Source organism: Janthinobacterium sp. HH104 (assembly GCF_001758715.1).
Classification (GTDB): domain Bacteria; phylum Pseudomonadota; class Gammaproteobacteria; order Burkholderiales; family Burkholderiaceae_D; genus Janthinobacterium; species Janthinobacterium aestuarii.
On sequence record NZ_LRIB01000013.1, the window covers coordinates 629,735 to 686,339 of the forward strand.

At 62.8% G+C, this 56,605-nt stretch carries 47 protein-coding genes, 1 other RNA gene and 1 pseudogene (2 of these 49 cut by a window edge); 25 read left to right on the forward strand and 24 right to left on the reverse strand.

The genetic code is table 11. The features are described from left to right. The 7 genes in view from JAB6_RS03620 to JAB6_RS03650 are tightly spaced (at most 51 nt apart) and all read right to left on the reverse strand, a layout consistent with a single transcriptional unit that may run on beyond the window. Window positions 1–533: the 5' portion of a FecR domain-containing protein gene (locus tag JAB6_RS03620; RefSeq protein WP_070301396.1), read on the reverse strand. 421 nt of this gene lie to the left of the window's left edge; only the first 533 of its 954 coding nucleotides appear in the window; it begins with the start codon at window positions 531–533; its stop codon lies beyond the left edge, outside the window. Continuing rightward, window positions 530–1,057, reverse strand: a complete 528-nt coding sequence (locus tag JAB6_RS03625) for a sigma-70 family RNA polymerase sigma factor (RefSeq protein WP_139143265.1) — start codon at window positions 1,055–1,057, stop codon at window positions 530–532. Before JAB6_RS03625 ends, JAB6_RS03620 begins: the two co-directional genes overlap by 4 nt. A 5-nt stretch (window positions 1,058–1,062) precedes the next feature. Continuing rightward, the gene (locus tag JAB6_RS03630; protein ID WP_070301397.1) at window positions 1,063–1,416 is read right to left on the reverse strand and encodes a DUF3325 domain-containing protein; all 354 of its coding nucleotides are present in this window, start codon (window positions 1,414–1,416) and stop codon (window positions 1,063–1,065) included. Then, window positions 1,416–3,038: a PepSY domain-containing protein gene (locus JAB6_RS03635; RefSeq protein ID WP_070301398.1), complete on the reverse strand. Its 1,623-nt coding sequence runs from the start codon at window positions 3,036–3,038 to the stop codon at window positions 1,416–1,418. Before JAB6_RS03635 ends, JAB6_RS03630 begins: the two co-directional genes overlap by 1 nt. Then, window positions 3,035–3,370 (reverse strand): DUF3649 domain-containing protein, encoded by a 336-nt coding sequence (locus JAB6_RS03640; protein WP_070301399.1) that lies wholly within the window; start codon window positions 3,368–3,370, stop codon window positions 3,035–3,037. The genes JAB6_RS03635 and JAB6_RS03640 overlap by 4 nt, the downstream gene beginning before the upstream one ends. A gap of 2 nt (window positions 3,371–3,372) precedes the next feature. Continuing rightward, complete coding sequence (locus JAB6_RS03645; RefSeq protein ID WP_070301400.1) at window positions 3,373–4,119, reverse strand: DUF4198 domain-containing protein; 747 nt, start codon at window positions 4,117–4,119, stop codon at window positions 3,373–3,375. A gap of 51 nt (window positions 4,120–4,170) precedes the next feature. Further along, complete coding sequence (locus tag JAB6_RS03650; protein WP_175444480.1) at window positions 4,171–6,432, reverse strand: TonB-dependent siderophore receptor; 2,262 nt, start codon at window positions 6,430–6,432, stop codon at window positions 4,171–4,173. Window positions 6,433–6,748: 316 nt separating this feature from the next. On the opposite strand from JAB6_RS03650, the gene JAB6_RS03655 reads away from it, so the two are divergent. From JAB6_RS03655 to JAB6_RS03665, 3 genes and pseudogenes are all read left to right on the forward strand, one after another. Next, on the forward strand, window positions 6,749–8,380 hold the full coding sequence (locus JAB6_RS03655) for an alpha-D-glucose phosphate-specific phosphoglucomutase (RefSeq protein ID WP_070301401.1): 1,632 nt from the start codon (window positions 6,749–6,751) through the stop codon (window positions 8,378–8,380). A 152-nt stretch (window positions 8,381–8,532) separates the two neighbouring features. After that, a pseudogene (locus JAB6_RS03660) lies at window positions 8,533–8,736 on the forward strand (helix-turn-helix transcriptional regulator); the annotation flags it as partial. A gap of 99 nt (window positions 8,737–8,835) precedes the next feature. Then, the gene (locus tag JAB6_RS03665; RefSeq protein ID WP_070301403.1) at window positions 8,836–10,173 is read left to right on the forward strand and encodes a type II toxin-antitoxin system HipA family toxin; all 1,338 of its coding nucleotides are present in this window, start codon (window positions 8,836–8,838) and stop codon (window positions 10,171–10,173) included. Window positions 10,174–10,244: 71 nt separating this feature from the next. On the opposite strand, the gene JAB6_RS03670 is transcribed toward JAB6_RS03665, so the two are convergent. The 5 genes from JAB6_RS03670 to groES form a co-directional block, all read right to left on the reverse strand. After that, window positions 10,245–11,819 (reverse strand): oligopeptide:H+ symporter, encoded by a 1,575-nt coding sequence (locus JAB6_RS03670; RefSeq protein ID WP_051990839.1) that lies wholly within the window; start codon window positions 11,817–11,819, stop codon window positions 10,245–10,247. An 81-nt stretch (window positions 11,820–11,900) separates the two neighbouring features. Then, a complete protein-coding gene (locus JAB6_RS03675; protein ID WP_070301404.1) occupies window positions 11,901–12,458 on the reverse strand; it encodes a GNAT family N-acetyltransferase in 558 nt (185 codons plus the stop codon). Between the two features lie 87 nt (window positions 12,459–12,545). Continuing rightward, window positions 12,546–13,058, reverse strand: a complete 513-nt coding sequence (locus JAB6_RS03680; RefSeq protein WP_083292510.1) for a hypothetical protein — start codon at window positions 13,056–13,058, stop codon at window positions 12,546–12,548. Between the two features lie 210 nt (window positions 13,059–13,268). After that, a complete protein-coding gene (gene groL, locus JAB6_RS03685) occupies window positions 13,269–14,918 on the reverse strand; it encodes a chaperonin GroEL (protein ID WP_010400981.1) in 1,650 nt (549 codons plus the stop codon). A 50-nt stretch (window positions 14,919–14,968) separates the two neighbouring features. Further along, window positions 14,969–15,259, reverse strand: a complete 291-nt coding sequence (gene groES / locus JAB6_RS03690) for a co-chaperone GroES (protein WP_010400979.1) — start codon at window positions 15,257–15,259, stop codon at window positions 14,969–14,971. A 534-nt stretch (window positions 15,260–15,793) separates the two neighbouring features. On the opposite strand from groES, the gene JAB6_RS03695 reads away from it, so the two are divergent. The 5 genes from JAB6_RS03695 (at window position 15,794) to JAB6_RS03715 (ending at window position 18,058) form a co-directional block, all read left to right on the forward strand. Then, the gene (locus JAB6_RS03695) at window positions 15,794–16,540 is read left to right on the forward strand and encodes a hypothetical protein (protein ID WP_070301405.1); all 747 of its coding nucleotides are present in this window, start codon (window positions 15,794–15,796) and stop codon (window positions 16,538–16,540) included. Between the two features lie 156 nt (window positions 16,541–16,696). Beyond that, window positions 16,697–16,960 (forward strand): hypothetical protein, encoded by a 264-nt coding sequence (locus tag JAB6_RS03700; RefSeq protein ID WP_034747342.1) that lies wholly within the window; start codon window positions 16,697–16,699, stop codon window positions 16,958–16,960. Beyond that, window positions 16,960–17,271, forward strand: a complete 312-nt coding sequence (locus tag JAB6_RS03705; RefSeq protein WP_034747344.1) for a cell division protein ZapA — start codon at window positions 16,960–16,962, stop codon at window positions 17,269–17,271. Before JAB6_RS03700 ends, JAB6_RS03705 begins: the two co-directional genes overlap by 1 nt. A gap of 54 nt (window positions 17,272–17,325) precedes the next feature. Then, a non-coding RNA gene (ssrS, locus tag JAB6_RS03710) (6S RNA) lies at window positions 17,326–17,503 on the forward strand. A 90-nt stretch (window positions 17,504–17,593) separates the two neighbouring features. Then, the gene (locus JAB6_RS03715) at window positions 17,594–18,058 is read left to right on the forward strand and encodes an EVE domain-containing protein (protein ID WP_070301406.1); all 465 of its coding nucleotides are present in this window, start codon (window positions 17,594–17,596) and stop codon (window positions 18,056–18,058) included. Here JAB6_RS03715 and JAB6_RS03720 read toward each other — a convergent pair. The 3 genes from JAB6_RS03720 to JAB6_RS03730 all read right to left on the reverse strand — a co-directional run bounded on the left by JAB6_RS03720 (window position 18,055) and on the right by JAB6_RS03730 (window position 21,537). Further along, the gene (locus JAB6_RS03720) at window positions 18,055–19,551 is read right to left on the reverse strand and encodes a GGDEF domain-containing protein (protein WP_070301407.1); all 1,497 of its coding nucleotides are present in this window, start codon (window positions 19,549–19,551) and stop codon (window positions 18,055–18,057) included. The genes JAB6_RS03715 and JAB6_RS03720 overlap by 4 nt on opposite strands. 163 nt (window positions 19,552–19,714) lie before the next feature. Beyond that, window positions 19,715–20,545: a prolipoprotein diacylglyceryl transferase gene (gene lgt / locus JAB6_RS03725; protein WP_034747373.1), complete on the reverse strand. Its 831-nt coding sequence runs from the start codon at window positions 20,543–20,545 to the stop codon at window positions 19,715–19,717. 80 nt (window positions 20,546–20,625) lie between these two features. Further along, a complete protein-coding gene (locus JAB6_RS03730) occupies window positions 20,626–21,537 on the reverse strand; it encodes a LysR family transcriptional regulator (RefSeq protein WP_070301408.1) in 912 nt (303 codons plus the stop codon). Window positions 21,538–21,711: 174 nt separating this feature from the next. Between JAB6_RS03730 and ilvD the strand changes: the two genes are divergently transcribed. Both ilvD and JAB6_RS03740 read left to right on the forward strand, forming a co-directional pair. Continuing rightward, window positions 21,712–23,577 (forward strand): dihydroxy-acid dehydratase, encoded by a 1,866-nt coding sequence (gene ilvD, locus JAB6_RS03735; protein WP_070301409.1) that lies wholly within the window; start codon window positions 21,712–21,714, stop codon window positions 23,575–23,577. A gap of 223 nt (window positions 23,578–23,800) precedes the next feature. Continuing rightward, window positions 23,801–24,112: a c-type cytochrome gene (locus JAB6_RS03740; RefSeq protein ID WP_034747381.1), complete on the forward strand. Its 312-nt coding sequence runs from the start codon at window positions 23,801–23,803 to the stop codon at window positions 24,110–24,112. A gap of 21 nt (window positions 24,113–24,133) precedes the next feature. Here JAB6_RS03740 and JAB6_RS03745 read toward each other — a convergent pair whose 3' ends face one another. Further along, window positions 24,134–25,135, reverse strand: coding sequence for an NAD(P)H-binding protein (locus JAB6_RS03745; protein ID WP_070301410.1), 1,002 nt, complete (start codon window positions 25,133–25,135; stop codon window positions 24,134–24,136). Between the two features lie 91 nt (window positions 25,136–25,226). On the opposite strand from JAB6_RS03745, the gene JAB6_RS03750 reads away from it, so the two are divergent. Continuing rightward, on the forward strand, window positions 25,227–26,129 hold the full coding sequence (locus JAB6_RS03750; RefSeq protein ID WP_070301411.1) for a LysR family transcriptional regulator: 903 nt from the start codon (window positions 25,227–25,229) through the stop codon (window positions 26,127–26,129). Here the strand turns inward: JAB6_RS03750 and JAB6_RS03755 are convergent. The 5 genes from JAB6_RS03755 to folD form a co-directional block, all read right to left on the reverse strand. Next, entirely contained in the window at window positions 26,122–27,264 is a 1,143-nt protein-coding gene (locus tag JAB6_RS03755) for a branched-chain amino acid ABC transporter substrate-binding protein (protein ID WP_070301412.1), read from the reverse strand. The genes JAB6_RS03750 and JAB6_RS03755 overlap by 8 nt on opposite strands. Before the next feature lie 270 nt (window positions 27,265–27,534). Next, on the reverse strand, window positions 27,535–27,912 hold the full coding sequence (locus tag JAB6_RS03760) for a hypothetical protein (RefSeq protein ID WP_070301413.1): 378 nt from the start codon (window positions 27,910–27,912) through the stop codon (window positions 27,535–27,537). Continuing rightward, window positions 27,909–28,334 carry a DNA polymerase III subunit chi gene (locus JAB6_RS03765; RefSeq protein ID WP_034747952.1) on the reverse strand — a complete coding sequence of 142 codons (426 nt, stop codon included), beginning with the start codon at window positions 28,332–28,334 and terminating at the stop codon, window positions 27,909–27,911. Before JAB6_RS03765 ends, JAB6_RS03760 begins: the two co-directional genes overlap by 4 nt. Before the next feature lie 5 nt (window positions 28,335–28,339). Beyond that, window positions 28,340–30,418, reverse strand: coding sequence for a M3 family metallopeptidase (locus JAB6_RS03770; protein ID WP_175444481.1), 2,079 nt, complete (start codon window positions 30,416–30,418; stop codon window positions 28,340–28,342). A 38-nt stretch (window positions 30,419–30,456) separates the two neighbouring features. Continuing rightward, entirely contained in the window at window positions 30,457–31,302 is an 846-nt protein-coding gene (gene folD, locus JAB6_RS03775) for a bifunctional methylenetetrahydrofolate dehydrogenase/methenyltetrahydrofolate cyclohydrolase FolD (protein ID WP_070301415.1), read from the reverse strand. 530 nt (window positions 31,303–31,832) lie between these two features. Here folD and aceE point away from each other — a divergent pair. The 4 genes from aceE (at window position 31,833) to JAB6_RS03795 (ending at window position 39,779) form a co-directional block, all read left to right on the forward strand. Then, entirely contained in the window at window positions 31,833–34,529 is a 2,697-nt protein-coding gene (aceE, locus tag JAB6_RS03780; protein WP_034747396.1) for a pyruvate dehydrogenase (acetyl-transferring), homodimeric type, read from the forward strand. Between the two features lie 94 nt (window positions 34,530–34,623). Then, window positions 34,624–36,285 (forward strand): dihydrolipoyllysine-residue acetyltransferase, encoded by a 1,662-nt coding sequence (aceF, locus tag JAB6_RS03785; protein WP_070301416.1) that lies wholly within the window; start codon window positions 34,624–34,626, stop codon window positions 36,283–36,285. Between the two features lie 10 nt (window positions 36,286–36,295). Continuing rightward, window positions 36,296–38,083: a dihydrolipoyl dehydrogenase gene (gene lpdA / locus JAB6_RS03790; protein WP_070301417.1), complete on the forward strand. Its 1,788-nt coding sequence runs from the start codon at window positions 36,296–36,298 to the stop codon at window positions 38,081–38,083. A gap of 520 nt (window positions 38,084–38,603) precedes the next feature. Next, window positions 38,604–39,779, forward strand: a complete 1,176-nt coding sequence (locus JAB6_RS03795; protein ID WP_070301418.1) for a hypothetical protein — start codon at window positions 38,604–38,606, stop codon at window positions 39,777–39,779. A gap of 23 nt (window positions 39,780–39,802) precedes the next feature. Here JAB6_RS03795 and JAB6_RS03800 read toward each other — a convergent pair whose 3' ends face one another. Beyond that, the gene (locus JAB6_RS03800; protein WP_070301419.1) at window positions 39,803–40,522 is read right to left on the reverse strand and encodes a TetR/AcrR family transcriptional regulator; all 720 of its coding nucleotides are present in this window, start codon (window positions 40,520–40,522) and stop codon (window positions 39,803–39,805) included. Window positions 40,523–40,666: 144 nt separating this feature from the next. On the opposite strand from JAB6_RS03800, the gene JAB6_RS03805 reads away from it, so the two are divergent. From JAB6_RS03805 to JAB6_RS03815, 3 genes are read left to right on the forward strand one after another with little or no spacing between them, the layout of a single operon-like run. Then, complete coding sequence (locus tag JAB6_RS03805) at window positions 40,667–41,860, forward strand: HlyD family secretion protein (protein ID WP_034747407.1); 1,194 nt, start codon at window positions 40,667–40,669, stop codon at window positions 41,858–41,860. Between the two features lie 6 nt (window positions 41,861–41,866). Further along, complete coding sequence (locus tag JAB6_RS03810) at window positions 41,867–43,465, forward strand: DHA2 family efflux MFS transporter permease subunit (protein WP_070301420.1); 1,599 nt, start codon at window positions 41,867–41,869, stop codon at window positions 43,463–43,465. 50 nt (window positions 43,466–43,515) lie between these two features. Beyond that, window positions 43,516–44,988, forward strand: a complete 1,473-nt coding sequence (locus JAB6_RS03815; protein WP_070301498.1) for an efflux transporter outer membrane subunit — start codon at window positions 43,516–43,518, stop codon at window positions 44,986–44,988. 9 nt (window positions 44,989–44,997) lie between these two features. Here the strand turns inward: JAB6_RS03815 and JAB6_RS03820 are convergent, their stop codons facing one another. Next, the gene (locus JAB6_RS03820; RefSeq protein ID WP_034747414.1) at window positions 44,998–45,915 is read right to left on the reverse strand and encodes a LysR family transcriptional regulator; all 918 of its coding nucleotides are present in this window, start codon (window positions 45,913–45,915) and stop codon (window positions 44,998–45,000) included. A gap of 112 nt (window positions 45,916–46,027) precedes the next feature. On the opposite strand from JAB6_RS03820, the gene JAB6_RS03825 reads away from it, so the two are divergent. From JAB6_RS03825 to JAB6_RS03850, 6 genes are all read left to right on the forward strand, one after another. After that, window positions 46,028–46,627, forward strand: a complete 600-nt coding sequence (locus tag JAB6_RS03825; protein WP_070301421.1) for a short chain dehydrogenase — start codon at window positions 46,028–46,030, stop codon at window positions 46,625–46,627. Window positions 46,628–46,771: 144 nt separating this feature from the next. Further along, window positions 46,772–48,484: a methyl-accepting chemotaxis protein gene (locus JAB6_RS03830; RefSeq protein ID WP_070301499.1), complete on the forward strand. Its 1,713-nt coding sequence runs from the start codon at window positions 46,772–46,774 to the stop codon at window positions 48,482–48,484. A 48-nt stretch (window positions 48,485–48,532) separates the two neighbouring features. Then, window positions 48,533–50,254, forward strand: coding sequence for a hypothetical protein (locus JAB6_RS03835; protein ID WP_070301422.1), 1,722 nt, complete (start codon window positions 48,533–48,535; stop codon window positions 50,252–50,254). 149 nt (window positions 50,255–50,403) lie between these two features. After that, window positions 50,404–51,099 (forward strand): hypothetical protein, encoded by a 696-nt coding sequence (locus tag JAB6_RS03840; RefSeq protein WP_070301423.1) that lies wholly within the window; start codon window positions 50,404–50,406, stop codon window positions 51,097–51,099. Window positions 51,100–51,203: 104 nt separating this feature from the next. Continuing rightward, entirely contained in the window at window positions 51,204–51,935 is a 732-nt protein-coding gene (locus JAB6_RS03845) for a BON domain-containing protein (protein ID WP_070301424.1), read from the forward strand. Window positions 51,936–52,104: 169 nt separating this feature from the next. After that, a complete protein-coding gene (locus JAB6_RS03850; protein WP_070301425.1) occupies window positions 52,105–53,397 on the forward strand; it encodes an MFS transporter in 1,293 nt (430 codons plus the stop codon). A 59-nt stretch (window positions 53,398–53,456) separates the two neighbouring features. Here JAB6_RS03850 and JAB6_RS03855 read toward each other — a convergent pair whose 3' ends face one another. Further along, window positions 53,457–55,604: a S9 family peptidase gene (locus JAB6_RS03855; protein WP_070301426.1), complete on the reverse strand. Its 2,148-nt coding sequence runs from the start codon at window positions 55,602–55,604 to the stop codon at window positions 53,457–53,459. Window positions 55,605–55,779: 175 nt separating this feature from the next. Here JAB6_RS03855 and JAB6_RS29540 point away from each other — a divergent pair, with 175 nt between their 5' ends. Beyond that, window positions 55,780–56,605: the 5' portion of a lysozyme inhibitor LprI family protein gene (locus JAB6_RS29540; RefSeq protein ID WP_083292512.1), read on the forward strand. Its footprint extends 221 nt past the window's final position; 826 of the gene's 1,047 nt are visible here — the first part of the coding sequence; its start codon is at window positions 55,780–55,782; its stop codon lies off the right edge, out of view.

Here is a 56,605-nt window from a genome sequence, read left to right on the forward strand (position 1 = left end):
AGCGCGCGGATGCGGCCATGGCAGGTGGCGACGATGAAAGGGCGGCTGCCCGCATGGTCGGGGCGCGTCTGCACCAGCACTTCGCCGCGGCGCAGCGTCAGCCGTCGTTCGCCGGCGCCATACGCCACGTCGACGGCGCTGTCCGTGTTGAGCACCACGGTGCCGCCATCGGGCAGCGAGACTTCGCGCCGTTCGCCCACGCCGCTGCGGTAATCGGCCAGCATGTCGTGGCGCACCAGCAGCCAGGCGGCGGGCGCCGCCATCAGCGCCAGCAGCACTTGCACTGCCACGCGGCGCTGCGGCCGGCGCAGCACGGACACGGCCAGGTCCGGCGGCAGCATGCCTGCCGTCTGGCTTACCTGCCGCACCCGGTTCCAGGCGCGCGCGTGTTCCGGGTCGCGTGCACGCCACTGGGCGCTGGCTGCCAGGTCGTCCGGCGTGGCCTGGCCCGACTGCTCCAGCAAATACCATTCGACGGCCTGGCGCGCCACCTTGCGCGACAACGGTGGATATGGCGAAGTGGCCGCGCTCATGCCGGCAAGTCCTGCGCCAGCAGCACGCATTCGGTCAGCGCCTCGGCCATGTAGCGTTTCACGGAGCGCTCGCCGATGCCCAGCTGCGCGGCGATGTCCGCATAGGCATGGCCTTCGATCTGCGCCATGATGAAGACGGCGCGCACCTTCGGTTTCAGGCCGTCGAGCATGGCGTCGACCGCTTGCAGCGCCTGCAGGATTTCCGCGCGCTGCTCGGTCGATGGCACGTGCTGTTCGGGCAGGGCGGCCAGCGCGACCAGCCACGCGCGTTCCAGCGACTGGCGGCGCAAGTGGTTGATCAGCAGATGTTTGGCGACGGTCGCCAGATAAGCCTTGGGCGCGCGCAGGGCCGGCGTTTGCGGCTGCATGGGCGCGCCGGCCAGCAGGCGCGCGAAGGTATCGTGCATCAGGTCGGCCGCTTCGGCAGCATTGCCCAGGCGCCGCTGCAGCCAGTGCGCCAGCCAGCCGTGGTGCGCGCGGTAATGGCTTTCCAGCTGCGTGGACAGCAGGGGTGGCATGGCCATGATAATTACAGCACTGCCAGCGTGACAGCGGCCAGCAAGGCCGCCACGCCGATGATGCGCGCCAGGCGCATGGCCTGGTGGGGTGCATACGGCAGCAGCCAGATCAGCAGCAAGCCGCAGCCCGTCAGGCTGCCGACCCAGTAGACGAGGCCATAGCCGCCGCCGGCGATGTGCATGGCCCAGGCCAGGGCCGCCGCCAGCGCCAGCCAGCCTGCCCACTGCAGGCGGCGGCGCAGCGGCGCGGGCGGTTCGGCGCCGCGTCCGTGCAGGTCGGCGTAGTGGCGGTCCATGGCCAGGCACAGCGAGGACAGGCCCGCATAGCACAAGGCAAAGACGAGGAAGTTCGACAGCAGCTCCATCACGCGGCCTCCATCGTCTGCGCCGGTTGTACTGGCGCCGCCTTGGCCGCTTTCACGGGCAGCGGTTTCAACTTGAACGCCGCATACGCGAGGCCCAGGCCCAGCACCAGCACCACCAGGTCGAAGGCGGCCACCGCCACGGGGCCACGGCCCAGGAACAGCGTGACGCCCAGGTGCGAATCGGTGGTAAAGACGTTCAGCACGGGCAGCGACGCCAGCAGGAAGGCGCCGGCGGCCAGCTGCATTCGCCACATGGCGCGCGACGGGCGCAGCTGGGCGATGATGGCAGCCAGGGCCCAGGCGCCGAAGAAGCAGGCGATTTCCTCTTGCGGCCGGTCTTCCATCGCCACCGGCAGCAGGCGGTTGGCCCAGAAGTAGGCGCCGAAGGCGATCGGGATGCCGGCGATGGTGCCGATGTTGAGCGCCTCGACCAGGCGCAGGCCGAAGCTGGCGCGCTTGCCGGCGGCCAGCGCCTTGGCCTGCTTCTGGCGCGTCTTGACGGCCCACAGCAGGGCGCCCGTGGCGACCATGGCGCAGCCGGCCAGGCCGGACAGGAAGAACAGGGCGCGCAGCAGCGGGCCGCCGAAATGCGCGACGTGCAGTCCCACCATCACGCCTTGCGTGGCGGCGGCGCCTGGCTGTGCGTCGCCATCGGTCGACAGCAGCTTGCCGGAAACGCCATCGAATTCCATCGATGGCTGTTTCGATGACATGTCGCGCCCGCCCGCGCGCGTCAGTGAAATGGTGGCGTTGGCGTCGCCCGGGTGGCTGACGGAGATACGCTCGACCTTGCCGCCGCCCCAGTGCTGTTCCGCCTGGCGCACGAGGGGCGCGAGCGCCGTCAGCGGGGCGGCCACGCCGGCCGGCTTGCTGTCGCCCGAGCGGCCGGGAAACGCCTCGGCGAAGAACGCGTCCTTGTCGCCCTTGTAGGCGGCCGTGGCGCCCGATGGCATGTACAGGAACATCAGGGTGACCAGGCCCGTGTAGGTGATCATGATGTGGTAGGGCAGGGCCAGCACGGCCGTCACGTTGTGCGCATCGAGCCATGAGCGCTGGCCTTTTTTCGGCCGGAAGGTAAACAGGTCCTTGAAGATGCGCTTGTGCGTGACGATGCCGCTGATGATGGAAACGAACATGAACATGGCGCAGAAACCCACGATCCAGCGGGCCCAGATAGCCGGCATGTAGTGCAGGTCGAAGTGCAGGCGGTAGAGGAATTCGCCGCCCCGCGTCTCGCGCGGCTTGGACAGCACCTCGCCCGTGGCCGGATCGGCTTTTTCGCTATGAAAATTGCCGCGCCGTCCGCGTTTCTTTTCGCCCGGTTGCGATGGCTTGCTCCAGCCCAGTTGCGTGGCGGGGCTGCGCTCGCCGGGCAGGCTGATGAACCAGCGCGTGGCGCCCGTGGCCCGCTCTTCCATCGCTTTTTGCGCGACCTTGGCCGCTTCCTCGGTGCTCACCTGGCTGGCGGCGGCGCCATGCAGTTCGGGCTGCATCCACAAGGTGATTTCATTGCGGTAGTAGCTGGCCGTGCCGGCGCAAAACACCAGCAGCAGGATCCAGCAGACGAGCAGGCCGGACCAGGTGTGCAGCCATGCCATCGACTGGCGGAAACCTTCTTTCATGCGAGACTCCAGGATAGTGCGTCCATCCATTGCAGGATGGCGGCGATGACGGCGGCCGGCATCAGAAGGCCCAGCCAGGCGCGCAGGGCGCTGCGCGTGGCGAATACCCACATCACGGCGCAGGTGTAGATGGCAAACGACAGCAGGGTGGCTGTCATGACGGCTTCGGAACGGGCCATGGGCAGGCTTACCGACAGCAGCATGGTGACCAGCGCGGCCAGCACATAGCCGCCGACGATGGCCGCCACGCTGCGCGAGGCCACGCCGAGACGGTAGACCACGCCGGCGGACAGCCGCAGGCGCGGCATCTTAATGATGGCTGGCGCTTGCATGGTCAGTCGTGATCCTTGCTGGGGGGGACGGCCGTGCCGGCCGGCAGCGGCGTCACGCCTTGCGGCTGCACCAGGCTCAGGGTGGTCACAAACATCACCTTGTCATACACTTGCGCGCCGCGCTGGCCGGCCGTCTTGTCCGTGTGCTGCACTTCCAGCACATAGGTGCCTTTCCAGGGCAGCGGGAAGCTGACCAGGCCTTGCGCATCGCTCCACGCTTCCTTGCCCCAGCCCGACTGCACCACGGCGTTGACCTTGGCTTGCGCCAGCGGCTTGCCCTGGTAGCTGACCTGGAACTGGCCTGGTTTGCCGGTCGGCACGAGGTCCAGGGTCAACGCTGGCGTCTGCGCCTTGCCGTCGGCGATCAGGCGCGCGGCCGGGACCCACACGGTGCGCGTGGCCTTGCCATCTTTTTTCTCTTCCCACGACGGGTAGTTGTCTTCTTCGACGATGATGCTTTCGCCGGCGCCCACCTTGCCATTGAGGAGGAACGCGCCGGCCGTCTTGCTTGCCTGCAGCGGCTGCGCGCCCTTGGCCGATACCCACGTCACGTTCTTGATGCTGAACTTGTCGAGCAGGCCGGGCGACGCTTCGCGCAGGTTGTCGCCGAATTCGCCGAAGTAGACGCTGGCCGTTTTGCCGTCCTGCTGCAGCCAGATCTGGTGCGCGCTGGCGCTGCCGGATGCGATGGCCGCGCCCAGCAGGGCGGTGGCGAGGGCGCCGAGGCGCGCGATGGAAGTGATGTGCATGGTGTATCCCTTATCTTGTTATGTGAATGGAAAATCGGCTCGTATCGTGCTTCAGTACTGGTAGCGCAGGTTCAGCGCCACGTTGCGCGGCTCGCCGTAATAGCCGCCGTTATAGAAGCCCACGCGGCGGAAATACGTCTTGTCGAACAGGTTGTTGACATTCAGGCTGGCCGACAGTTTCGGGCTGATCTGGTAGCGCGCCATCAGGTTGGCCAGCACGTAGCTGCCCTGGCTGACCCGGATCTTGCTTTTGTTCGGCAGGGTGGCTGTCGTGTAGATCTCGTTCTGCCAGTTCAAGCCGCCGCCGACGGTGACGTTTTGCAGCTCGCCCGGCAGGCGGTAGGTGGTCGAGACGCGCAGCATATTGGTCGGCTGGATGGTGTTGGTCACCACGCCCTTGCCCGTCTTCGATTTGTTGTGCGTGTAGCCGGCGAACAGCTGCCAGCCGCTCAAGGGGCTGCCCGACACTTCCGCTTCGTAGCCTTTGCTTTTCGTGCCCTTGCCCGAAGAGACATAGGGACGGCTGCCATCGGGCAGCACGAAGGTCAGCGGCACCGATTTGTCTTCCTCGCCCAGGTTGTCCTGCTTGGCTTCATACACGGCGAACGAAGCATTCACGGCGCCGTCGAAGAATTCGCTCTTCACGCCCGCTTCCACGTTGCTGCCCGTGATCGGGTCGAGGAAGGCGTTGTTCTTGTCCTTCAGGTTTTGCGGCTTGAACAGGTCCGTGTAGCTGGCGTACAGCGAGGTGCTCTTGCTCACGTCGAGCACCACGCCCGCATACGGCGTGACGACGTCGTCCGTCTTGTAGGCGGAGCTGCGCTTCACGAAACGGCCCTGGGTGTCGATGCGGTCGTTATATGTTTCCCAGCGCGAGACGCGTGCGCCGGCCAGCACCTTGAAGTTGTCCGTGACGTTGATGCGCGTGGCGATGAAAGCGCCCGACTGCTTGGTGGTGGCGATGTCGCGCGCGCCCGTGCGCGTCAGTACCGGCTCGGGCACGTCGCCCGTCCAGTGGCGGAAGTCGGGGATGGTGGTGGCGTAGGGCAGCGGATCGGGCAGCAAGGTTTCATTCGTCGTGCCGGTGCGCTTCCAGCCGTTCACGCCCAGCACCAGGTCGTGCTGGCGGCCGAACAGGGTGAAGGCGCCATTGGCCGACAGGTCGAAGTTGTCCTGCTTTTCATCGTAGGGGAAGGCGCCGCTCCAGACTTCCAGGCCGCTGCCGTCGCGGTTGGGAAAGCCGCTGCCACCGTAGAACAGCTTGCCGTTCGAGGAGCTGTCCAGGCGGCCGTAGGCAGCCTTGATCTTCCAGTCATTGGCGAAGCGGTGCTCGAGGTAGACGTATTTGTTTTCGAATTCACGCTCCCAGCTGCTCCACTTGGCCGCCATGTTGAACGAGCGGGGCATGTTGGCCGAGGTGCCGTCCGAGAAGAACAGGGGCGTGGTGCCCCAGCTCGTGCCTTTCGGCGTATTCTTTTGATAGTCGATGCCGGCCGTCAGCAGAGTGTCCGGCGTCAGGTCCGCCTCGACGATGACGGCGCCCACCAGCTTGCGTTCCTTGTACAGGTCCATATAGGAATGGCGGTTCTGGCCTGCCACGACGACTCTTCCGCGGATGCTGCCGTCGGCGTTCAGCGGCGCGCTGATGTCGCCTTCGAGGCGGACTTTGTTCCACGAACCCACGGTCAGGCCGGCCGAGGCGGCGAACTCCTTGCCTGGACGCTTGTGCAGCATGTTGATGGTGGCCGACGGGTCGCCATTGCCGCTGACCAGGCCCGTGGCGCCGCGCACGATTTCGATGCGGTCATAGATGGCCGTGTCGAACAGCGCATTGCTGCCGGAATTGACGGCCACGCCGTCGATCTGGTAATTGCCGATGGAAAAGCCGCGCGTCGAAAAGCTCGTGCGTTCGCTGTCGTTTTCCTGCACCGTCACGCCCGTCGATTGCACCAGCACCTCGGCCAGGCTGTTCAGCCCCATGTCGTCCATGCGCTGGCGCGTCACCACGGAAATCGATTGCGGCGTTTCGCGGATGGACAGACCCATGCGCGTGGCCGTGGCCATCTGCTTGGTGGTGTAGGAACCCGTGTGCTCGGTCGACGCCTTGTCTTGCTGGGCCTGCACCTTGATTTCGCTCAAGGTGGCTTCTTCGGGCTTGGCGGGTGCTTCCGCTGCCAGGGCCGCGCCAGCGCCCAGCGCCGCCGTCAGCAAGGCCGAATGCACGGCGATGGCCAGCGGGCGCATGGCAACCTTGGAAATGGGTGGGGAAAACGGGCCGGCAACCATGCCGGCCAGCGAACGTGCTCGCGCCATGAAACATCCTTCTTCTCGTGCGCCTGCCGTTGTGCGGCACACAGGTATTGATAGGGAAAGGCTTGCTTGGCGTAGTGCCTGGCTGGCGCAGCGTGTCATCCAGCTGCGCACCAGCCGGTGACTGGGAGCAGACTCTGGTGAGAGTCTAAATGTGAATGAGAACTATTCTTATTATAGTGCTGGGTTGCGAGACATGCAAGAGTGAGCTGCGGCATTGCCGCAGCCAGCGTAAGCGGTTTACCGCACCGTGGCAGACGTACAACGCTTTGCCGCCAGCCGCGCATGCGTTAACATGCAAAGTTAACATGGAGGCAAGATGGCTATTCAAATCATCAATACGGCGCCGATAGCCGGCCAGCGGCCAGGCACGTCGGGCCTGCGCAAGAAAGTGGGCGTGTTCAGCCAGCCGCAATACCTGGAAAATTTCGTGCAGAGCGTTTTTGACACGCTCGGCGACTGCCGCGGCCAGACCCTGGTGCTGGGCGGCGACGGGCGTTACTACAACCGTGCGGCCATCCAGACGGTGCTGCGCATGGCGGCCGCGCACGGCTATGCGCGCGTGCTGCTGGGGCAGGGCGGCATCCTGTCGACGCCGGCCGTCAGCTGCGTGATCCGCAAGCAGGGCGCGAGCGGCGGCATCATCCTGTCGGCCAGCCATAACCCGGGCGGCCCCGATGGCGATTTCGGCATCAAGTACAACATCGCCAGTGGCGGCCCGGCGCCCGAAAAGGTCACCGAAGCCATGTTTGCGCGCACGCAGGCTATCACCGAATACCGGATCAGCGACGCTGCCGATATCGACCTCGATACCCTGGGCACCGTGCGCATCGAGCAGATGACGGTCGAAGTGATCGATTCCGTCGCGGACTACGCGGAACTGATGCAGCAGCTGTTCGATTTCGACGCCATCCGCGTCCTGTTCGCGGGCGGCTTGCGCATCTGCTTTGACGGCATGCACGCCGTCTCCGGCCCGTATGCGACGGCCATCCTGGAAGGCATGCTGGGCGCGCCGAAGGGCAGCGTCATCAACGGTCTGCCCCTGGAAGACTTTGGCGGCGGCCATCCGGACCCGAATCCCGTCAACGCGCAGGAATTGATTACGCGCATGGCCAGCGACGATGCGCCGGACTTTGGCGCCGCCTCCGATGGCGACGGCGACCGCAACATGATCGTCGGCCGACGCTTCGACGTGACACCCTCGGACAGCCTGGCGATTTTGGCCGCCAACGCCAGCGTGGCGCCCGGCTACCGCGCCGGTTTGTCCGGCATCGCCCGCTCCATGCCCACGTCGGGCGCGGCCGACCGGGTCGCTGGCGCGCTGGGCATCCCGTGCTACGAGACGCCGACGGGCTGGAAGTTCTTCGGCACCCTGCTCGACGCCGGCATGGCCACCTTGTGCGGCGAAGAAAGCTACGGCACGGGCTCGAACCACGTGCGGGAAAAGGATGGCCTGTGGGCCGTGCTGTTCTGGCTCAACCTGCTGGCAGAGAAGAAGCAATCGGTGGAAGACATCGTGCGCGCGCACTGGGCCATGTATGGCCGCAACTACTATTCGCGCCACGACTACGAAGACATCGACAGCGCTTGCGCGGCGCAGCTGATGGAGGCCGTGCGCGGCCAGCTGGCCGCCTTGCCGGGCCAGGTCGTCAATGGCTACACGGTGGCGCTGGCCGACGACTTCAGCTACACGGACCCCGTCGACGGCTCCGTGGCCACGCAGCAGGGCATCCGCATCATCATGACGGACGGCGCGCGCATCGTGCTGCGCCTGTCCGGCACGGGCACCGAGGGAGCCACCCTGCGTTTGTACCTGGAGCGCTACGAAGCCGATCCGGCCCGGCACGATATTCCCACCCAGGAAGCGTTGGCGGGGCTGATCGCGGTGGCGCAGCAGGTCGCGCAGATCCGCGAGCGCACGGGGCGCGATGCGCCCACGGTGACGACCTGACAAATACAACCTTCAAACTGTCATTTCGATTTACAGTTTGAGGGTTGTATTATGAATTTACAGCGTTTGGGTTGTATTTTTAAAATACAGCCTATGACTTGTATCTTGTTTGATTGCTTCTATACTATGAGCTAACCGTCCGGAGTTACCTCATGCGCTACCCCATCAAAACCCTGCAGCAACTACGCCCTTTGCTGATCAGCTACCGCAAGCAGGCTGGACTTACCCAGCAAGCCCTGGCGGAGCGGCTTGGCGTGACACAGCAAAGTTACGCGCAGATCGAAGCCAATCCTGCTTCGACCAGCGTCGAGCGCCTGTATCTGATATTGCGCCTGCTTGGTGTGGAGATGGAATTGGCAAGTGCCGATGCTATCCCCGCGTCCAGAGGTAGCATGGGGGGAATGCGGCCGGAAAAAATCGTTCCCCCATCCGGGGAGAAGGACGTCTGGTAAGTCATGGGAAGAAAAGCACATGCGCAACGCCTGAACGTCTGGCTGAACGGTACGCCTGTCGGCTGTTGGGATGCCATGCCAGGCAAATCCTCGTTCACGTATTTCGATACGTGGCTCGATGACGAGGCCGGACGACCATTGTCGCTCTCCATGCCCTTCAAGCCGCACAACGAGGCTTACCGGGGCGCCGTGGTCCAGCATTACTTCGATAATCTGTTGCCCGACAGTGAACCGATCCGGCGCCGTCTGGCCTTGCATTTTCATACCGACGGTATTGAACCGTATCAACTGCTTGCAGCAGTCGGGCGAGACTGTGTCGGTGCGATCCAGTTGCTGCCGCCCGGTGAAACGCCGGTGGATCTGTTTTCCATTACAGGCGAGCCGCTCGATGCGGCGGGCGTCGCCGGCATCTTGCGCAATACTCTTGCCGAGAAACCTTTTGGGCACGGGACAGAAGCGGATGAGCTGCGCTTGTCGATTGCCGGTGCTCAGGAAAAAAGCGCCTTGCTGTGGCATCAAGGCCAATGGCACCGACCCACGGGCAACACTCCCACTACGCATATCTTCAAATTGCCGATGGGGCTGGTGGGCAATATGCAGGCCGACATGCGCACCTCGGTGGAAAATGAATGGCTGTGCTCGCAAATCATGCATGCTTTCGGGCTACCTACGGCCTCCTGCTCGATCCAGACCTTCGATGGGCTGAAAACCCTGGTGGTCGAACGTTTCGACCGCCGCCTTTCGCATGACGGCAGCTGGATAATACGATTGCCGCAGGAGGATTTTTGCCAGGCTACCGGCACCTCGCCGTTGCGGAAATACCAGGCCGATGGGGGGCCAGGGATTACCAGGATCATGGAGATTTTGCTCGGTTCCGCACAAGCTGAAAGTGATCGACAACGGTTTTTCAAAACGCAGCTCATTTTCTGGCTGCTGGCAGCCACCGATGGACATGCCAAGAACTTCAGCATCGTTCACCTGCCCCATCGCCAATTCCAGGCAACCCCGCTGTATGACATCTTGTCCGCCCATCCGATCATCGGCAATGGCGCGCATCAGCTTGCGTATCGGCGCGCGAGGCTGGCCATGGCGCTGCGCGGAGCGGGAAATCACTATCACATCGACGAGATCCAGCGCCGCCATTGGTCCAGCCATGCCCGGCAAGTCGGCCTGGGCGCGGCCGTTGCCGAACATATCATCGAAGAGGTATTGGCCAGCGTGGATGACGTCATCGCTCAAGTCAGTGCGCTTCTGGCGCAGGATTTCCCCGCTGATGTAGCCGCATCCATTTTCGATGGATTGCGGCGGTCAAGCAAACGGCTGCGCGAGATGCCGGCCTGAATAGTACGACTGGAAATAAAAAAAGCGCCCGACCATTGCTGGCGGACGCTTTGTCAATTCAGTTACTTACATCACGCCTTGCCCGGCACCACCGCCTGGCGGTAGTTGTCGACCATCTTGTAGCGCTTCGCATATAGGCCGAAGGCCAGCATGGCCACGGCGGCGAAGGCGGCGAAGAAGAACATCTGGAAGGCCGTCACACTGATGCCGCTTTCGGCGATCTTGCCGATCACGCCTTCGTTCATGACGCTGCGGTTGACGATCAGCACCCACAGGTTGCCCACCGTCGTCGACAGATTCCAGAAGCTCATGATGGCGCCCTTCATCGAGACGGGCGCCTGGCTGTAGGCAAACTCCAGCCCCGTCGCCGAGACCAGCACTTCGCCGAACGTCAACAGCGCGTACGGCAGGATTTGCCACATGATGGAGACGGCGCTGCCGCTGTCGAGGGCCAGTTGCAGCAAGCCGATGACGATCCACGCCAGCGAGGAAAAGCCGATACCGGCCGTCATGCGGCGCAGGGCCGTCGCTTCCCAGCCGAAGCGGTTCAGCATCGGGTACAGCACCAGGTTGTTGAACGGGATCAGGAGCATCACCAGCATCGGGTTCAGCGCCTGCATCTGCGCCGGCAGGAACCAGCTTGGTTTTTCCATGGTGTTCGCCTGCACGATCCACGTCGAGGCCTTCTGGTCGAACAGCGAGAAGAACGGCGTGACGAGGGCGAAGATGACGAGGATGCGCAGCACGGCGCGCACGCCTTCGACGGCTTCGTCAGGGTGGATGCCGCGTGCGCGTTCCAGCTGCATGGCCGTGCCGATGCTGCCGAAGGCCAGCAGCAATACCAGCGCGGTACACGCGGAAATCACGAAGCCCCATTCGGGAATGCTGTAGAACGCATACAGGGCGCCGATCACGCCGACGTAGGCCACGTACAAGCCGGGACGCGAACCGCCATCGACGCGGGCCAGCAGGGCCGTGCGGGCCACGCGGGTAAACGAATCGGGGTTCGGCGGCGCTGGCGGCACGTGCACGTATTTCTTGGCACCCATCCAGAAGACGATGGTGGCGGCCAGCATCATCAGGCCGGGGATGCCGAAGGCGATCGACGGGCCATACTTTTTCAGGAACAGCGGCATCAGCAGCGAGGCGAAGAAGGAGCCGAAGTTGATGATCCAGTAGAACAGGTCGAAGACCAGCTTGGCCTTGTGCTTGTTGGTCTGGTCGAACTGGTCGCCGACAAACGAGGCCACCAGCGGCTTGATGCCGCCGGAACCGAAGGCGATCAGGAACAGGCCGAAATAGAAGCCGTTGACGCTGTTTTCAAACAGGGCCAGACAGGCATGGCCGGCGCAATACACGAGGCTGAGCCAGAAGATGGTGTTGTATTTGCCGAAGAAGCGGTCGGCCAGCCAGCCGCCCAGCAGCGGGAAGAAGTACACGCCGATGACGAAGGTGTGGAACACGTGCTTGGCTTCGCCCGTGCGCTGGTCGATCGGGATCATCAGCAGCAAGGTGCTGATGAGGAATGGCGTCAGGATGTTGCGCATGCCATAAAAGCTGAAGCGTTCGCAGCCTTCGTTGGCGATGATGTACGGTATTTGCCGGGGCATTTTGCCCGTGGCGGTTTGTGTCTCGGCCGATGACATTGGCTCTCCCCAAGTTTTTTTTGTAAGCCGCGATGCTAAGGCCTGCCGCGTTTGCTTGCAACAGAAAAAACGGCCTGTCCGCTATTTCGCAGGGATTTGTAAGGTATTGATTTTCATAAAGACATTACTTTCGGCACTTGCACGGGCAGGGCGGGGCAGTAATAGTTGCATTTGCAGCATGCCATCCGATGCGGGACCGTCCGCCAGGGTAAAACCGCAGCCCAGGTACAGGGTCAATGCCGCGTTGTTGTCCTGTGCCACGGCCAGGCGCACGCGGGCCAGTTCGGGCACGCCGCAGGCGTGCGCGATGGCTGCCTGCACCAGTTGCCGTCCCGCGCCGCAGCCGCGTGCCTGCGGTGTCACGTACACGTTCCACAGGCCGGCCTTGTCATGCACGACGGCAATCGGTTCGCGGCGCAGGCCGGCAATGCCGATCAATTGTTCCTTGTCGAAAGCGCCAAATATTATTTGGTACGATGTGGCGCGCAAGCGCTCGGCTATCCGTGCCAAGGGCAAGCCGCTTTCCGCCGCATGCGTGGTGCAGAAGGCGGCGGGCAGTTCGGCGATGCCGGCCAGGCGCAGCGCGCGGTAGGCGCAGGCGTCGTCTGGCGTGAGGGAGCGGACAATGATGGCGGGCATGTGGCCGAGTATCGGGCTTCGATGCCAGAAAGTAAAGCTTGCGCTGCAACGCCAGCGTCTCGCCGCAGGGGACGCCCGCGTGGAGCGTTACTGCGGCGCGATGCGCTGCATGGGCGCGTTGTCCTTGCGCCATTGTTCCAGGGTGATCAGGTCGCCGCTGGCGATGTCGTCGACGAGGATGCGCTTGCCGTCGGGCGTGACGACGAAACTTTCCCAGCGGTGCGCCGCATCGGGCGTGCTTTCGAAAAAGCTCAGCTGATAGCAGGCGACGCCATCGACGAGGCGCGTCTCGGGCGACGTTTCCATTACGGCGCCGTGCGCGCGGCCGCCCGAGGCCTTTTCGATATGCGCCGACCAGGCCTTGATTTCCGGCAAAGCCAGCAAGGCATCGACGGCGCGCGCGTTCTGCTCTTGCGCCGTCGTCTGGTTGCTCGCGGCAGGGGCATGGTCACCATGCGGCGCGGATTGCTGGTGCAGGTAGAAAGCGCCGAGCCCGGCGGCCAGCAAGCCGGCCAGGATGCCGGCGATGATGGTGGTTTTGGAAGAAGAGGCGCGTGGCGGCATGATGGTGGGATGAGAAAGAAAGACGATGGCGGCCATGCTAAAGCAAAACGGGCAGGCGGGCAATCGCCGGGCTTGCCAACGGGTTTGCCAAACGGGTTTGCCAAATTCATAGACGAAAAAAAGCCACCTTCCGTAGAAGGTGGCTTTCGGGGCCGCCGGGGAGGGGCTGACAGCTTTTGGTCTGCCAGCCCTGTCCCGGCGTATGCGGCCAGTCGTGCCGTCGCCTGCGCGACTGGCCGCCGGACATTACATCATGCCGTCCATGCCGCCCATGCCGCCCATACCACCCATGCCGCCGCCCATGCCGCCGCCTGCTTTGTCGTCAGCGATTTCGCAGACCATGCAGTCGGTCGTCAGCATCAGCGAAGCGATCGAAGCGGCGTTTTGCAGTGCCGAACGGGTCACTTTGGCTGGGTCCAGAACGCCCATTTCAACCATGTCGCCATACGTGCCGTTGGCAGCGTTGTAGCCGTAGTTGCCCGTGCCAGCCAGTACGGCTGCCACGACGACCGAAGCTTCTTCGCCAGCGTTTTGCACGATCATGCGCAGTGGCTCTTCCATTGCGCGCAGGACGATCTTGATACCAGCGTCTTGATCAGGATTGTCGCCCTTGACCGTGATGTTGGCGCGTGCGCGCAGCAGGGCTACGCCGCCGCCTGGCACGATGCCTTCTTCCACGGCAGCGCGGGTAGCGTGCAGTGCATCTTCAACGCGGGCTTTTTTCTCTTTCATTTCGACTTCGGTGGCTGCGCCAACCTTGATCACGGCAACGCCGCCAGCCAGTTTGGCGACGCGCTCTTGCAGTTTTTCACGGTCGTAGTCCGAGGTCGCTTCTTCGATCTGTACACGCACCTGTTTCACGCGTGCTTCGATCGAGGCAGCTTCGCCGGCGCCATCGATGACGATGGTGTTTTCTTTGCCCACTTCGATGCGTTTCGCTTGGCCCAGTTCGGCCAGGGTCACTTTTTCCAGGGTCAGGCCGACTTCTTCAGCGATCACTTGGCCGCCGGTCAGGACAGCGATGTCTTCCAGCATGGCTTTGCGGCGGTCGCCGAAGCCAGGGGCTTTCACTGCGCAGGTTTTCAGGATGCCGCGGATGTTGTTCACAACCAGGGTCGCCAGCGCTTCGCCTTCGATGTCTTCTGCGATGATCAGCAGTGGACGGCCAGCTTTTGCGACTTGTTCCAGTACCGGCAGCAGGTCACGGATGTTCGAGATTTTCTTGTCGCACAGCAGGACGAATGGGCTGTCCAGTACGGCAACTTGTTTCTCTGGGTTGTTGATGAAGTATGGCGACAGGTAGCCGCGGTCGAACTGCATGCCTTCAACGATGTCCAGCTCGTCGTTCAGCGACTTGCCGTCTTCCACGGTGATGACGCCTTCTTTACCGACTTTTTCCATCGCTTCAGCGATACGCTCGCCGATCGAGTAGTCCGAGTTCGCCGAGATCGCGCCAACTTGGGCGATTTCTTTGGTCGTGGTGCAAGGACGGGCGATTTTCGCCAGTTCTTCGACGGTGGCTGCAACAGCTTTGTCGATACCGCGCTTCAGGTCCATCGGGTTCATGCCGGCGGCAACGAACTTCATGCCTTCGCGCACGATGGCTTGTGCCAGCACGGTTGCGGTGGTGGTGCCGTCGCCGGCGTTGTCGCTGGTGCGGGAAGCAACTTCCTTGACCATTTGCGCGCCCATGTTCATGAGCTTGTCTTTGAGTTCAACTTCTTTCGCTACCGACACACCATCCTTGGTGACGGTAGGGGCGCCGAACGAGCGCTCCAGAACGACGTTGCGGCCTTTCGGGCCCAAGGTGACTTTGACTGCGTTGGCGAGGATATTGACGCCTTCGACCATCTTGGCGCGCGCTGCGTCGCCGAATACTACTTCTTTAGCTGCCATGTTCAATTCTCCTGAGTTTCGGGATGTATCTGTCTACAACGTGGAAACAATTACTTGACGACGATCGCCATGATGTCTTCTTCGCGCATGACCAGCAGCTCATCGCCGTCAACTTTGACGGTTTGGCCAGCGTATTTGCCGAACAGGACGCGGTCGCCTACTTTGACATCCAGAGGACGGACTTTGCCGTCGTCGAGAATCTTGCCATTGCCTACGGCAAGGACTTCGCCTTGATCCGGTTTTTCAGCAGCTGCATCAGGAATGATGAGGCCGGACGCAGTTTTGGTTTCCTGGTCGAGGCGTTTGACGATGACGCGATCGTTCAATGGGCGCAGATTCATACAAAACTCCTTAAAGTTCAATGGATAGGTGTTGCTAAATGAATACATGCCTGGCACAGCGCCAGGCGTGCTTTCAGTGACCGCCGTTGAAAGCAGCCCGCAACGGTCAAGCAAACCCCATGTCATCGGGTGCGTGCCAGCTAGGCAGTGGTGGCATCGCGGCGTCGCCCGCCGCGTAGCGTTCCCTGCTGTTGCCCGGCAGACACCATCATGTCCTGAGGATTGCTACGAAAGAGTTTGTTAGCACTCTCTACTAACGAGTGCTAATTATAGGGACGGTAGGGGGCTTATTCAAGGGCTTATTCTCCGGGAAGATAAGCTTAGACGTTCTGCGCAGCCTGCATTTACGCAGGGTTTGCGCAAACGCAAGCCTCGTTCCCGGGCGTCAGCAACAGGCGCGACTCTAGCATGCCCGTCAGGCGAACGGCGTTCCTGTACGTACAGGAAACACAGTTTTACTATGGACTTTGATAAGATGATTGTAATTGCATATCAATATCACCATATATCGCCACCTGCACGAGAAAGCACGCCATGCCATCGACCACTTCCCGTACCGCCCTGCGCCTGTTGGGCGCCACCGTCATCGGCCTCGCCTGCCTGGGCAATGCCGTCGCGCAAACGCCCACCATCGTCGACGAGATCACCGTGGCCGCCCTGACGCCGCAGGAAAAGGAAATGCTGCTGAACGACCTGTTCAACGATCTGAACAAGGATGACGACGACCAGGAAGCGCACGTGTGGGACAACGGCGGCGACCGCGGCGTGCTGGTCAAAGTCACGTATAACTTCAGCAATTCCGGCATGACGGAGCACAGCCTGAAGGCGCATGTGTGCCGCGACTTGAAATTCATCGTCACGGCAGCTGGTAAAACGCAGGACCTGAGCCGCCGCACCTGTTCGCAGAGCAGCGGCCGCTGGGATGTGCAGGGCAAAGATCCGGCGCCCGTCGTGTATCCGCCTTTCCTGTCCGACGTCACCATCGCCAAGCTGAATGCCAAGGAAAAGCAAGCCCTGTTGACGGCCGCCGTGCGCACCTTGAAAGATGAAGAGGATGGCAAGACGCGCCAGTGGAGCAACAAGGGACTGGGCAATGCGGTACCGCTGGCGGTGCGCCTGACGCCCTCGGGCACGGACGGCAAACCTGGCAGCTACGGCCGTACTTGCCGCGATTTGACGATGGTGCTTGACGGCAAGAGCGGACAACAGACGCTGACGCGCCGCTCTTGTGAAAACCGCTATGGCGGACTCGATATCGAACCCGATTACGTCGACGAGTAAAACGCTGCCATCACGGCGCTGGCAGATGCGCGCACTTGGCGAAAAGCGCCGGAAAAAGCGTGTATTTCACGGCAACTGACCTGCATTGATGTAAATATGTGTGACAGCGGCGTGATTCGATTGACGCCCATGGAGCGTCCGCCCTATAGTGGCGGGATGATTTCCGAATTCAACGAATTATCCGACAAAATAGGCCTGCTGGCCGAAATGACCCATGCGCTGCGCCGTGAAAACGCGCAACTGCGCAAGGATAACGCCGCGCTGGCCGCCGAGAACGCCCTGTACGTGCAGCGCATGCGCGAGGCGCAGGAGCGGGTGGAAGCCTTGCTGGAAAAAATTCCCGAACTGGTGCAAGCCGGCCTGGAGCAAGCCGCTTCGGAAGCGGGCGCCTATATTGCAGAGAACGAGAAGGAAGCGTGATGCCGCGTGTCGATGTCAATATCATGGGCCAGTCCTACAGCATGGTGTGCCGCGACGGCGAAGAGCGCGCGCTGCGCGAAGCGGCGATCTATCTCGATAGCAAAATGAAAGCCATCCGCGACGCGGGCAAGGTCAAGGGCAACGACCGCATCGCCGTACTGGCCGCCCTGGGCGTGGCCGCGGAGTTCCTCTCCGTGAAGTCGCCGCAAGGTCCGCTGTCGGAATTGACGATCCTGGAAGTGAAGCAGAAAATCTCGGCCATGCACACGGTATTGGATAGCGCGCTGACGCCCCAGGAAAACCTTTTTTAAGCGTGCACGCGACGATTTGTCTTTGAGATGCGCGATCAAAGGAGTAAACTTGGGTCTACCCTGCGGTGTTCGCGATTGCCATATATTCCTTGAACCATTTATGCGCATCGGTTGCGAATTTTGTTTGATGGGAGTGAGCGTCGCTCGTTCGACGAACCCGAAATTGAACTAACGTGACCACCTTGAACCGTTTGGTTCGGGATGCCGGCATAGCGGCACAGGCGGGGCCCAATTCGCAGTAACTTGGTAGTACAACTGAAAACGGTTGCAGCATTGATGCGCAACCGTTTTTTTACGCCTGTCACTTTGATACGGAGTCTGCATGAAACAATACTGGCTGATGAAATCCGAACCCGATGAAGTGAGCATCGACGACCTGATGGCGGCGCCCCAGCACATCATGCCGTGGTTTGGCGTGCGCAATTATCAGGCGCGCAACTTCATGCGCGATGGCATGCAGCCGGGCGATGGCGTACTGTTCTATCACTCGAGCTGCCCGCAGCCGGGCGTGGCGGGCGTGGCCGAAGTGGCCAGCGGCGCGTATCCCGATCACAGCCAGTTTGAAGAGGGCGGCAAATATTTCGATCCCAAGGCCACACAGGAGCAGCCGCGCTGGATCAGCGTCGACGTGCGCGGCCTGAAGAAGACAGCATTGCTGCCCCTGTCCGAGATGCGCCAGATGCCGGAACTGGAAGACATGCTGCTGCTCAAGAAGGGCAGCCGGCTGTCGATCACGCCCGTGACGCCGGCGCAATGGAAAGTCATTACCAATAAGCTGAAAGGCTAGGCTTCGACCCGGTTGCGGCCATTCTGCTTGGCCCGGTACAGGGCCTGGTCGGCGGCGGCCAGCAATTGTTCCGGCGTCTGGCCGCCGTCACTCAGTGCCAGGCCGATGCTGGCCGTCACCAGGCCGCCGCGCGACGGCGCGTGGACGATGGCGGCCGCGGCGATCGCTTCCTGCATCTTGTGCGCCACGGCCAGCGCGCCGTCGCCATCGGTGGCGGGCAGGATGGCGGCAAACTCCTCGCCGCCGAAGCGTGCCGCCAGGTCGCTGGCGCGTGGCAGCGCCGAGTGCAGGGCGGCGGCGATCCGCACCAGGCAGGCGTCGCCGTACGGGTGGCCGAAGGTGTCGTTGAGGCTTTTGAAGAAATCGATATCGATGATCAACAGCGCCAGCCCTTGATGGTTGCGCGCGGCGCGCTGCCACTCCAGCTGCAATGTCTGGTCGAAGCAGCGCCGGTTGGCGATGCCCGTCAGGCCATCTGTCAGCGACAACTTTTCCAGTTTGTCATGCGCGGCGCGCAAGGCCAGTTCGCTTTGCATGTAGCGGCTTTGCAGGGTGGCCGAGCGCAGCGCGTGGACCAGCAGCGCGACGAACAGCGACGCCGCCGCCAGGTAGAAATGCGCGCGCATGACGGCAAAGCCCAGGCCCAGCAGGGCGGCCGTAAAGAAGATGGGACTGAAATTGTCGATCAGCAGGGTCAGCTTTTGCGGGGCTTGCTGCGCCTGTGTACTTTCGGCCGCGGACTGCGCCGCCGTGACGCGCGTGGCCAGCAGCACCAGCAGCAGGAACGGCAGGCTCGGCAGCACTTCGCTCCATGCTTGCGTCACGCCATGCAAGGTCAGATAGTTATACGCGGCCGCGCAGCCCGCGTAGCACCATAAAAACACCGTCAGCAACAGGTAAAAGCGGCCTTGTCCGCCATCGCGGCGGTGCGCCAGCAGGCGCAGCGAAGCGCAACAGGCCAGGACCAGGTTTTCCACGTTGTAGGTCAGTACCAGCAGGCTGGCGGGAATCGGCGCGATCGAGCGCTGGTCGAATGGCGACACGGAAAAGATGGCTGTATAAGCCAGGTAGGCCGCCAGCAGCACTTGCACGGCATCGAGCCATTGCAAGGTGCGCGAGCGATGGTTGTGCGTTACGGACGAGATGGCCAGCAGCAGGGGCGCGCCATACATGAAATAGGCGAAATCGGAAAAATACGTGGCGTCGGAGGCCACTTGTCCGCTCAGATCCTGCCAGGCCGACAATGTCATGCCCGTGCTCCAGAACAGCATGGCCACGGCGAACAGGGCCCAGCCTGTCCTGGCGGCGCCTGCCGCGCTGACGTAGGCGCAGCGGCAACAGGCGGCCAGCGCCAGCAGGGGCGAGACAATACTGAATGCATAGCTGACGTACGGCGCGTGCGTGCCGGCCCAGGCCGTCAAGGCCAGCTGCGCCAGCACATAGCTGGCACCCAGCGCAATCGAGTACGTCAGTTGTTGTCCGGCAGGCGGCATGGCAAGGCACTCCCCGGTAGCGGCATGTGAAAACGATGATACCGAGATGTCAACAGCAAGTCTATTCCGCGAGGAAATTTAATTGTGTTGAGGGAAATGTTGCCGGGAGGCGGGGGAGGGAAAGTGGCGCGCCTGCCTGGCGCGCCACCTGGGAACAGCGGTTTTACGTGTTGGCCGGGCGGACCTTGGTGGGCGGCGTGCCCATCACCTGGCTTTTATATGCCCACACCAGCAGCGCGATGGCGCCGACGATCATCGGCAGGGACAGCATCTGGCCTGACGTGATCGGCACGCCCAGCCACACGACTTCCCAGTCCGGCGTGCGGAAGTATTCCGTGAAGAAGCGCGCGCAGCCGTACAGCAGGGTGAACATGGCGCCCACGGCCATGCGCGGGCGCTGCTTGCGCGCAAACAGCCACAGGATGATGAATACCAAAATGCCGTCGACCAGCATCTGGTAGATCGGTGACGGGTGCACGGGATAGGGAATGCCCGGCCACTGCATGGCCCACGGCAGGGTTTCCGGCGCGATGCGGCCCGGCAGTTCGGCATTGATGAAGTTGCCAAGGCGGCCGGCCGCGTAGCCGAGCGGCACCAGCGGGGCGATGAAGTCGAGCACGTCGAACAGGTTGCGGCCTGCCTTGCGGCTCCACAGATACATGGCTACGATGACGCCGAGGAAGCCGCCATGGAAGGACATGCCGCCATGCCAGACCATGAAGATCTCGAGCGGGTTGTGCATGAAGTATTCAGGACGGTAGAACAGCACTTCGCCCAGGCGCCCGCCGATCACCACGCCCAGCATGCCGTAGAACAGCATGTCATCGAGGTCTTCCTTCTTCCAGCCCAGTACGGCGATGTGCGGCTGCTTGATGCGCACTCTGCCCAGGATAATGAACAGGGCAAAGGCCAGCACGTACATCAGGCCGTACCAGTGCACGGCGAGCGGGCCGATCTGGATGGCTATCGGGTCGGGCATCGGGTGTATCAGCATGGGGTTTCTTTCTTTGTTTAAAGCCAAGGTTGCGTAGTATGGGGGCGCTGGCCGTTTTTTGTCTTAGCGGCCACTTAATTTTAATCGGCGGTAGCGCCGATCTGCTTGCGCAGCAGCGCCAAAAAACCTTGCAGCACGGCGGACGGATTATCGCGGCGCCAGGCCAGGCCTGTTTCCACCAGCGGCGTGGCGTCCTGCAGCGGCCTGTATTCTACGCCCGGGCGCATCAGATTCGATACCGATTGTGGCACAAGCGCGATGCCCATGCCAGCCGAGACGAGGCTGACGATGGTCTGCATCTGGATCGCTTCCTGGCCGATCTGCGGCGTGATGCCGGCCGCGCGGAACACGCCGAGGATCGCGTCATGCAGGGCGGGAGAAATGGCGCGCGGGAAAACGATCAAGGGCAGGGGCGGCACGTCGCGCAGGCGCACGGGGCCCGGCGTATTCAATATGTCGAGGCCGGACGGCGCGGCCAGCACCAGCGGTTCTGCCAGCACGGGCAGGTAATCGAGGTCCCCTTTCGCCTTCTCGGGCAGGGGCGGGATCAACAGGCCCGCATCCGTGCGCCCGGCCAGCAATTCATCGAGCTGCAGGTCCGACGTGGCTTCCTGTAGCTGGATGTGCACTTGCGGATAGGCCGCCTGGTAAGCGCGCAGCAGGGGCGGCAGCACGCTGTAGTCGGCCGACGAGACAAACGCCAGGCTCAGACGTCCCACCTCGCCCTGCGCGGCCCGCAGCACCAGCGCGGATAAATCCTGCGCCTGCGCCAGCAGCCGGCGCGCCTCGGGCAGCAGTGCCGTGCCGGCCGGCGTCAGCTGCACTTCGCGCCGCGTGCGCACGAACAGCGGGGCGCCCAGCAGTTCTTCCAGCGCCATGATGGTTTGCGACAGGGGCGGCTGCGTCATGTGCAGGCGCGCGGCGGCGCGGCCGAAATGCAATTCCTCGGCGACGGTGACAAAGTAGCGCAGCTGGCGCAGTTCCAAGTTCATATGTGTTTCCATGCGGATTGATTGCTGTGATATGTAAAACGACTCACAGACACGTGCATCATATATTTGACAGTGGGGCGCGCGCAAGGCAATCTGGCGTACCCCCACTGCATGCAGGGTTTTGTTGAAAATCCGGGCAGTCAGGCATTATTCATTTCTCGGAAGGTCCCCATCATGCCGCAATACCGCTCCCGCACCACCACCCACGGCCGCAACATGGCTGGCGCCCGCGCCCTGTGGCGCGCCACCGGCATGAAGGACGGCGACTTCGACAAGCCGATCATCGCCGTCGTCAACTCGTTCACCCAGTTCGTGCCCGGCCACGTGCACCTGAAGGACCTGGGCCAGATGGTCGCGCGCGAAATCGAAAAGGCTGGCGGCGTGGCCAAGGAATTCAATACCATCGCCGTCGATGACGGGATCGCCATGGGCCACGGCGGCATGCTGTATTCACTGCCGTCGCGCGACCTGATCGCCGACTCCGTCGAATACATGGTCAACGCCCACTGCGCCGACGCCATGGTCTGCATCTCGAACTGCGACAAGATCACGCCGGGCATGCTGATGGCCGCCATGCGCATCAATATCCCCGTCGTCTTCATCTCGGGCGGGCCGATGGAAGCGGGCAAGGTCGTCAAGGTGGTCAACGGCACGCAGAAGATCATCAAGCTGGACCTGGTCGACGCCATGATCAAGGCGGGCGACAGCACCGTGTCCGACGCCGACGTGGCGGAAATCGAACGTTCGGCCTGTCCGACCTGCGGTTCCTGCTCCGGCATGTTTACGGCCAACTCGATGAACTGCCTGACCGAAGCGCTGGGCCTGGCCCTGCCCGGCAACGGCACCATCCTGGCCACGCACTCGGACCGCCAGCAGCTGTTCCTGCGCGCGGGCCGTCTGATCGTGGAACTGGCCAAGCGCCACTACGAGCAGGATGACTACTCGGTGCTGCCACGCTCGATCGCCACCAAGGCGGCGTTTGAAAACGCGATGGCGCTCGACGTCTCCATGGGCGGCTCGACCAACACCGTGCTGCACTTGCTGGCCGCCGCGCACGAGGCGGAAGTGGAATTCACGATGGCCGACATCGACCGCATCTCGCGCAAGGTACCGTGCCTGTGCAAGGTCGCGCCGATGACGGACAAATACCATATCGAAGACGTGCACCGCGCGGGCGGCATCGTGGGCATCCTGGGCGAACTGGCGCGCGCCGGCCTGCTCAACACGACTCTGCCGACCATCCATGCGCCGACCCTGGCCGACGCCATCGCGCAAAACGACATCAAGTGCACGGACGATCCGGCCGTGCATGAACTGTTCCGCGCCGCGCCGGGCGGCGTGCCGACGCAGACGGCGTTTTCGCAGTCGGAGCGTTTTGCCGCCGTCGACACGGACCGCAGCACGGGCTGCATCCGCGACAAGGCCCACGCGTATTCGCAGGATGGCGGCCTGGCCGTCTTGTACGGCAACCTGGCTGAAAAGGGCTGCATCGTCAAGACGGCAGGCGTCGATGAAAGCATCTTGAAATTCTCTGGCAAGGCGCGCGTGTTCGAAAGCCAGGATGCGGCCGTCGCGGCGATCCTGGAAGACACCGTGCATGAAGGCGACGTCGTCATCATCCGCTACGAAGGCCCGAAAGGCGGCCCGGGCATGCAGGAAATGCTGTACCCGACCTCGTACATCAAGTCGAAGGGCCTGGGCAAGGCGTGCGCGCTGTTCACGGACGGCCGTTTCTCGGGCGGTTCCTCGGGCCTGGTGATCGGCCATGCCTCGCCGGAAGCGGCCGAAGGCGGCGCCATCGGCCTGGTGGAAGAGGGCGACTTCATCGACATCGACATCCCCGAGCGCACCATCAACCTGCGCGTGACGGATGCCGAACTGGCCGCGCGCCGCGCCGCCATGGAAGCGAAGGGCGACGCGGCCTGGCTGCCCGTCAACCGCGAGCGCTACGTGTCGCAGGCGCTGCAGGCGTATGCGGCGCTGACGACGTCGGCCGACCGTGGCGCCGTGCGCGATCTGTCGCAGCTGAAGAAGCGCTGATCTGTTGCGCAGGTAAGACAGCCGGCCCCGTTTGGCTATGCGGGGCCGCTTGTCGTTACATCGCCTTACAAACAACATGGTCATGGACGCGCAGATGGGGCAGAATATGAATGCCTAATCGCTACTACACTGCGTTACTACATTGAAACGCTTGATCTGGGCTCGTGGTGCATCTGCGGAAACACAGTAAAATGCCGCAGGAAGTAACTTTGGAGAAAAGACAATGAAACGTTTTATGTTGGTGAGTGTATTGACCGTATCGGCTCTGGCATCGCAAGCAGCGTTGGCCAATCCGGACCTGGCGAAAGCAAAAAACTGCATGGCTTGCCATGCGGTGAGCACGAAACTGGTGGGCCCTGCGTTCAAGGACGTGGCTGCCAAGTACGCTGGCCAGAAAGACGCTGAAAACAAGCTCGTGGCGAAAGTCATGAAGGGCGGCTCCGGCACCTGGGGCGCGATCCCGATGCCAGCGAACCCGCAAGTGAGCGATGCTGAAGCCCACACCCTGGTCAAATGGGTACTGGCACAGAAATAATCTGTGCCGCAGTACCTGCAATTAGCGCGCCGGCAATCCCGGCGCGTTTTTTTTGCCCGCTGCCTTTTGCAGATTGCCCATGCCTTCCAGTGTCGTCCGCACCGCCTCGTCGAGCGGCGTATGCGGCTCCCGGCACAGCACGGCCAGCAGCCGCGCATTCTCCATGCACAAAGGAGTTTGCCACAGATAGCGCATCTCGCGCATTTCACGCAAGGTCGCCACGAACGGCGACGCCAGCGCCACCAGCCACCATGGAAAACGCCGGATGGCGGGCGCAGTTCCCGTCGCCTGCTCCACCACGCGGGCGATCGCCCCCGTCATTTGCTGGCCGTCGTGGTCCCAGTGGCCGGCCATGTGAAAGCGGGAGAACGCGGGCAAGGTGGCGCGCATGGCCAACAATTGCACCATCGTGCGCGCCACGTCTGGCAGGTAGGACCACTGGTGGCCCACGCCGGGCGCGCCCGGATACAGCACGCTGCGCACCCTCTGGCCCGGTTTCACGAGGCCCTGCGAAAACCAGTTATTGCCGGCGCGTGGGCCGAAGAAGTCGCCCGCGCGCACGATGATGACCCTGGCGCCCTGCGTGCTGGCCCGCTCCAGCCGTGCTTCCAGTTCCACGCGGATGGCGCCCTTGCGCGTCTGCGGACGTTGCGGCGCGTCTTCCGCCAGCACGGGGAAGGCGTCGGGGCCGAAGTTGTACACGGTGCCCGGCAGCACGATGGTGGCATTTTCGGCAATCGCCGCTGAAATCGTGTTGTCGAGCATGGGCAGCACCAGCTGGCCCCAGTTGCGGTAGCCGGGCGGGTTGACGGCGTGCACGATGACGGCGCAGCCTTTGGCGGCCGCCAGCACGTCCGCGGGCGACAGCGCATCGCCGCGCAGCCATTCAATGCCGTCGCCGCGTGGCGATGGCGTCGCTCCCCGCGTCAAGGCGCGCACCTGCCACCCCGCCGCCAATAGCTGACGCACCATCTCGCCGCCGATGCCGCCCGTGGCGCCCAGTACCAATGCTGTTTTGTCCATTCTGACCTCCGTGTGGTTGATGAGGCCAGTATCTGCCGCGCAGGGCTAATTGGGAATTGACGAGCATCGACCACAGGCTATACATTTATGTATGACTACCTCGATTGCCTGGGAATACTACCGTTCGCTGCTGGCCGTGCTCAAGCATGGTTCCCTGTCCGGCGCGGCCCGCGCGCTGGCCATCACGCAACCGACCGTCGGCCGGCATATCGCCGCGCTCGAGCAGGCGCTGGGCACGACCCTGTTTACGCGCTCCCAGCTGGGTTTGCTACCGACGGAAGTGGCGCTGGCGCTGCGGCCCCATGCGGAAACGATGGAGCATACGGCCGCCCTGATGGAGCGCGCGGCCGGCAGCCAGGGGCAGGGCGTGGCCGGCGTCGTGCGCATTGCGGCCAGCGAAGTGGTGGGCGTGGAAGTGCTGCCGCCCATCCTGGCCAGCTTGCGCGCGCGCCATCCGGACCTCGTCATCGAACTGGTATTGAGCAACAAGGTGCAGGATTTGCTGCGCCGGGAAGCGGACATCGCCGTGCGCATGCTGCGGCCCCGCCAGGAGCAATTGGTGGCGCGCAAGGTGGGCGATATTGAACTGGGCCTGCATGCGCATGCGGACTACCTGGCGCGTCACGGCACGCCGCTGGGACTGGCCGATCTGGCGCAGCATGCCGTCATCGGCTACGACGAGGCGAGCCCCTTCGTGCGCAACGCGGGCGCGGCCTTCCAGGGATTTACGCGGGAAAATTTTGCCTGGCGCAGTGACAGCGACCTGGCGCAGCTGGCCCTGATACGGGCGGGTGCCGGCATCGGCGTGTGCCAGGCGGGGCTGGCGGCGCGCGACTCGGCCCTGCGGCGCGTGTTGCCGCAAGCGTTTTCGCTACCGATGGAAACCTGGATCACCATGCATGAAGACTTGCGCGGCAGCCTGCGCTGCCGCGCCACCTTCGACGCGCTGGCCGAAGGCTTGCAGGCTTACGTGGCGACGCAGCCGTTTACTTGACCACTTCCATCTTGGTCTTCTTGCCATCCCTGTAGGTAAACAGGGTCAGCGCGCCATCCTTGATGTCGCCGTTGGCATCGAACGAGATCGGACCCGTCACGCCCTGGTAGTGCACCTTGGCCAGGAATGGCAGGTAGACGGATGGTTTCGACGATTTGGCGTCGGCCATGGCGGTGGCCATGGTCATCACGGCATCGTAGACGTACGGCGCATACAGCTGCACTTCCATGTTGTACTTTTGCTTGTAGCGGGCGCGGAAATCGTCCATGCCTTTTTGCTGCGCGCCCGTCACGCCGCCCGCTTCCGCGCAGGTGACCATGTCTTCGCCCACGGCGTCGCCCGCCAGCTTGCCCAGCGGTTCCGTGCACAGGCCGTCGCCACCCATGAACTTGGCCTTGATGCCCAGCGCCTTCATCTGGCGCAGCATGGGGCCACCCACGGAATCCATGCCGCCAAAGAAGATCAGGTCGGGATTTTTCGACTTGATGCTGGTCAGGATGGCATTGAAGTCCGTCGCGTTGGCATTGGTAAATTCCTTGCCGACGATTTGCACGCCGGGTGCCGCCTTCTTGGCGCCCTTGACGAACTGTTCCGCCACGCCCTGGCCGTAAGCCGTGCGGTCATCGATGACCGCGATTTTCTTCGCCTGCAGCTTGCCCACGGCATACGCGCCCAAAGTTCCCCCCAGCTTGTTGTCATTGGCGACGACGCGGAAGGCCGTGTTGAATTTCTGCTGGGTGTACGTCGGGTTGGTGGCCGCCGGTGAAATCTGCGGAATGCCGGCATTGAAGTAAATGCGCGAGGCGGGAATCGTCGTACCCGAGTTCAGGTGGCCGACGACGCCGTTGACCTTGGCGTCGACCAGCTTTTGCGCCACGGCCGTGCCCTGCTTGGGATCGGCTGCGTCATCTTCTGGGACCAGCACGAATTTGACGGCTTTGCCATCGATCTTGAAGCCTTTGGCGTTCAAATCCTCGATGGCCATCTTGGCCGCGTTCTCGTTATCCTTGCCCAGGTGGGAGCTGGCGCCAGAGACCGGGGCGACGTGGCCTATCTTGATGATTTCCTGTGCGCCCGCATGGCCGGCAAAAGCGAGGGCGAGGGCGAGAGGAAGGACTTTGGTCTTGAGCAGCATAAACATTCTCCAATGGATAAAGATACGGCGGCGTCTCGTGAAAACCGCTTCGACAGGCGGTACGTGTGAAGAAAGGTACAACAAAAAACAGGCGGCGCAAAGCCGCATTTCGGGCTTTTTACATTTTGTCGCAACAATCACCAACGTGAGGCGCGATGCACCGATTTCGCAGGCGCGAGCGCACCAAAGAATGGCGTTGGAGGGAAGAATAGGGTAGGTCGGGTAGGTCGGGTTAGCGCAAAGCGCGTAACCCGACATTGCGCAGCATGCTCAGGCTTGCGCGGGTGGGTGCAAATGTCCCAGTTCATGACTGACCGCATGCGCCACGATCTGCTCCAGCGACTGCTGCAAGTCTTCGCGCAAGGCGCCCCGCATGCCGATCAGGGCGTTTTGCAGGGCCGTTTGCAGGACGTGGGCGATGCGCTCTTCCAGCAGATGGTCAATCTTGCCCTGCACTTGATGCAGGATGCGCTGCGTCAGCCGCTGTTCGATGGCGTCCCAGTCGGGCTGCGCCACCGTTGGCGGCAACGCCGGCGCTTCCTCGACGGCAGGCGGAGCCGCAACTGGCGCGACGACCTCAGGCACTTCCGGCCCCAGCAGCACCTCCGTCAGCAGGGGGATGCCCTGGTCGAATGGCTGCTGGCTCATGTCTTCCCTGCCACGAAGTGGGTCGGCTGCACGTTCTGCTGGCGGTAGTGCAGGAAGCGCTGGCGGCCCGCCTGCGCATCTTGCTCATCCATGGAAACGATCTCGAAGACGCGCTGGAACTGCGCGTAATTGGCGGGCGGCAGCTGCGACAGGTTGACGAGGATGTCGTGATGCGGCAATTCCGCCGCTTCGTCATCGGTCAGGATGATGGGCGTTTGCGCCGCCAGCGGGTCGCCGGCCAGCACGTGCGGCAGGAAATCCGTGGCGGAAATGGTCCACATGGCGCTGTTCAAGGCGTCGAGCTGGGCGCTGTCGGCCACCAGCACGACGACCTTGTTGCCGGCCATATAGGCCTTGCGCGCCAGACGGCAGGCATACGCCAGCTTGTCCGGCACGTTGCTGTGAAAATCGACACGGCTCATGGCGATCAAGCGGCCATGCCGCTATGGCGCAGCAGGGCATCGATGCTCGGCTCGCGGCCGCGGAAGGCGGTAAACGATTCCAGCGCGGGGCGCGATCCGCCGACGGACAGGATTTCCTGCAAATAACGCTTGCCTGCCGCCGTGGTGGCGTCCGGTCCCAGCGCCTTGGCTTCTTCAAACGCCGCATAGGCGTCGGCGGACAGCACCTCGGCCCACTTGTAGCTGTAGTAGCCGGCCGCGTAGCCGCCGGAAAAGATATGCCCAAAGGCATTCTGGAAGCGGTTGAACGGGGGCGGGATGAGCAGCGAAAACTTGGCGCGCACGCCGTCGATCAGCTGCTGCACGCTCTGGCCCGTGCTGGCATCGTAGTCATAGTGCAGATGCATGTCGAGCAAGGAGAACTCCACCTGGCGCAGGGTTTGCAAGCCGGACTGGAAATTCTTGGCCGCCAGCATCTTGTCGTACAGCGCGCGCGGCAGCGGCTCGCCCGTGACGGCATGCGCCGTCATGTGTTCGAGCACTTCCCATTCCCAGCAGAAGTTTTCCATGAATTGCGATGGCAGTTCCACGGCATCCCATTCGACGCCGGCGATGCCCGACACGCCCAGTTCGTCGACGACGGTGAGCATATGGTGCAGGCCGTGGCCGAATTCGTGGAACAGGGTGATCACCTCATCGTGCGTGAACAGGGCAGGCTGAGCCTTGCCGTCGATCACGGCCGGTTCCGTGAAATTGCATGTCAGGTAGGCGATCGGCGTTTGCACGTGTTGCGCGTCGGCGCGGCGGCCGCGCGCGTCGTCCATCCAGGCGCCGCCGCTTTTACCGGCGCGCGCATACAGATCCAGGTAGAACTGGCCCACCAGCTTGCCGTCGCGCTCGATGCGGTAAAAACGCACGTCCGGGTGCCAGACGGGCGCCGTATCAGGCTTGATGTCGACCGCAAACAGGTTCTGGATCTGGCGGAACAGGCCGTCGATCACCTTGTGTTCAGGGAAGTACTGTTTGACTTCCTGGGCCGAGAACGCGTAGCGGCGTTCCTGCAGCTTTTCGGAAGCGTAAGACACGTCCCACGCCTGCAGCTCGGCGATGCCCAGTTCTTCGCGGGCGAATTGTTTCAGTTCGGCCAGATCCTTCTCGGCGAACGGACGCGCGCGCCTGGCCAGGTCTTCCAGGAAAGCGATGACTTGCGCGGGCGAGGTGGCCATCTTGGGGACGAGCGACACTTCGGCGAAATTGGCGTAGCCCAGCAGTTGTGCCTCTTCGTTGCGCAGCCGCAACAAGGTGACGATGTTTTGCGTGTTGTCCCAGTCCTCTTTCTTGCTGAAGACGTCGCCCTGGTCCGACGCCTTGGTGGCGTTGGCGCGGTAGATGGTCTCGCGCAGCGCGCGATTGTCGGCAAATTGCAGGATCGGGTAGTACGACGGGAAGTGCAGCGAGAATTCATAGCCCTGCTTGCCCGCCTTTTCGGCGGCGGCGCGCGCGGCGGCCTTCACGTCGTCGGGCAGGCCGGCCAGGTCAAGCTCGTTTTCGACCAGCAACTTGTAGTCATTGGTGGCGTCGAGCACGTTTTCGGAAAAACGCGTCGAGACGGCCGCATGTTCTTCCTGGATGGCGCCAAAGCGTTCTTTCTTGTCTGGCAACTCGGCGCCACCGAGGCGGAAGTCGCGCACGGCATTGTCGACGATGCGGCGGCGCGCCGGCGACAGGCTGGCGAAATCGGCGCGGGCCTGCAACTGCTTGTATTTGCCGAAGAGGATTTCGTTCTGGCCCAGCTCGGTCCAGAATTCCGTCACCTTGGGCAGGTTGGCATTGTAGGCGGCGCGCAGTTCAGGCGTATCGACCACGCTATTCAAGTGGTTGACGATGCTCCAGGCGCGGCCCAGGGTTTCGGCGATCTGGTCCTGGGGCGCGACGAAGTTTTCCCAGCTCACTTCTTCCATGGGCGCTTCCAGCTGCGCCACCGTGGCGCGCGCCTGTTCCAAGAGGGTATCGATGGCAGGCGTGACATGCTCGTGCGTGATCGCGTCGAAGCGTGGCAGGCCGGAAAAATCAAGCAGGGGGTTGGTATTCATCGTCGGTTCCATCCATATATAAAAGGGCGGTCATGCCGCCCCGGTGATTCTTAAATGCGCTCGGCAGCCTCTACCGTGTTCATGAGAAGCATCGTAATCGTCATCGGACCCACGCCACCCGGTACCGGGGTGATGTGGGAGGCGACTTCTTTCACGCCGGCAAAATCCACGTCGCCGCACAGCTTGCCTTCATCGTCGCGGTTCATGCCCACGTCGATGACGATGGCAGCTGGCTTGACCATGTCGGCCGTCAGGGTGTTGCGGCGGCCGACGGCGGCCACGACCACGTCCGCCTGGCGCGTGTACAGGCCCAGGTCCGGGGTCGCACTATGGCAGATGGTGACGGTAGCGTTCGCTTGCAAGAGCAGCAGGGCCATCGGCTTGCCGACCGTGTTGCTGCGGCCGATGACGACGGCGTGCTTGCCGCGCAAGTCCACGCCCGTGCTTTCGATCAGTTTCATGCAGCCGTACGGCGTGCACGGGCGGAAGCCGGGCAAGCCCGTCATCAGTTCGCCGGCGCTCAGGACCGAATAGCCGTCCACGTCTTTCGTCGTGGCGATCGCTTCGATGACCTTGTGCGGGTTGATATGTTTTGGCAGAGGCATTTGCACGAGGATGCCATGGATGGCCGGATCGGTATTCAAGCTGGCGATGCGTGCGAGCAAGTCCGCTTCGGACAGGTCCGCTTCATATTTTTCCAGCACCGAGTGGAAACCCACGTCGCCGCACGCCTTGACCTTGTTGCGGACGTACACCTGGCTGGCCGGGTCTTCGCCGACGAGGATCACGGCCAGGCCGGGCTGGGTGCCCTTGGCCGTGAGGGCGGCGGCGCGCGTGGCGATCTCGCTGCGCAGTTTTTGGGAGAGGGTGATTCCGTCGATCAGTTGTGCTGGCATGGTAGGAGGCTGTGTGGGAGGGAAAAGACAGATTATAAAGCCGGCCGGTGCAAAGGGGCGGTTTTGGCGCCAAGCCGTTATGTTAAAAAGCGGGCCGGAGACGCGGGCCTGAGAAAATGCCGATGGCGGCGTTGCAGCTCCTTGCCGTACTGGCGTACTGTCTGCGTCGCTGCGCCTTGCCCTCGACATTTTTCAGGCCCGCATGGCCCGAAGCGCCTGGGCGGGCGACTGGGGCGTTAATGCGTTTTGCTCGTGTGCTGGTGGCGTAGGGAGCGCAAGGGCCTGGAGGTTTTTTGGCGCCGTTTTTGGCACTTTGATCACGCTAATTTCCGGACAGAATTTGCGGCAGTGCAGCATAAATTTCATAGGGTGATTTCACAATACGAAATGCTATATCGTAATTTGAAAAATAGTAAATACGCTGTTAGAATCCCCACACTAAACCGACTTAATAGTAAATAATCAGCGAAATACCGTCCGACAGCGATCCGGAAAATCGGGGTGGGGCGTTCACAAAGGAGACTCAACAGATGTCAGCTCAACTGAACCAGGTAACGACACAGATCGGCACCGACCCGGATATGCAGGAAACCAAGGAGTGGCTGGACGCGCTCGAAGCCGTTCTGGAAAATGAAGGTCCGGAACGCGCGCATTACCTGATGGAGCGCATGGTTGACCTGGCTCGCCGCCGCGGCGCCCAGATCCCGTTCTCCAGCACCACCGCCTACGTCAATACCATCCCCACCAAGCAAGAAGCCCACTGTCCCGGCAACCTCGAATACGAAGAGCGCCTGCGCTCGTGGATGCGCTGGAACGCCATGGCCATGGTCGTCAAGGCCAACCGCGCCGACGGCGACCTGGGCGGCCACTTGTCCTCGTTCGCTTCGCTGGCGAACATGCTGGGCATCGGTTTCAACCATTTCTGGCACGCGCCTACGGCCGACCACGGCGGCGACCTGCTGTACATCCAGGGCCACTCGTCGCCCGGCGTCTACGCGCGCGCCTTCCTCGAAGGCCGCTTGACGGAAGAGCAAATGCTGAACTTCCGCAAGGAAGTCGACGGCAAGGGCCTGTCCTCGTACCCGCATCCTAAATTGATGCCTGACTTCTGGCAGTTCCCGACCGTGTCGATGGGCCTGGGCCCGCACATGGCGATCTACCAGGCGCGCTTCCTGAAATACCTGCACGCACGCGGCATCGCGAAAACCGACAACCGCAAGATATGGGCCTTCTGTGGCGATGGCGAGATGGACGAGCCGGAATCGCTGGGCGCGATCGGTCTGGCCGCACGCGACATGCTCGACAACCTGGTCATCGTGGTCAACTGCAACCTGCAGCGCCTGGACGGCCCGGTACGCGGCAACACCAAGATCATCCAGGAACTGGAAGGCGAATTCCGTGGCGCCGGCTGGAACGTCGTCAAGGTCATCTGGGGCCCGGGCTGGGACGCCCTGCTGGCACAAGACAAGGAAGGCATCCTGCAGCGCGTGATGATGGAAACCGTCGACGGCGAGTACCAGAACTACAAGGCGAAAGATGGCGCCTACGTGCGCAAGCACTTCTTCGGCAAGCATCCGAAGCTGCTGGAAATGGTTGCCAACATGACGGACGACGACATCTGGCGCCTGACCCGTGGCGGCCACGATCCGCACAAGATCTACGCGGCATTCAAGATCGCCCAGGAACACAAGGGCCAGCCGACCGTCCTGCTGGTGAAAACCATCAAGGGCTACGGCATGGGCAAGTCCGGCGAAGCGCGCAACACGGCGCACCAGACGAAAAAACTGGACGACGAAGCCATCCGCGAAATGCGCGACCGCTTCTCGTTGCCTATCCCTGACGACAAGCTGGCCGACATCCCGTTCTTCAAGCCAGCCGACGACGCGCCGGAAATGGTCTACCTGCACGAGCGCCGCAAGGCCCTCGGTGGCTACCTGCCGCAGCGCCGCCAGAAGTCGGAAGAAACCCTGCCGGTGCCTGGCCTGGACGCGTTCAAGAACGTGCTCGAAGCCACGCCTGAAGGCCGTGAAATCTCGACCACGCAAGCGTTCGTGCGCGTCATTTCGACCCTGCTGAAAGACCCGAACCTGGGCCAGCGCGTCGTGCCTATCCTGGTCGATGAATCGCGTACCTTCGGCATGGAAGGCCTGTTCCGCCAGATCGGCATCTACAACCCGAAAGGCCAGTTGTACGAGCCGGTCGACAAAGACCAGGTCATGTACTACCGCGAAGACAAGGCTGGCCAGATCCTGCAAGAGGGCATCAACGAAGCGGGCGGCATGAGCTCGTGGATCGCCGCGGCGACGTCGTACTCGACCAACGACCGCATCATGATCCCGTTCTACACTTTCTACTCGATGTTCGGCTTCCAGCGCATCGGCGACCAGGTATGGGCTTCGGCCGACATGCGCGCCCGTGGCTTCCTGATGGGCGGCACGGCTGGCCGTACGACCCTGAACGGCGAAGGCTTGCAGCACGAAGATGGCCACAGCCATATCTTCGCCGCGACCATCCCGACCTGCATGCCGTACGATCCGACCTTCAGCCATGAAGTCGCCGTCATCATCCAGGACGGCCTGCGCCGCATGATCGCCAACCAGGAAGATGTGTTCTACTACATCACGATCATGAACGAGAACTATGCCCAGCCAGGCATCAAGCCAGGCCAGGAAGAAGGCATCCTGAAAGGCATGTACAAGCTGCAGGAAGGTCCGGCGGACGCCAAGCTGCGCGTACAGCTGATCGGTTGCGGCACCATCCTGCGCGAATCGATCTTCGCCGCCGAGCTGTTGCAAAACGACTGGGGCGTGGCTGCGGACGTGTGGTCGGCGCCGTCGCTGACCCTGGTGGCCCGCGATGGACAGGATGCGGAACGCTGGAACATGGTCAACCCGTCGAAAGAGCAGCGCGTGCCATACGTGACGTCGCTGATGCAGGACACGGACGGCCCGATCGTCGCCACGACCGACTACATGCGCGCGTTTGCAGAACAGATCCGCGCCTTCATGCCGAAGGGCCGCACTTATAAAGTGCTCGGTACCGATGGCTTTGGCCGCTCGGACAGCCGCGCCAAGCTGCGCGAGTTCTTCGAAGTGAACCGTTATTATGTCACCGTGGCCGCGCTCAAATCGCTGGCTGACGAAGGCAAGATCGACGTGTCGGTGGTGGAGCAGGCGATTGCCAAGTACGGCATCGACGCGAACAAACCGAATCCGGTGACCCAGTAATCGTTGTGCGGACCCGATGATGCCAGGGCGGTGCGAAAGCGCCGCCCTGGCGTGTGTGCGGGTCCATCTGACAAATAAAATAACGGAGCAAGCTATGAGCATTGTGGAAGTCAAAGTCCCGGATATCGGCGATTTCAAGGAAGTCGAGATCATTGAACTGATGGTCAAGCCAGGCGATACGGTCAAGGTCGACCAGTCCCTGATCACGGTCGAATCGGACAAGGCCAGCATGGAAATTCCATCGAGCCACGCCGGTGTCGTCAAGGAATTGAAAGTCAACGTGGGCGACAAGATCGCCGAAGGTTCGCTGGTGCTGCTGCTGGAAGTGGCGGACGATGCGTCGGCGCCTGCGCCGGCCGCTGCCGCCCCGGCCGCAGCACCTGCCGCTGAAGCCGCTCCCGCCGCCGCTGCGCCAGCACCTGCCGCCCCAGCCGGCGCGCCAGCCCTGGTCGAAGTGACCGTGCCCGATATCGGCGACTTCAAGGAAGTCGAAGTCATCGAACTGATGGTCAAGGTCGGCGACAGCATCAAGGTGGACCAGTCGCTGCTGACGGTCGAATCGGACAAGGCCAGCATGGAAATCCCATCGAGCCATGCCGGTATCGTCAAGGAATTGAAAGTCAAGGTCGGCGACAAGGTTGCCAAGGGTTCGCTGGTGCTGGTCCTGGAAACGACGGGCGGCGCTGCTGCTCCTGCAGCCGCTGCTGCGCCAGCGCAAGCCGCCGCCGCACCAGCCGCCGCCGTCGCTTCGGCACCCGTGCCTGCCGCAGCACCTGCTGCAGCCCCGGCTCCTGCCGCCGCACCTGCCGTCAACGGCAAACTGGCGCATGCATCGCCATCGATCCGCAAGTTCGCGCGCGAACTGGGCGTGGACCTGACCCGCGTTGGCGGTTCCGGCCCGAAAGGCCGCATCACCCAGGAAGACGTGCAGAACTTCGTCAAGGGTGTGATGTCGGGCGCTGTCGCCGCGCCAAATGCGCTGGTCGCCGCCAAAGGCGGTTCGGGCGTGGGCCTGGATCTGCTGCCATGGCCGTCGCTGGACTTCAGCAAGTTCGGCACGACCGAATTGCTGCCGCTGTCGCGCATCAAGAAAATCTCGGGCCCGAATTTGCACCGCAACTGGGTCATGATCCCGCACGTCACGCAGTTCGACGAAGCGGACGTGACGGACCTGGAAGCGTTCCGCGTCGACACCAACGCGGCCAATGCGAAGAACAAGGATGCGGCCAAGCTGACCATGCTCGCTTTCGTCATCAAGGCGTCCGTTGCCGCGCTGAAGAAATTCCCCGCGTTTAACGCGTCGCTCGACGCCAAGGGCGAGAACCTGATCCTCAAGCAGTACTACAACATCGGCTTCGCGGCCGACACGCCGAACGGCCTGGTGGTACCCGTGATCAAGGGCGCGGACCAGAAGTCGGTCTCGCAGATCGCCCGCGAAATGACGGAACTGTCGTTGCAGGCGCGCGAAGGCAAGCTGAAACCGGCCGACATGCAGGGCGCCAGCTTCACGATTTCGTCCCTGGGCGGCATCGGCGGCACGCACTTCACGCCTATCGTCAATGCGCCGGAAGTCGCGATCCTGGGCCTGTCGAAAGCCTCGATCAAGCCGGTATGGGATGGCAAGGCCTTCCAGCCGCGTTTGATGATGGGTACCTCGCTGTCCTACGACCACCGTGTGGTCGACGGCGCGATGGGCGCGCGATTCTCCGTGTACCTCGGCGAAGTCCTGGCCGACATGCGCAAAATTCTGCTGTAAGGAGCGATTGATGAGCACAGTAGAGGTAAAAGTACCGAATATCGGCGACTTCAAGGAAGTCGAAGTCATCGAACTGATGGTCAAGGTCGGCGACACCATCAAGGTGGACCAGTCCCTGGTCACGGTGGAATCGGACAAGGCCAGCATGGAGATTCCATCGACCCACGCCGGTGTCGTCAAGGAAGTCAAGGTCAAGGTCGGCGACAAGATCGCCGAAGGCAGCGCGCTGCTGGTGGTGGAAGCGTCGGAAGGTGTTGCCGCTCCCGCAGCCGCACCGGCGGCCGCTCCTGCGCCTGCAGCGGCTCCGGCTCCCGCAGCGGCGGCACCAGCTGCAGCCGTTGCCGCCATCCCGGCCGGCAATTACAGCGGCCAGGTCGACATCGACGTCGACATGATGGTGCTGGGCGGCGGTCCTGGCGGCTATTCGGCGGCGTTCCGCGCGGCCGACCTGGGCATGTCGACGGTCATCGTCGAGCGCTACGCGACCCTGGGCGGCGTGTGCCTGAACGTGGGCTGCATCCCGTCGAAGGCGCTGTTGCACGTCGCCTCCGTCATCGATGAAACGGCGCACATGTCCAACACGGGCGTGACGTTTGCCAAGCCGACGATCGACATCGACCAGGTACGCAAGTACAAGGAAGGCGTGATCTCGAACATGACGGGCGGTCTGGCCGGCATGGCCAAGGCGCGCAAGACGCAAGTGGTCACGGGCGTGGGCCAGTTCCTCTCCGCGAACCACATCGAAGTGACGGCAGTCGACGGCTCCAAAAAAGTCGTGCAGTTCAAGCAAGCCATCATCGCCGCCGGTTCCTCCGTGGTGAAACTGCCCTTCGTGCCGGAAGACCCGCGCATCGTCGATTCGACGGGCGCGCTGGAATTGCGCCAGATCCCGAAACGCATGCTGGTCATCGGCGGCGGCATCATCGGCCTGGAAATGGCGACCGTCTATTCCACGTTCGGCGCGCGCATCGACGTGGTCGAAATGATGGATGGCCTGATGCAGGGCGCGGACCGCGACGCCGTCAAGGTGTGGCAGAAGTTCAACGAGAAGCGCTTCGACAACATCATGACCAAGACCAAGACGGTGGCCGTCGAGGCTCTGCCGGAAGGCATCAAGGTCACGTTCGAAGCGGCCGAAGCAGGTGCTACCGCACCGGCGCCACAGATCTACGATCTGGTATTGGTGGCCGTGGGCCGCAGCCCGAACGGCAAGAAGCTGGCCGCCGACAAGGCCGGCGTGCAAGTGACGGACCGCGGTTTCATCAACGTCGACAGCCAGATGCGCACCAACGTGCCAAACATCTTCGCCATCGGCGATTTGGTGGGCCAGCCGATGCTGGCGCACAAGGCCGTGCATGAAGCCCACGTGGCAGCGGAAGCCGCTTCCGGCCAGAAGTCGCACTTCGACGTCAAGGTGATTCCATCGGTCGCCTACACGGATCCGGAAGTGGCATGGGCCGGCATCACGGAAGACGAAGCGAAAGCCAAAGGCATCAAGGTCGAGAAGGGCCACTTCCCTTGGGCCGCTTCGGGCCGCGCCGTGGCCAACGGCCGCGCCGAAGGCTTCACCAAGCTGCTGTTCGACGCTGAAACGCACCGCATCATCGGCGGCACCATCGTCGGCACGCATGCGGGCGATATGATCGGCGAAATCGCGCTGGCCATCGAAATGGGCTGCGACGGCACCGACATCGGCAAGACCATCCATCCGCACCCGACCCTGGGCGAATCGATCGGTATGGCAGCTGAAGTGTACGAAGGCGTGTGCACGGACTTGCCGCCGCCGCGCAAGCGCTGATGTTGTAGCGCTGTGTCGTAACACTAAAAACCCCGTAAGCGATTGCGGGGTTTTTTATTATCCGGCCATCGTCGGCACGCACGCGGGCGACAGGGGAGCGATGAGGCGGCGAAATCGCGCTGGCCATCGAAATGGGTTGAGCCGGCACCGACATCGGCAAGACCATCCATCCGCATCCAACCCTGGGCGAGCCGATCGGCAGGTTGGCAAAAGCGCGCCGAAGCAGGCGTGTGCACGGACTTGCCGCCACCGCGCAAGCGCTGATAAAGCGTTAACTTTCAGTACAAAAAAACCGGGACATGTTCCCGGTTTTTTTATTTCTCTTGATCTGCATCATAGTAAAACGTGGTGTAGCGGGGCCTTGTGAAAATTGGTGAGTATTGCCGTGTGGAAAAAGTGGCAGAATGGGGGTCTGTCACCATGTTTTTCTTTTGCTTCGACGGAAACGCGTGATTTTTCCAGGAATGTTGCCAGCGTGGGATACGGTCAAGTTCCGCTGTACTGAGAGAGCTTTGCAACGATGAAAAAATTTACCGCCCTTCATATTGCCGACGTCCGTTTGCGCCGGGCTGACGAACAAGAGCAAGCCGTGATGCTGCATGCCTTGTACCAGGATGTGGCCGCTATCCTGGCGGCGGGCAAGCGGATCGATGCGATTTTCTTCACGGGCCAGCTGGTGGCGCCCGACGCCTGTGCCGGCACGACACCCGTGTATGTCTACGAATACTTCCTGCGCCCCTTGCTGCAGGCGGCCAGCTTGCCTGGCGCGCGTTTCTACCTGGTGCCGGGCAGCCGCGCGCAGGGTGTCGCCGCTGCGGCGCTGGGCAATGCCGGTTTCAGCTTTTTCTCCGCCGATGAGCACGCCAGTGCCGAGCAGCGCGCACACTACAAGAATATCCACGCCGTGTTCCATGGCCACCAGCATACGGGCGATGCCAGTTCGCTCATGAAGTCGCTGGGCATCTTGTTCAAGAGCAATCCCGGCAGCCTGTACGATACCAGTGGCCAGATGGCGGCGTTTGCCGTGCTCGAGTTCGGCACGGGCGAGGCAGCGCCCGATGGCGGCGCGCCAGGCACGCGGTGGACGGTGTCCCTGCGCGAGTTCGATGACGTGAGTAAGAACTTCGCGCTGTCGGTGCTGTACACGCCGAATGGCCAGGAAACGGGGCAGGTGGATGCCGAGTATGTGTTTGCCACCTTGCTGCCGCAGCTGGCAGGCGAACGCGATTATCTCGATGGCTTGCTGGGCAAGGCGGGCGCGCAGCGGCGCGTGGACGCCGGCGCGGCTGCTGATGCGCGTGAATTCCTGATCGAGCTGGCGTTCGTGATGTTCGAAGCCAAGAGCGTCTTCCTCAACGAGGCGGAGCTGGAACGCTTTGCCAGCGATTATTGCGGCGTGAAGGGCTGGAGCATGGCGGCCGGGGATTGGCTGGCGCCGCTGTATGCGCATGGCTTGCTGCTGCGGGAAGATGGCCAGGTGGCGTTTTCCTTCGATTACTTCCGCACGTATTTCCTGGCGCAGCGCTTTGAAACCTCATTCGACCTGATGCGCTATGGGCCGGACCGCTACGATGGAAGCGAGTCTTCACTCACTGTCGATGGCGCGTCGGCGGCCCAGCCTTTCCTGCGCGCGCTGGGTTTGAGTGATGAACACGCCGAAGCGGCGCTGCCGGAAGACTGCAGCCGCCCTGGCTGACCTCCCCGGTCAGCCTTCCCGCGTCAGTCCGCCGGCGGCTGGCGCAGGGTGCCACGCAGGAACAGGTCGAGGCTGACGGCCACCTTGGCGCGCAATTGCGCCACGTCCGGTTGTGTCTGCGGCGGAAACAGCAGGCGCGACATCTGGTCGCCCAGCAGGCAATTGAGCAGGTGCAGCGCCAGGATGGATGGCGTCAGTTCTGCGCGAAACAGGGGCGCGATGTCGGGGCGGCTGAAAAACTTGGTCAGCATCTCGCGCGTCTGTCCCGGTCCCACCTTGTAGAACGTTTCCGCCAGTTCAGGATGCGTGGCCGCTTCGGCTACCACCATGCGATTGAGGCGGATGGCCGCCGGCATGGTGACGAGCTGCACGAACAGCAGGCCGAACTCGCCCAGGATAGTGGGCAGGGGCCGCATATCCGTTTCCAGCGCCGGCATGGTCGAGAAATAAGCGGCGCGGCGCAGTTCCACCACAGCATTGAACAAGCCCGACTTGCCGCCAAACTTCACATAAATCGTGCGCACGGCCACATGGGCTTCGCGGGCGATCATTTCCAGGCTCACCTTTCCATATCCTTTTTCCAGAAACAGGCAGCCGGCCGTGTGCAGCAGGTTGTCCATGCGCGCTTCCATGTCGGCCGCGCGCGGGCGGCCGGCTGGTTTGCCGCAGCAGGAAAGCTCCTGGGCGGTGTCGCCCGATTCTTTATCGGTAGGCAAGGTATCGCTGAGGCCGGGATCGGACATGGTCTGGGTCTCTTTATAAGTTGGAAGGTAAGTGATGGCTCACACTGTAGTGCAAATTAAAATGAAATGCAATCGTTTCATTTCTTGACTTTGGCTTTTCTTTGCCCAATAATGAACCTATATCATTTCATTTCCGGAGCGAGTATGTCCAACCAGCCAGGCCAAGCAGAGCACAAAGTGCTGAGCGCCGTCCCACCCGCGGCCCCGGCCGCCCCTTCCGCGCCCGCCGCCTCCGCCAGCTCCGCACCACCGAACAACCGCGTCAAAATCATCGCCGGCCTGATCGTCCTCGTGGCGCTGGGCGCCGGCGCGCGCATGTGGTACCGCAGCCACTATTTCGTGGAAACGGAAAACGCCTATGTGGCCGGCCACGTGCATCCCGTCTCGGCGCGCATTTCCGGCGTCGTCACCAAGGTCTTCATCGACGACAATCAAATGGTGAAAGAGGGCGACGTGATCGCTGAACTCGACCCGTTCGACCAGCGCGTGAAAACCGAGCAGATCGCCGCGCAGATCGCCAGCGCCGAGCAGCAAGTGCTGCAAGCGGACGCGCAGATCGCGCAAGTGCAGGCGCAAGCCAGTGGCGCCCAGGCGCAAGTGGCGCAAGCCGATGCGCAACTGCTGCGCGCAAAACAGGATGCGGACCGTTATGGCCAGCTGTACACGAGCCAGATGAAAGCCGTCTCGAAAGCGGAACTCGACGCGGCCAATGCGGCCCGCTCGAGCGCCGTGGCCGACCTGGCCGCCCGCCGCGACAGCGCGTCGGCCGCCAAGGCGCAGATCGGTGCGGCGCAAGCTGCGCGCGACGTGGCCAAGGCGCAAGTGGCTGTATTGCGCGTGCAATTGAAGGACGCGGAACAGCAGCTGCAATACAACCGCATCCTGGCCCCTGTCGCCGGCCGCATCGGCAAGCGCAACGTGGAAACGGGCATGCGTGTGCAGCCTGGCCAGCAATTGACGGCCATCGTGCAGGACAACGTCTGGGTCACCGCCAACTTCAAGGAAACCCAATTGGCCGACCTGCACCGCGGCCAGAGCGTGCACGTGACCATCGACGCCATGCCGGGCAAAAAACTGGTCGGTACCGTGGACAGCTTCGCTCCTGCCTCGGGCGCGCAATTCGCGCTGCTGCCAGCCGATAACGCCACCGGCAACTTCACCAAGATCGTCCAGCGCGTGCCGGTGAAAATCGTCTTCCAGCCGGAAGACATCAAGGCCATGAATGGCCGCCTGGTGCCGGGCATGTCGGTGATCGCCGAAGTGGAAGTGAATCAGCCTGAAACGCAGCCGGCCGCGCGCCACGCTGCTGCTCCAGCCGCCCAGTCCACCACCCACTAAACTTCCATGAGCAGCCCCTCCACCACGCTGGCGAAGCCGCCAGCGTTTCCCGTGATCGACGAGAAAGTCTCCGGGCGCACCTGGCTGGCGGTCGCCGCCGGCATGCTGGGCGCCTTCATGGCGGTGCTCGACATCCAGATCACCAATTCCTCGCTCAAGGATATCCTTGGCTCGCTGTCGGCCACCCAGGAAGAGGGCTCGTGGATTTCCACGGCCTACCTGGTGGCGGAAATTATCGTCATTCCCCTCACGGCGCTGCTGGCGCGCGTGTTCGGACTGCGTACCTACATGATCGGCACCACCGCTTTCTTCCTGCTGTTCTCCACCCTGTGCGGCACGGCGTGGAACCTGGAAAGCATGATCGTCTTCCGCATGCTGCAAGGGTTCACTGGCGGCGCCCTGATCCCGATGGCGTTCACCCTGGTGATGCTCAAGCTGCCGCCGTCGAAGCGCGCCGTCGGCATGGCGATCTTCGGTCTGACGGCCACCCTGGCGCCGGCCATGGGCCCGACCCTGGGCGGGTATCTGAGCGAGCTGTATGGCTGGCCTTCGATCTTCTACATCAACTGGGTGCCGGGCGTGCTGCTGATCGCCGGCATGATCTATGGCCTGGACAAGGAGCCGATGAAGCTCGAGATGTTCTGGAAGGCCGACTGGCTGGGCATCTTCTTCATGGCCCTGGGCCTCGGCTGCCTGACCATCTTTCTGGAAGAGGGCAACTCGAAGGATTGGTTCGACTCCGGTTTCATCATCGCCTTCGCCTCGATGGCCCTGGTGGGCATCCTGGGCTGGGTCGTCACCAGCGCCACGCGCGCCGAACCGTTCGTCAACCTGGCCCTGTATGGCCAGCGCAATTTTTTAGTGGCCACCGTGCTGTCGGCCGTGACGGGCATGGGCCTGTATGGCTCGGCCTTTTTGCTGCCGCTGTTCCTGGGCCAGATCGCCGGCTACTCGCCGATGCAGATCGGTGAAGTCATCATGTGGGTGGGCTTGCCGCAGCTGTTCATCATGCCGTTTGTCGCCAAGCTGTCGTCCGTGGTGGACAACCGCATCCTGTGCTCGTTCGGCCTGCTGCTGTTTGGCGGTTCGTGCATGATGAATGCCTACATGGACGCGTCCACCGGCTACGACCAGCTGCTGTGGTCGCAGGTGGTGCGCGCGCTGGGCCAGCCCTTCGTCATGCTGACCCTGTCGAACTTCGCCATGAAGGGCATCGCGCCGAAAGACATGCCGTCCGCTTCGAGCCTGTTCAACATGACGCGCAACCTGGGCGGCTCGATCGGCATCGCCCTGCTGGCCACGGCCCTGAGCACTCGCGAGCATTTTCATTCGCAGCGCCTGGGCGAAGCGATCAATGCGTATTCCAGCGCCACCCAGCTGCGCATCGACCAGTTGACGTCGTCGTTCATGGCCAAGGGCTATGACGCCGTCACGGCCGGCAACCAGGCCTTGCAGGCGATCGACGGCATCGTGCGCCGCGAAGCGTATGTGATGGCTTACAACGATGGCTTCTTCCTGATCGGCGCCATCCTGCTGGCCTGCATCGTGCCCCTGTGGCTGGCCGACAAACTCAAAGCTCCCGGTGGCGGTGGCGGCGGTCATTGACCGCGCACAGCCCGCACGTGCAGCACCTCAAGAACAAGAAGGTACACATCATGCAAACAGTATTGACGAAAATTGCGCTGGCCGCTTCCCTTGCCGTGGCGCTGTCCGCCTGCGGCACCGTGGGCCAGGATTTCACCGCGCCGGGCAATGTCGCCGGCGCCGACACCTTCCGCCATGGTGCGGCCGCGGCGGATGCCGCGCAGCTGCCCAAAGAATGGTGGAGCATCTACGGCGACGCCACCCTGAACCGCCTCGAGCAGAGCGCGCTGCAGGACAACCCGAGCGTGAAAGCGGCTGGCGAGCGCTTGCTGCAGGCGCTGGCGCAAAGCGGCACGGCGCGCGCCAGCCAGGGCCCGAGCGTGAACGTCAGCACGGGGATCTCGAACTCGCGCACCTCGGCCAACACTTCGCAGGGCCTGGCCCTGGGCAACCGCTCCATCAGTGGCAATAATTTTTCGATCGGCGGCTCGTTGTCGTATGAAGTCGACTTGCTGGGCCGTGTAAAACGCATGGTCGAAGCGGCCGACTCGCAAGCCTTGGCGGCGCAGGCCGACCGCGACGGCGTGCTGCTGATGCTGTCATCGCAAGTGGCCAGCAATTACTGGCAGCTGCGCGGACTCGATGCGGAAATGGCCATCCTGAATGGCGCGCTCGACACGCGCCGCGAATCGGCGCAGCTAGTCGAAGCGCGCTTCAACGCGGGCTTGACGAATGAGCTGGACCTGGCGCGCGCGAAAGTCGAGCTGTCGAACGCGCAGGCCGACCTGCATGAAGTCAAGCGCCAGCGCAACCAGCTGGAAAACAGCCTGGCCACCCTGACGGGCAAGCCGCCGTCGGCACTGCAATTGCCGGTGGCCGCCGATCCATCCGTCTTGCCGCTGCCGCCTGCCATTCCTGTCGGCTTGCCTGCGAGCCTGCTGGCGCACCGCCCGGACCTCGTGTCCAGCGTGGCGGGCCTGCGCGCGGCGAATGCGCAAGTGGGCGTGGCCGAAGGCGCGTTTTACCCGTCGCTGCAATTGACGGGCAATTTCGGCTATGCGTCGGAAAAGCTGCGCGACCTGGCGCAGGGCGGTTCGCGCCAGTTCAGCTTTGGTCCGCTGGCCCTGTCCCTGCCGATCTTTGACGGTGGCCGCAACCAGGCCAATCTTGACCTGTCCAAGGCGCGCTATGCGGAAGCCGTGGCGAACCATGAAACGAAGCTGTTGACGGCCTTGCGCGAAGTGGAAGATGCGCTGTCCGACGTGGAGCAGCGCCAGTTGCAGGGCGACGCCCAGGCCCTGTCGCAGGAAGCGGCGGCGCGCGCCTACCTGGTGGCGCGCACGCGCTACGAGCGCGGCATCTCGACCTACCTGGACGTCACGGACGCGCAGCGCAGTTCGCTGGCAGCGGACCGCGCCGCCGCGCAGATCAAGACCCAGCGCCTGCTGGCGACGGTGGCTGTAGCCCGTTCTTTAGGTGCTGGCTGGCAGCCGGACGGCGAGCTGGCCAAGCTGGCTTCCGCGCCCGCCGCGAAGGTGAACTAGGTACGACGATTACGTGAGCGTGGCCGGTGGCGGTGTCGCCGCCGGCCCGTAGCGTTCCAGCAGAAAATCGATGAAGGTCGTCAGCTTCGGCGTGGGATGGCGGTCGCGCGGATACAGCACATGCATCAGGCGCGGCGCAGGCACGTAATCGGCCAGCAGCGGCACCAGCCTTCCCGCCGCGATATCGTCGGCCAGTAAAATCTCCGCCTGCATGACGATGCCGAAGCCGTGCAGTGCCGCCATGCGCAGTGCCTGGCCATTGTTCGAGCGGAAGCGGCTCTCGGCCGCAGCGCCATCGTGGCGCGCTTCCTTGCCGCTCAGACGCCAGCGCATGTGGCGCGACCACTGCATGAAATCCACGCATTCGTGCCGCGCCAGGTCGTCCGGCATGCGCGGCGTGCCGTGCTTTGCCAGGTAGGCGGGCGAGGCGCAGATCACCATCGCATACGGCCGCAAGGGCCGTGCCACCATACCGGAATCTTCCAGCTTGCCGATGCGGATGGCCGCATCGAATCCTTCCTCCACCAGGTCCACCATCCTGTCATTCAAATTGAGCTCCAGGCTCACGTCAGGATAAGCCGTCAGGTAGTCGGCCATCAGCGGCGCGATGCATTCGCTGCCGAAGGACACGGGCGCCGTGATCTTCAGCTTGCCGCGCGGCGTGGCGCGCATCGCTTCCGCGCCCGTTTCGGCCGCCGCGATCTGCGCCAGGATCTGGCGGCATTGCTCCACGTATTGCCGGCCGATTTCCGTCAGGCTTTGCCGGCGCGTCGTGCGCGCCAGCAGGCGCGTGCCCAGCCGCTCTTCCAGCTGTTTGATGTGCTTGCCCACCATCACGGGCGAGATGCGGAAGGTGTCGGCGGCCGCCGTGAAACTGCCTTGGTCGACGACGGACACAAAGATCTCCATGCTGCGCAATTTATCCATATCGCCTTGATTGCAAACTGTGGGTTGGTAATCTTGTAAATTCTAGCGCATTTATTCCTTTCTGGAAGCGGCGCATACTGGCTCCATCGTTCAACCCACACAAGGAAGCAGCATGAAAATCGTCATCATCGGCGCCAGCGGCACCATCGGCAAGGCCGTCACCGCGCAACTGGCGCAACGCCATGAAATCATCGAAGTGGGCAGCCGCACGGGCACGCACCAGGCCGACATGGGCGACATCGCGCAAGTGCGCGCCCTGTTCCAGCGCATCGGCAAGGTCGACGCCGTCGTCGTCACGGCCGGCAAGCTGCATTTCGGCCCTCTGGCAGAATTCACGCCCGAGCAGTTCCAGCTGGGCCTGGACAGCAAGCTGATGGGCCAGGTCAACGTGGCGCTGGTGGCGCAGGAATACCTGAACGACGGCGGCTCGATTACCTTGACCAGCGGCATCGTGGCCGAGCAGCCGATCCGCTTCGGCGCGGCCGCCAGCATGACGAATGCGGCCGTGGAAGGCTTTGTACGGGGCGCCGCCATCGAACTGGCGCGCGGCGTGCGCATCAATGTAGTCAGCCCGACGGTGCTGGAAGAGTCGCTGGAAGCGTATGGCCCGTTCTTCTATGGCTTCGAGCCGGCCGCCGCCAGCCGCGTAGCGCTGGCCTACAGCCGCAGCGTGGAAGGGGCGCAGACGGGGCAAGTCTACCACGTGTGGTAGGTCTCAAAGCCGCAAAAAAGGCTGCTTTTGACCGGCCTCAGGCAGCCTGCTTCCATTCATGATAAATTAACTTTTATTTCCAAATGTCAACATCATGGTGATGAAGAATTTGGACATTTTCATGAATGAATGGATGAGACGGATATGCAAAGCACCAAAATCAGCACACGGCTTTATACGGGATTCGGCCTGGTCCTGTTGCTGCTGATCATCGTTACCGCACTCGGCATCAACCGCGTGCAAAAGATCGACGCCATCCTCACCAGTATCAGCGACGTCAACAACGTCAAGCAGCGCCATGCGATCAATTTCCGTGGCAGCGTGCATGACCGCGCGATCGCCCTGCGCGACGTGGTGCTGGCGGCCGACGCGGCGTCGGCCAAGCCGGAAATCGCGCGCATCGAAACGCTGGCCGCCAATTACGCGCAGGCCGCCGCACCGCTCGACCAGATCATCGGCAGCGGCAAGGGCGTGACCGAAGCGGAACGCACGGCCCTGGCCGCCATCAAGGCCAGTGAAGCGAAGGCCCAGCCGATCATCGCCAAGGTGATTCAATTGCGCCTGGCCGATGATGTGGCCGGCGCCACCGCCTTGCTGCAGCAGCAGGGCGCCGCCGCCTTCACGGGCTGGCTTGCGTCCGTCAACCAGCTGATCGACCTCGAAGAAAAGATGAGCCGCGAACAGGCCGACAGCGCAAGCACGGTGGCGCGCAGCTTTTTCTTCTTCATGGTGCTGCTGTGCCTGGGCGCGATCGCCATCGGCACCATCGCGGCCTGGCGCATCAGCCACGGCTTGCTGCGCCAGCTCGGCGGCGAGCCCGACTACGCGGCCGCCATCGCCGGTGAAATTGCCGCTGGTAACCTGGCAGTGACCATCACTACCGGGCCGAATGACCGCAACAGCTTGCTGTACGCCATGCGCGGCATGCGCGACAGCCTCGTGGCCATCGTCAGCCAGGTGCGCGCCGGTACGCAGACCATCGCCACCAATTCGCGCGAAATAGCAGCCGGCAACCTTGACTTGTCGAACCGCACGGAACAGCAGGCCGGTTCGATCGAGGAAACCGCCACGTCGATGGAGCAATTGACGGGCACCGTCAAGCAGAATGCCGAGCACGCGATCGAGGCGAATCAGCTGGCCGTATCGGCCTCGGGTGTGGCCGTCAAGGGCGGCGCCGTCGTGGCGCAGGTGGTGCAGACCATGGCCGCCATCAATGAATCCTCGAAAAAGATAGTCGACATTATCGGCGTGATCGACGGCATCGCTTTCCAGACGAATATTCTGGCGCTCAATGCCGCCGTGGAAGCGGCGCGCGCCGGCGAGCAGGGCCGCGGCTTTGCCGTCGTCGCCACCGAAGTGCGCAGCCTGGCCCAGCGTTCCAGCCAGGCCGCCAAGGAAATCAAGTCGCTGATCGACGACTCGGTCGAGCGCGTCGGCACGGGCGCGCGCCTGGTCGATGAAGCAGGCACGACCATGCAAGATATTGTCGACAGCGTCAAGCGCGTGACCGACATCATGGGCGAAATCAGTGTGGCCACGCGCGAGCAGTCGTCCGGCATCGAACAGGTCAACCAGGCCGTCGGCCTGATGGACCAGGTGGTGCAGCAGAATGCGGCGCTGGTGGAGCAGTCGGCCTCGGCCGCCGCGTCGCTGGAAGCGCAGGCCGGCAGCCTGTCGCAGGTGGTCAGCATCTTCAAGCTCGACAACTCGCAAGTGCAGCTGCAGGCGCCGCAGCCGGCGCGTGCGCGTCCGGCCGCCGTGACTGCTGCCAGGCCGGTCCTCAAGGCCGCAGCGAAGCCGGCACTGAAAAAGCTGGCCTCCAAGGTGCCCGCCGATGACGCATGGGAAGAGTTTTAAGCGGCGCTCGTTTACAATCGGGACCTTACATTGTTTGCTGAGGTCCCCATGAAACGTATCCTGTTCCCCCTGCTGATGGCTGCCGCCGTCGGCAGCGCTTGCGCCGCAACGCCGGCCACCCCGGCCACCGCGCAACAACTGGCGGCCATGAGCGCCCGCTACGCGCCCGTCGCGCTGACGGCCGATGTCACGCACCTGTCTGCCGGCGACCGCCAGGCCATCGCCAAGCTGGTCGAAGCGGCCAAGCTGGTCGACGTGCTGCAGCTGCGCCAGCGCTGGTCCGGCAATGAAGCGCTGTGGGCGGCATTGAAGAAGGACACGTCAAAGCTGGGTCAGGCCCGTCTGAACTATTTCTGGATCAATAAAGGTCCCTGGTCGGTGCTCGACGCGCACGCCTCGTTCATGCCGGCCAGCTATGCCGGCATCGCCATTCCCGCGCACAAGCCGGAAGCGGGCAATTTCTATCCGCAGGGCGCTACCAAGGCCAGCCTGGAAACGTGGATGAATGGCCTCTCGGCCGACGACAAGCAGCAGGCGCAATGGTTCTTCACGACGATTCGCGCGGGCAAGGATGGAAAATATCAGACCGTCAAGTATTCGGACGAATACAAGGTGGAACTCAAGCAACTGGCGAAGCTTCTTGATGAAGCTGCTGCCGCCACGGATAACGCGTCGCTGAAGAAATTCCTCACCCTGCGCGCCAAGGCTTTCCTCGACAACGACTATCTGCCGTCTGATTTCGCCTGGATGGACCTCGATTCGCCCGTCGACATCACCATCGGCCCGTACGAGACGTATAACGATGAGCTGTTCGGCTACAAGGCCGCGTTCGAAGCGTACGTGAACATCCGCGACCAGGCGGAAACGCAGAAGCTGAACTTCTTCGCCAAGCACATGCAGGAGCTGGAAGACAACCTGCCGCTCGACGCCCAGTACCGCAACCCGAAGGTGGGCGCGCTGGCGCCGATGGTGGTGGTCAACCAGGTGTATGGCGCCGGCGACGGCAACATGGCCGTGCAGACGGCTGCCTACAACTTGCCGAACGACGAGCGCATCATCAGCGCGCGCGGCTCCAAGCGCGTCATGTTGAAAAACGTGCAGGAAGCCAAGTTCAAGGCCACCCTGACGCCGATCTCGAAACTAGTGCTGACGCCCGAAGCGCAGCAAGACGTCGATTTCAATTCCTTCTTCACGCACATCCTCGCGCATGAAATCATGCACGGCCTGGGCCCGCACGCGACCGTCGTCGACGGCAAGCCATCGACGCCGCGCCAGGACTTGAAGGAAGCGTATTCGACCATCGAAGAAGCCAAGGCCGACATTACGGGATTGTTCGCTTTGCGCTACATGATGGACAAGGGGCAGCTCAAGGATACCCTGGGCCAGGGCGACGCGGCCGAGCGCAAGCTGTACAACACGTTCCTCGCCTCGGGTTTCCGCACCCTGCATTTCGGCCTGACGGATTCGCATGCGCGTGGCATGGCCATCCAGATGAATTACATCCTCGACAAGGGCGGCTTTGTCTCGCTGGGCGACGGCAAGTTCGGCGTCGATTTTGGCAAGATCAAGCAGGCCGTGATTGACCTGGACCGTGAATTTTTGACCATCGAGGCAACGGGCGACTATGCGCGCGCGAAAGACATGATGAGCAAGTACGTGGTCATCCGCCCTGAAGTGCAGGTGGCGCTCGACAAGATGAAGGCCGTGCCCAACGATATCCGCCCGGAATTCGTCACGGCCCGCGCGCTGGACCAGGCGGCGAAGAAATAAGCTGACTTTGATTATTGTCAGTCTGAGAAGCCGGCGCCTCTGCGCCGGTTTTTTTGTCTTTATTTATAAAAAGTTGCCAGTTTTTCCTTGTGGAAATATTTTCACCGCTTACTCTGCATTAGTAAATCCCCATTTCTCCTGTTGATCCCATGTTGAAACTGTTCCCGCTGTTAAGTGTGTCCCTTGCCTTGCCCGCCGTGGCAGCCGCCCAGCTTACCGATCTGGAAACCCGCTGGCTGCAGGCGGGCCAACCCGTCATCGCGTTTGCACGTGCGCAAGGCTTGCCCATCGATATCATCGTGCAGCCGCAGGATGCGCCCGGCGCCGTGCCGCTGGCGCTGGGTTACGAAGCAGGGCGCTGCAAGCTGGTGCTGTCCTTGCGCGGCAATGCGCAGGCTGACAGCGTCTTGCAGGGCGTGCCGGCCAAGCGCCACGGCCTGATGATGGAAGCGATGACGGCGCATGAGATCGGCCATTGCCAGCGCTATGCGCAGGGCGACTGGCATGCCTTGCCACGCGGCTTTGTCGAGCCGCGCAGCACGCAGCGCGGCAGGTTGACACCGCTGGCGCAGGAGTTGCGCGAGACGCGCCGCGAAGAAGGGTATGCGGACCTCGTGGCCTTGGCCTGGATGAAGGGGCGCCACCCGGGGCAGTACCAGGATGTGCTGGCCTGGATGCGCGACGTGCGCGCCGGTGGCGAGGCTGCGGGCGGCGGTGCAGGCGGTTCCCACGCCACGCAGGCATGGCTGGCGCTGGCCGATGGCGCCGGTGTATTTGATGGGCCCGCTTCAATATTTGAACAGGCGCAAGTATTGTGGCGAAAAGGCTTGAGCGGCGACAAATAAACGATGATTTTTAAGTGAATGGACGGTCAGCGTGTGCTGTCGCACGGAGCTTTGCTTCCGGCAGGGGTCTAATCTGGGCATCAACTAACCAGAGAGGAACCATCATGAACAAAATGATCGCACTCATGCTGGCCGCCAGTGCCAGCGCCCTGCTTGCCGCCACGCCAGCGTATGCGCAGGATGCCTCGTACAAGAGTTTGACGGACAAGGCAACGGCCGATTACAAGCAGGCCAAGGCCGCCTGTGACGCCCAGAGCGGCAATGCGAAAAAAATCTGCGTGGAAGAAGCCAAGGTGGCGCGCGCCAAGGCCGAATCGGACGCCGTGGCGCAATACCGCAACACGCCGCGCGAACTGGGCAAGGCCCGCAAGGACGTCGCCAATGCCGAGTATGACCTGGCCAAGGCCAAATGCGGCGACCAGACGGGCGCCGACAAGACATCGTGCATGAACGATGCCAAGGCGGCGAAAACGGCCGCGCTGGCCGATGCCAACACGGGCGCCCGGGATGGCACCAACGTGGCGCAAAATCCGCCCGCCACGACGAAGGAAAACTGCGACGCCATGGATGCGACGGCCAAGGCCGCCTGCGTGACGCGCAACGCGGCCGGCAGCACCAAGACGGCCGTGGCCGACTCCGTCATCACCACGAAAATCAAGGCTGACCTCGTCAAGGACAATGACTTGAAAGCGCTCGACGTGCACGTGGAAACGGTCAACGGGGTCGTCATGCTCAGCGGCTTCGTGCCTTCGCAGGCGCAAGTGCAGAAAGCCGCCGACTTGGCCCGTGGCGTGGAAGGCGTGACGGATGTGAAGAATGGCTTGAAGGTGAAATAAGCCCATTCCGCACATGTCTCAAAACGAGGACTGGAGCCGCACGCAGCAGTGTGGCTCCAGTTTTTTTTGATTGTATAAATTACGATCATAATATAACATGAGAAAAATCCTGTCGGCTGATGCTGATCGGCATCCACTCTTTCTCTTCGCTCTTACTCATGAGGACTGCATGCTTTCCTATCCCTTTTCGCAATGGCTGGAGCGGCGCGGCGTGCACTTTGCCTGGGTCATCGTCGCCATCACTTTCCTCACGGCATTAACCTCGTCCGCTGCGCTGGGCTTGCCGGGCGCGTTGATGCAGCCTCTGAGCCGCGAGTTCGGCTGGGATGCCGAGCAGATTTCCTCGGCCCTGGCCGTGCGCTTCGTGCTGTTCGGTTTGATGGGGCCGTTTGCCGCCATCCTGATGGAACGCTTCGGCTTGCGCAATGTCATTTGCGTGGCCCTGGGCCTGATCGCTGCCGGCATGCTGCTGGCCACGCGCATGACGCAGTTCTGGCACCTGGTGGCCCTGTGGGGCATCCTGCTGGGGCTCGGTTCGGGCATGACGGCGCTGGTCTTGAGCGCCGTGGTGGCGAACCGCTGGTTCGAGACGCACCGCGGCCTGGTGGTGGGCGTGCTGACGGCCAGCTCTGCCACGGGCCAGCTGCTGTTCCTGCCCGTGGGCGCCTGGCTGATCGAGCACTACGGCTGGCGCACGGCCGTCATGCCCGTGTTCGTCGCCTGCGCCCTCGTCGCCGTGCTGGCCTTCCTATGCATGCGCAACCGTCCGCAGGATATCGCCTTGCGTCCCTACGGCGCCGACCCGGCCACGCCCCTGGTGGTGGCGCCGGCAGTAAAAATGACGTTTGCCACGCCGTTCGTGATACTGCGCAGCGTGGCGGGGAACCGCACTTTCTGGATACTCTTCGGCACCTTCTTCATCTGCGGCCTCAGCACCAATGGTTTGATCCAGACGCACTTCATTTCCCTGTGCGGCGATTCGGGCTTGTCCGCCGTGCCGGCCGCGTCCGTGCTGGCCATGATGGGCGCGTTCGACCTGTTCGGCACGATCTTGTCCGGCTGGCTGTCGGACCGCTATGACAACCGCAAACTGCTGTTCTGGTATTACGGCTTGCGGGGCTTGTCGCTGTTCTGGCTGCCGTATTCGGAATTCACCTTGTACGGCCTGTCGCTGTTCGCCATGTTCTATGGCCTCGACTGGATCGCCACCGTGCCGCCGACCGTGAAACTGGTGGGGGGCACGTTCGGCCGGGAGCGGGCGGGCATGGTGTTCGGCTGGATCTTCGCCGGCCACCAGCTGGGTGCCGCCGTGGCCGCGTATGGGGCGGGCCGCATCCGCACCCTGATGCTGACCTACAACCCGGCCCTGTTCGCGGCCGGTGCCGCCTGTCTCGTCGCCGCGCTGATGGTGCTGGCGATCCAGCGTCAGAAGGCGGCCGTGAGCGCCGCGCAAGCTGCATGAAAAAAGCCAGGCCCGCGTGTGCGAAGCCTGGCTTCTGTTTATCAAGAACGTTTCAGGATTTATTTGAGATATTTAGCCAGCCATCCTTCGACTTCGCTATAGAAGAAGCGGCTGTTCTCGCCCTTCAAGATCCAGTGGTTTTCGTCCGGGAACACCAGCAATTTCGCCGGCACGTTCAGGCGCTGTTGCACGGCAAAGTTCATCAGCGCATTGTTGGCCGGCACGCGGTAATCGAGCTCGCCCACGGTGATCAGGATCGGGGTCGTGAACCCCGTGCCTTTTTCGTGGTTGCCCGCTTGCATGATGGGGCTTTGGTCGCGCCACACGGGCAGGTTCGACCAGACGGGGCCGCCCGCATTCGTTTCACGGCCGAAGCCGCCATCGCTGGTGCCCCACTGCATGATCAGGTCCATTTCGCCCGCGTGCGAGACGATGGCCTTGTAGCGCGTGGTGGTTGCCTGCAGCCAGTTGGCCAGGTGGCCGCCATAGCTGGCGCCGCCGGCGGCCAGCTTCGTGCTGTCGATGAATGGATATTTCTTGATGGCTTCATCGACGCCCTGGTTGACTTCATCGCCCGGGCCCTTCAAAGGGTCGAACTGGATCGAGCGCGAGAATTCCTCGCCATAGCCGGTGGAACCCTTGTAGTCCGTCAGCAGCACGACATAGCCTGGCTTGGCCAGCAAGTGATAGTTCCAGCGCAGCACGAACTGGTCGCGCCACATGCTGGCCGCGCCACCGTGGATGACGGTAAACAGCGGGTATTTCTTGCTCGGATCGAAGTTGGCGGGCTTGACAAGCATATTGTGGATCTGGCGGCCGTCGGCCGTGGTGAACCAGAAGTGCTCGGGCGCCTGCCAGTCGATTTTATCGGCCTTGTCCGTGTTGAATGCCGTCAGGCGCTTCGGCTGCTTGCCGTTGAACGCGTAGATTTCCGGCGGGTTGATGGACGACTCCCACACACCGACCAGGGCCTTGCCGCCGCTGCTCAGCGAGTTGATGGTACCCGTCGGCAAGGATGGCTCCTCGCGCACGTCGCCACCCCTGGTGTCGATCGAGTACAGCTTTTCCAAGCCCGCATGTTCATAGCTGAAGATGACGCGCTTGCCGCCTTCGGGCAGCACGAAGCGGGAGATTGAACGGTCCAGCTTGGCTGTCAGGATGGTCGGGGCAGGGTTGCTCATCGGCCAGGCGAAACTGGCCAGGCGCTTCACGTCATACACCTTGCCTGGCGTTTCCGCGTCGCTCAAGGCGAACAGGGTCTTGCCGTCGGCCGCGAATTTCAGGCTGCCATAGCTGTGCTTGTCTTGCGTCAAGCGCTGCGCTTCGCCACCGGCCACAGGCAGCAAATACAGTTGCGAAACGACGGCTTCGCGCTGGGCCGCGTCGCGGTTGGTGGCAGCGTTGAAGACGACAGCCTTGCCGTCCGGCGTCCAGACGGCGTCCAGCGATTGTCCTTCGTCGCCCTGGCCGCCGCCAAAGCCCGGCAGGGTGACCAGTTGCGTACCCGACAGGATGTCGCGCGGCTTGGCGTCCGCTTGCGCATCAACGACGAACAGGCGCACCTGCTTGTCGGTCAGCCATTTGTCGAAATAGCGCGGTGCCGTCGTTTCATACGAGCGGGCGCTGACTTTGCGCTCCTTGCGTTCTTTCGCGCTTTGCTTGACGTCGGCTTCCGTCTTGTTGCCTGGATAGATATCGCTGATGAACAGCAACTGCTTGCCGTCCGGGCTCCATTTCGGCATGCGCGCGCCCAGGGTGAGCGAGGTCAGGCGTTGCGCTTCGCCGCCGGCTGCCACGTCGAGGCGGTAGATCTGGCCCGCGTCATCGCCGTCGCGCTTGGCAACGAAGACCAGCTGGCGGCTGTCCGGCGACCAGGCCACGGCGCTTTCGCCACCCTTGGAATAAGTCAGGCGGCGCGCGGGGCTGTCGTCGGTGAGGGACTTGATCCACAGGTCCGACCATTGCTCTTGGCTAGAGTAGGCGCTGTCGACCACGGAAAACACGGCCCACTTTCCATCGGGGCTGGCGACGGGCGCGCCCACCCGTTTCATCAGCCACACGTCTTCATGCGTAATGGCGTGTCTGGCCTGCGTTTGCGTAGCGGCAACGGGGGTGGTGGCTTTGGTATCGGCGGCCTGGGCAAGAGAGGCACAGGCCGCTGCGATCAGCAGGGAGCCGAGGGAACGGCGAAGACGGGGTGAGGTCATGGGCGTGGTCCGGAGTAGTGAAAAAAGTACAGCGGGCAACATTATTGCCCATGCTTTCCTGCACTGCCAAGGCTGGGTACCGTTACTTACCAAGCAGGATGGCAACGTATCGGGCGGGTGCGCCATGGCTGATCAGTTAAACTTGTTCTTTTACTGACGCTACCTTTGGCCGGCCATGAAAATTAGTCTACCCTTATTGAAAACGATATTGCTGGGCGCGAGCTGCCTGCTGGCGGCCCCGGTTTTTGCCGCCGCACCCGCTCCCTACCCGAACACGAGCGCCATGGGCGTCGGTCACGCGGAAAGCACGGCCTGGTATGCAGGCTGCCTGAAGGTCAAGGATGCGGCGCCGCCGCCCGCCGACCTGCCGGCGCCATCGGCCGTGGCGTCCCTGCAGCAATGCCAGGCAACGGACCTGTATTACGATACCAAGAGTATGTCCTCGCCCAAGCCGGCCGACTGGCGTCCCGTGCGCCATTGCGCCATGGCCACGCAAAACAGCGCCGTCCTGATGATGCTGTACCAGAATGGACAGGGCGTGCAAAAAGACCCGTTGCTGGCGCTCAAGTATGCGTGCAGCATCGATGCGGCGCCGGCCGAGATGCGGGGCCGTATCGAGCACTTGCAGCAGATCAATGCCAGCGGACGCGGCATGATCGACCTGTGCGACGACATCACGAGCGGCTATATGATGGGCGTGTGCAGCGCCATCGATGCGCGCCAGAAACAAAGAGTGCGCGGGCAGGCGACAGCCAAAGTCAGCGAAGCAATGCCGGCCGTGGCGCAAGCGTCGCTGCAAAAGCTGCAGGCGGCGGCAAGCAAGTTTGCCGATGCGCGTGCGGCCAATGAAACGGACTTGAGCGGCACGGCGCGCGCCGCCCTGAGCATCGCCGCCCGCACGGCCGAGCTCGATTTGCTGGCGCACGATCTGCGCGAGTACGAAGCGGGCAAGCTGCCAGCCAGCATGTCCAAGGAACAGGCTGCAGCGCTGGACAAGGAGC

What these genes read in the sequence shown, in the direction of transcription:
- JAB6_RS03625 (WP_139143265.1), bottom strand. Translation starts at nt 1,057, where the DNA reads ATGGCCATGCCACCCCTGCTGTCCACGCAGCTGGAAAGCCATTACCGC.
- JAB6_RS03630 (WP_070301397.1), bottom strand. Translation starts at nt 1,416, where the DNA reads ATGGAGCTGCTGTCGAACTTCCTCGTCTTTGCCTTGTGCTATGCGGGC.
- JAB6_RS03635 (WP_070301398.1), bottom strand. Translation starts at nt 3,038, where the DNA reads ATGAAAGAAGGTTTCCGCCAGTCGATGGCATGGCTGCACACCTGGTCC.
- JAB6_RS03640 (WP_070301399.1), bottom strand. Translation starts at nt 3,370, where the DNA reads ATGCAAGCGCCAGCCATCATTAAGATGCCGCGCCTGCGGCTGTCCGCC.
- JAB6_RS03645 (WP_070301400.1), bottom strand. Translation starts at nt 4,119, where the DNA reads ATGCACATCACTTCCATCGCGCGCCTCGGCGCCCTCGCCACCGCCCTG.
- JAB6_RS03650 (WP_175444480.1), bottom strand. Translation starts at nt 6,432, where the DNA reads ATGGCGCGAGCACGTTCGCTGGCCGGCATGGTTGCCGGCCCGTTTTCC.
- JAB6_RS03655 (WP_070301401.1), top strand. Translation starts at nt 6,749, where the DNA reads ATGGCTATTCAAATCATCAATACGGCGCCGATAGCCGGCCAGCGGCCA.
- JAB6_RS03665 (WP_070301403.1), top strand. Translation starts at nt 8,836, where the DNA reads ATGGGAAGAAAAGCACATGCGCAACGCCTGAACGTCTGGCTGAACGGT.
- JAB6_RS03670 (WP_051990839.1), bottom strand. Translation starts at nt 11,819, where the DNA reads ATGTCATCGGCCGAGACACAAACCGCCACGGGCAAAATGCCCCGGCAA.
- JAB6_RS03675 (WP_070301404.1), bottom strand. Translation starts at nt 12,458, where the DNA reads ATGCCCGCCATCATTGTCCGCTCCCTCACGCCAGACGACGCCTGCGCC.
- JAB6_RS03680 (WP_083292510.1), bottom strand. Translation starts at nt 13,058, where the DNA reads ATGGCCGCCATCGTCTTTCTTTCTCATCCCACCATCATGCCGCCACGC.
- groL (WP_010400981.1), bottom strand. Translation starts at nt 14,918, where the DNA reads ATGGCAGCTAAAGAAGTAGTATTCGGCGACGCAGCGCGCGCCAAGATG.
- groES (WP_010400979.1), bottom strand. Translation starts at nt 15,259, where the DNA reads ATGAATCTGCGCCCATTGAACGATCGCGTCATCGTCAAACGCCTCGAC.
- JAB6_RS03695 (WP_070301405.1), top strand. Translation starts at nt 15,794, where the DNA reads ATGCCATCGACCACTTCCCGTACCGCCCTGCGCCTGTTGGGCGCCACC.
- JAB6_RS03700 (WP_034747342.1), top strand. Translation starts at nt 16,697, where the DNA reads ATGATTTCCGAATTCAACGAATTATCCGACAAAATAGGCCTGCTGGCC.
- JAB6_RS03705 (WP_034747344.1), top strand. Translation starts at nt 16,960, where the DNA reads ATGCCGCGTGTCGATGTCAATATCATGGGCCAGTCCTACAGCATGGTG.
- JAB6_RS03715 (WP_070301406.1), top strand. Translation starts at nt 17,594, where the DNA reads ATGAAACAATACTGGCTGATGAAATCCGAACCCGATGAAGTGAGCATC.
- JAB6_RS03720 (WP_070301407.1), bottom strand. Translation starts at nt 19,551, where the DNA reads ATGCCGCCTGCCGGACAACAACTGACGTACTCGATTGCGCTGGGTGCC.
- lgt (WP_034747373.1), bottom strand. Translation starts at nt 20,545, where the DNA reads ATGCTGATACACCCGATGCCCGACCCGATAGCCATCCAGATCGGCCCG.
- JAB6_RS03730 (WP_070301408.1), bottom strand. Translation starts at nt 21,537, where the DNA reads ATGAACTTGGAACTGCGCCAGCTGCGCTACTTTGTCACCGTCGCCGAG.
- ilvD (WP_070301409.1), top strand. Translation starts at nt 21,712, where the DNA reads ATGCCGCAATACCGCTCCCGCACCACCACCCACGGCCGCAACATGGCT.
- JAB6_RS03740 (WP_034747381.1), top strand. Translation starts at nt 23,801, where the DNA reads ATGAAACGTTTTATGTTGGTGAGTGTATTGACCGTATCGGCTCTGGCA.
- JAB6_RS03745 (WP_070301410.1), bottom strand. Translation starts at nt 25,135, where the DNA reads ATGGACAAAACAGCATTGGTACTGGGCGCCACGGGCGGCATCGGCGGC.
- JAB6_RS03750 (WP_070301411.1), top strand. Translation starts at nt 25,227, where the DNA reads ATGACTACCTCGATTGCCTGGGAATACTACCGTTCGCTGCTGGCCGTG.
- JAB6_RS03755 (WP_070301412.1), bottom strand. Translation starts at nt 27,264, where the DNA reads ATGCTGCTCAAGACCAAAGTCCTTCCTCTCGCCCTCGCCCTCGCTTTT.
- JAB6_RS03760 (WP_070301413.1), bottom strand. Translation starts at nt 27,912, where the DNA reads ATGAGCCAGCAGCCATTCGACCAGGGCATCCCCCTGCTGACGGAGGTG.
- JAB6_RS03765 (WP_034747952.1), bottom strand. Translation starts at nt 28,334, where the DNA reads ATGAGCCGTGTCGATTTTCACAGCAACGTGCCGGACAAGCTGGCGTAT.
- JAB6_RS03770 (WP_175444481.1), bottom strand. Translation starts at nt 30,418, where the DNA reads ATGGAACCGACGATGAATACCAACCCCCTGCTTGATTTTTCCGGCCTG.
- folD (WP_070301415.1), bottom strand. Translation starts at nt 31,302, where the DNA reads ATGCCAGCACAACTGATCGACGGAATCACCCTCTCCCAAAAACTGCGC.
- aceE (WP_034747396.1), top strand. Translation starts at nt 31,833, where the DNA reads ATGTCAGCTCAACTGAACCAGGTAACGACACAGATCGGCACCGACCCG.
- aceF (WP_070301416.1), top strand. Translation starts at nt 34,624, where the DNA reads ATGAGCATTGTGGAAGTCAAAGTCCCGGATATCGGCGATTTCAAGGAA.
- lpdA (WP_070301417.1), top strand. Translation starts at nt 36,296, where the DNA reads ATGAGCACAGTAGAGGTAAAAGTACCGAATATCGGCGACTTCAAGGAA.
- JAB6_RS03795 (WP_070301418.1), top strand. Translation starts at nt 38,604, where the DNA reads ATGAAAAAATTTACCGCCCTTCATATTGCCGACGTCCGTTTGCGCCGG.
- JAB6_RS03800 (WP_070301419.1), bottom strand. Translation starts at nt 40,522, where the DNA reads ATGTCCGATCCCGGCCTCAGCGATACCTTGCCTACCGATAAAGAATCG.
- JAB6_RS03805 (WP_034747407.1), top strand. Translation starts at nt 40,667, where the DNA reads ATGTCCAACCAGCCAGGCCAAGCAGAGCACAAAGTGCTGAGCGCCGTC.
- JAB6_RS03810 (WP_070301420.1), top strand. Translation starts at nt 41,867, where the DNA reads ATGAGCAGCCCCTCCACCACGCTGGCGAAGCCGCCAGCGTTTCCCGTG.
- JAB6_RS03815 (WP_070301498.1), top strand. Translation starts at nt 43,516, where the DNA reads ATGCAAACAGTATTGACGAAAATTGCGCTGGCCGCTTCCCTTGCCGTG.
- JAB6_RS03820 (WP_034747414.1), bottom strand. Translation starts at nt 45,915, where the DNA reads ATGGATAAATTGCGCAGCATGGAGATCTTTGTGTCCGTCGTCGACCAA.
- JAB6_RS03825 (WP_070301421.1), top strand. Translation starts at nt 46,028, where the DNA reads ATGAAAATCGTCATCATCGGCGCCAGCGGCACCATCGGCAAGGCCGTC.
- JAB6_RS03830 (WP_070301499.1), top strand. Translation starts at nt 46,772, where the DNA reads ATGCAAAGCACCAAAATCAGCACACGGCTTTATACGGGATTCGGCCTG.
- JAB6_RS03835 (WP_070301422.1), top strand. Translation starts at nt 48,533, where the DNA reads ATGAAACGTATCCTGTTCCCCCTGCTGATGGCTGCCGCCGTCGGCAGC.
- JAB6_RS03840 (WP_070301423.1), top strand. Translation starts at nt 50,404, where the DNA reads ATGTTGAAACTGTTCCCGCTGTTAAGTGTGTCCCTTGCCTTGCCCGCC.
- JAB6_RS03845 (WP_070301424.1), top strand. Translation starts at nt 51,204, where the DNA reads ATGAACAAAATGATCGCACTCATGCTGGCCGCCAGTGCCAGCGCCCTG.
- JAB6_RS03850 (WP_070301425.1), top strand. Translation starts at nt 52,105, where the DNA reads ATGCTTTCCTATCCCTTTTCGCAATGGCTGGAGCGGCGCGGCGTGCAC.
- JAB6_RS03855 (WP_070301426.1), bottom strand. Translation starts at nt 55,604, where the DNA reads ATGACCTCACCCCGTCTTCGCCGTTCCCTCGGCTCCCTGCTGATCGCA.